This window comes from Nostoc sp. FACHB-190, assembly GCF_014696905.1.
GTDB lineage: Bacteria > Cyanobacteriota > Cyanobacteriia > Cyanobacteriales > Nostocaceae > Nostoc_B.
Window position 1 is genome coordinate 1 of record NZ_JACJQW010000049.1, and the last position, 41,571, is coordinate 41,571.

Here is a 41,571-nt window from a genome sequence, read left to right on the forward strand (position 1 = left end):
TGATAAGATATCGGGCATGGGCTTGTTGTGGCTTTTGAGTTGTCGTTTGGGAAGACAATAACTCTACTACATCAGCCCTCTCTCTTCATCCTCTTATTTTGGCGAAGGTATTGTTATAAGATAATGATTACTGCTGTATCCAGCAGTTTCTCAGGTAATCTTCTTGCTCAATCTCTAGTGGTTTGCCTTTACTCGTGACCTTTCTATCAACTGGTATTCTAGGTTTGAGTCATAGCCTTGGGCTGCTAGTTGTGCGTATTCAGTATCAGTTAATCCTAGATTGTAGATTTTGTTCATGATTGAAGATGGAGGCGATCGCATCTATTCACTACTCTTAGGTCACGGTTAGTTCTTGCAGCAAGGCATCATTTATCTGTTGTGCTTCTTCACCAGACTGTTCCGTTACATTAAAAGCTTGCTGCACTATGGTTTTAACTTCCTCTGGTAGCGATTCAAACTTATCAGTATTAAGTATAACAATGCGACAACCAGGGTAAGGGGCAAAATCACAGAAGGGTTTCATCCCCGATGTAATGAGCAATTTACTAAGTTTTGTAATAGAATGGCGAGGCTTCTGGTTGTCCTCACTGCTGTTAATTTCAGATGCAAAATAACCACACAGCCAACTCAAGGCATCAATATCTGTTTCTAAAGCCGCAACTGTACCATTTAATACCTGTTTATTGAGCTTTACAGGCAGATTGTCAAAAATTTGGTCTAATGATTCTGGGTGTCGCTTGTGGCAAGAGCGCACCGCCGATTCAACAAGTTTATCGATTTTGCTGGGTTGTCTTTGCCCAAATCCTTTGCCAGACATGGTAATTGATGTATTGAATAAAGGGATTTTAGCAGGGTTTGGGGGTGGGAGAGAGGCGATCGCTCCCATACCTTCCTCTAAGAATCAGGTAGGGCGATCGCTGTTATACCAAATTAGGTGGGGTTTGAGGAAGTTCAGAATTTTTATAGAAAAACTTTTATTAATTTTAGTCATCAAAATTCGTGCTTAATTTGCATAAAACATCTGCACAAGTTTAATCAAGTCACTTTTTGCAGGTTCACCTTTATTCAACCATTCTATTAAATTAGAAGGAGATAACCAAAAACTTTCAACAAAATCATTTTTATTGTAATCAGGATTATCATCTAATTTAATTTCATAAACTTTCATAAAAGCAGAAACATGATGCTGATGTGGCTTTAAATATCCTAATAATCTAAAGTCAACATTGTCTAATTCTAAATTCAATTCCTCCTTAAGTTCACGTTGCAGAGCATCTTCATAACTTTCTTTGCTTTCAACATGACCTCCCATACTAACATCAAGACAAAGGGGGAAAATTCGTTTTTTGGATGAACGACGAGGTATCCAAAGTTGTCTTAATGAATTAATGACAAAAGCATTGACAACTCTAAAATTGCACAGCCCTTGACTATATATTTCTGAGCGTGGCTTTTGTCCAATAATGCAATCATTTTCATCTACAATGTCAAGTATCTCCAAATCTTGCATCATATTCGATAGAATTAACACTTATTAAATAATATACAGAGTGTAGAGGACTGGGAGCGTTCCGTTAGGTTGCTGGAGGCATTACTTGTCCTCTAAGAATTATGCTGTAAGACTTTCTCCAAACGGCGAGTAAATTGGGAAGAGCGATCGCAACTCAAAATCAGTTGGTCAACTGCCCGTGTCATCGCTACATACAATAATCGTGCTTCTTCTTTTGGTGTGTTGTATTGATGGGGCATATAACCAACACCAGGAATTAACACCACTGGGAACTCTAGCCCTTTAGATGAGTGCATAGTCATCAGTTTGATGCTTGGCGCGGCTGGGTGATAGTTGCGGCTATCGCTATTGGCATTTAACCATTCTATTGGGATGTGGGCTTGTTGGAAGTGGTTATATATGCGATCGCCCATAAACTTAGAGCGATAAATAATTGCGATTTCGTTCCAGGGTGTACCACGCTCATGTAACTGTTGCACTCGCTCGGCTAAATAATCTACCTCATGTTTAAAACTGGGGAGTTTAATTAAATCTGGCATTACTCCCTGTCTTCCAGCACTGGCAGGTTTTACTAATACTACTTGGTCATCATCCCCGGTGGTAGGTTGCATAACTTCTTTAGCAAATTCATAAGCTACACCTAACACTTGAGCAGTGTTGCGGTAGTTGAACTTGAGTATGGTAGTACGTCCCTGTGCCTGGATGCCTACGTTCTTAAAGCTAAATTTCTTATCGCGCTTTTCACCGTAAAGGTTTTGGGCATCATCATACAAGATAAGCAGTGAGTTAGTTTCTGGATTGACCATTTGTGCAACTAGTTTTAACCACTCCGGTTGAAAGTCGTGGCCTTCATCTATCATCACTGCGCCATACGTGCCAGCAGGTATCAACTGGGCATCGACAGCTGCAATAACTCGATTAACCAGTTCGTTTGTGTAAGCTTCATCTTTGTACTCTCTGGGGTCGGGTCTAGAGATGTGGTATTTCTTCAATTGATCCATGCACCAACCATGAAAGTGACGCACCACTATACGCTCTGTTAAATTCTTGTCATAAATCATCTGCCGGAGTTTGGCAGCAAGGGAAACGTTGAAACACAGTACCAAAATTGGTTTATTTTCTACTTGTGCAAGATACTGACAACGGTAAGCTAAAATCATGGTTTTGCCAGAACCCGCTACACCATGAATTACCCGATGCCCATCACCTAAACTCCTTGCTAACTGTTCTTGTTGCAAATCCATAATTTTGAGAATGTCAGGGATTTGCAACTGTGGTGATTCTTCGGCGGTGTCTGATTCAAGCGAAGATAACTGCTTGTCACTGATGCGTAATTCTGGGAAGATATGCCAGCGTATTCTATCAATTTGGTGAGGAGTGATTGCCTTACCAAATTGATATGCAGATAAATCCCAAAGTCGTTGCTGAAATTCGCCTGCATCTGTGCTTGGGAGCATTTCATCTTTGCAGATAACTAAGTGTTCCTCAAACACTGCTGGTAGTTCACTTTCATTAAATGCTTTGCGGGTGATGTTGGTAAACACCACGCCGTAACCATAAGGAATGACTAGCTTACCCTGATATTTACCTTCTTGCTGCACCAGGGCGGGGTCTTTTTCTAGCATTTTGTTGACTGCTAGGGCATAATCTCTGGCCTGTTGTAGCGGGTGTTTGACTTCTTTGATTCCATCCTCAGTAATTATGGTGGCTGTGGAGGGGTTGATAGTTTGAATGGTATCTAACTTCCAGTCTTTCACTTCCAAAATAAATAAGCCCCGGCTGGGGTGCAGCACAATAAAATCTGGATGTAGCTGCTTTTTACCTACTGGCACATCGTACCAAAGTAAATAATCATTCTCTAATTTTTCCTCCAAACGCTCGGCTAACCTCCTCTCGCCAGGGGTCATTCGCATTGAGCAGCTATTAAATGAGGGAATTAGGGTGGCCATAGGTAGATGTAATTCGGGTTTCCTCTAAGAATGGGAGGGGGCGATCGCTTATTTCACAACTTTTATCCTCATCTCTTGGTGCATGAATATTTACTTAATAGTCAACGTCCGTAAACTTTATTGGTGTAGACGTTTTAGAGTGAGGCAACACCAAGTTTAAACTTATAAAGAATTTATATAGTCCTAAATATATACTTAAGGTTTTATGTTTTGCAGATTTTAAAGAATTATCTAAGCAGATACCCACTCAAATAACTCCCAAGTTTCGCCAAACTCTGCTAAGTGTGGAACTGAACAAACAACAGTAATGTAGCTGCCTGCAATTCGACGCTTCAGGCGGCTCAATGCCACATATATTGCTGCTAACTCTTCCTCTGTTTCTGCCCGTTCAATATTAATAACCATACAGCACGACTCCCAGCCTTTAAAACTGTGAATTGTTGCTGCTTTCACCCGTGCGTCACCCATAAAGAAGCCCAATTTACGTTGTTTCTGTTCTCTATGATCTCTGCCGAAAACGTGGGCTACTCTCACCCCCTTTTTTTCCAATATACTGACACACTCCAAACCAGACTGATGATTTTGTACCAATAAGACAATATCTGAGTAAGCCAGAATATCTGGTTGAGTCCAAATTGGCATATTTAAAACTGCTTGAGTTGAAATACTAGCGTTATCACCACTATCCACTTGAATCCAACGCATTTGTACTGGTGATAGATTGAGTTCCTCTTGATCAGGTTCAGGCAGATTAATGGTAGTATTTGGCAGATACTTAACTGCGTATTCCTTGAGGTAGCCTATTAGTTCACGAGGTGTTCTGTAACAAGTATCTAAATCAACCCAACTCCCTTTAAAGCCTGCCCCTTCCATCTTTTCATCAGTCCAATACTGAGTACGCTGGTAAAGATCCTGCGTCTCATCAGCTACTAATAGCATCTCACCGCCTTTACGCCGAACTTTTCTAAGAGTGTTCCACCAATCCAGATTATAGTCTTGACCCTCATCAACTAAAATTGCATCAAAAGTGGGAACCTCACTTTTTTTGTTATCTATTGCTAGATTGACTAAATTAATCATGTCAAACTCTAGAATACGTTCTAAATTTTCAGGATTTTGAACACCTTTCCAAAGTTCACGATACTCATTTTGATAACCTGCATCATAGCAAACCCGCTTGCACCATTCGTGAAAGTGACACCAAGTAATAGAATTAACTTTTTTATTAGGTACTTGATGACGTACTGCTAAATCTCTCAAATAGTGCCATAAAGTGATATTAAAACTTACCACTAAAACATCTTTTCCTTCAGAAGAAAGCTGTGCTGCCCTACCTGCTAGTACCAAAGACTTTCCAGAACCTGCTGACCCTTTAATCCGGCGGTATCCTATAGGTGTTCGTGTTGTAATGTAACTCTTTTGTTTTTTATTGAGTTCAAGTGGTTGCCGTTGGGTAGCTGCAAAATCTGGTTCAATTAACCAAGCTCTTAAATCTGCCGCAAATTGTGGTTGCATATATTTAGATGTACGCCACATTGCTGAAGGGAATATAGCTGCTAAATTCTTGCTGTCTAAAGCATCTTTTCCAGATATAGGATGATATTTTTCTTGATTTCCTAACTGATGTAGATGCTCTTGAAAAGGTTGAAATAAATTCTTAGCTTGCTGAGTTGTGGCTTCTGTCATAATCACACCTGCTGTTACTACAGCCAAGCATTGATAATTACCTTCTGCACTTTTAATCGCTAATCGAGGACAGTATAAATTAATAATGCTATCTTTGTACTGGTCAGCTTTTTCTACTGGATTATCTCTTACTCGAAAATCTACGCCAGTATGAGAAGTTGCCCAAAGTTCAGGGCTACCTTTAGCTGAAGTTTTTACTCTATAAGGTAGAGCATTTAAGTTCCAGTCCTTGACTTCAAAAACAGCTATTCCTACCTTGGGATTTAACAACACAAAATCAGGTCGTAACCCATTTAGGTGAGGTTGGATATAGATTTCCCATTCTTGGGGTAAATTCCGACAGAAAAAGTCTAAAACCTTTTGCTCACCAAGTGTCAGAGGTGTTCTTAAAGAGGATAACTGTTCAAGGGACGGAGAAATTAATCGGTGCATACTTCCAACCTAATGCTAGATGTTGTTTAATTTGAACTAAAGTCCATCCTTTCTTGTATGACTGATGTATTGTTATAGTTACGTTTTATTAAGAGGTAGATAGAATGTTTACAACAGTCTGCAAGTATCCAAATTTATCTTTAAAAGAAATGTAGGATGATTTTGTCTATTGCTGCGACTGATGTATAGCATCCCACTCTTTTTTTATCGCTCTCTTGGTAGATAAAGGAAAATCGCCTTTCGTCATCATCCAATCGTAATATCCTGGGTCTTGTGATAATACTTCTAGCAAAGTTTTGTCCTTATACTTACCAAAATTTAGAATAATTGCTTTTTTCTGCTCATCATAAATTACTTTTCCTGCTGGGTCTAAAAAATTGAATTTAGCCAGTTGGCTTAAAACACTCATGTCATTTTTAATTGGCACAGATACCGCAGAACCATCACTGGTATGTCCTGTATTCTCATAATGCTGGATTTGTGCTTTTAAAACTTCATAGGTAGCACGAATGTCAACGGCTGCATCATGAGCATTTACTAAATCTTTACCACAATAGAACTTGTAAGCTGCCCTTAAGTTTCGCGGCTCCATCTTGTGAAATATAACTTGTGCGTCAATCAGATTTCTACCTTGTAGTTGAAAATCTATTCCTGCGCGTAGAAATTCCTCTATCAGCAGAGGAATATCAAATTTATTAGAGTTGTATCCCCCTAAGTCACTGTCATTTATAAAAGTTGCATAATCAATAGCTACTTGGGCAAATGTGGGTAAAAATCTAACATCATGGTCATAAATACCATGAACTTTAGATGCACTTGGAGGAATGGGAATTGTTGGATTAACTTTCTGGGTTTTGATTTCTTCCCTGCCGTCAGGAGATACCTTGAGTACGGCAATTTGAACAATTCTATCCTTAGCTGTATCTACGCCTGTAGTTTCTAAATCAATAAATGCCAGTGGTCTTGTTAAATTTAATCTCATATTTTTTAGGTAGATGTAATGTTTTAGCCTGTTATATTTAAAGTTAGTGATGTTACTGCTTTCTAGGTTCTGACGATCGCCTGGGTTTCCTCTAAGAATTTGAGGAGCGATCGCTAACCTTTCAATTCATGTACACGTTGCCATTCCTGCTGTGTAATTTTGTAATTTGTACCGTTCGGCTGGCGAATCACAATCAAATTTTTCAACACAGGGTCAAGCTTGAGGTCTTCGCGTAGCAGTGGCTTGTCTATTAACTTACTGGTAAAGCGAATCCTGGTGCAAGGTTTAACACCAATGCGGCTGGTATCTATCCAGTAGCCAATGTCAGGGGGGTTAGTGATGATTTTGGGTGACTCGATAATCTCTGCTATGGCATATATCCCCGCCTTATCTCCTGCTTTCCAAATCAGCACCCCATCACCAGCCGCCATGTCTTTGGCATAGCGCGTTGCAAGCCAGGGCATCTGCTCAAAGTCGCGGATACCGTCTATGATGCGGTAATACTTCGGGTTGCCTTGAAATAGCCAGTAACTCATTGTTTGGTAGATTTCCTTGCTTGATTTGGTGGGAGGGGCGATCGCTTTTGGTTTCCTACTATATAAACATTGGTAATGTTCAGTTAGCATTACTCCTAGTTCTATTTTTTAACTGCCCTACATTTTTTAGCAATATGCGTCGCTAACCTGCTTTCTTTTACTCTTTGATTACAATGCGGACATTGTGTGATTCCTTTATTAGTTGGAACTTGAGAGTTAAGTTTCATTTTTAAAAAAGGCGTTTCAATATGGAAAAAAATATTCATCCCCTTTTCTAAAGCTTTAAATATAACAATAAACAATAAGAATCCTACTGAACCTATTGCCAGAATGTCCATTTTAATTATTCCCTATTCAATATTGTATTTTCTTATATATATACATACTCTTTTAATAAGACTTAGTAGAAGAATGTTTACGTTATTGAGAGAGAGCGCACCCTTAACTTTTCCTCTAAGAATCTGGTTTAAACCACTCATAACAAATCAATTTAATGTCCTTTTCATTAATAGTTTCGATAGGTCTTATGTCTTGTTCATCTGTAAGTTCCTCATATTGGTCACTGTCTACAAAATATTCATCTAAATCGGAAATGAGTAAGCTGACATTTTTATGTTGTTTGAACGTCTCCCAAATCGCCTTAATATCTCGCTCATAACTACGAGAATTAACGGTAGTGATTACTTTTAATACCCGTTCCTTGGCTTCTTCATCAATTGGTTCACTTTGAAATAAATCAGGTTGAGTGAGAGCATGATGAATACTTTGTAGAAGCTTTGACATTTGCGGTTTAATGCCTTTAGCTGTCTGTTGTTTTTGGAAGTATGTCATAATGTTGCGGATAGCTCCTTCTAGAACAGGAAAAATCCGCTTATCAAACTCGACTGGTGGTAGTTTCTCTGGTGGTGGAAAGTCTGACTGTTGACACTTGAGCCAATTGAAAATGGTGCGTTTGTCGTCAATTAATGAGGTTGGATCTAGAGAAATAGCGTTATTAATCTGTGGGTAAAAATGCCAAAAGTGCTTATCTTTAACTTTAAAAGCTAAGAATACTCCCCCATTAGGGACTTTGTGATGAGCTATGAGTTTATTGGACGTGCTATGAATACCAAAGGGAATCTCATCAATTAATTCCTTACTGGCTTGTTGTAAAAACTCTAGTAAAGGTAATCTCATTTCATCTAGAGATACCAAATCAGATGCCAGTTCTAATTCTGCTAATATGGCTTCTTTTTCTGCATCTGTGTCAGCCATCTTGAGCCTGTATAATTCCTCTAGGGATTTATCAGAGATAGTTTCACCCAGTACACTACCGTCTAGCCCTACTTCTCGGTCAATGGTAGCGATGCGTTCCTGTAATCTTCTTACTAACCCTAATAAATCCTCTAATCCCTGTTCTGGAAAGCAGTTATATATAAATAGTTGCTCATAATCTGTTCCCAGTCGGTCAATGCGTCCTGCCCTTTGAATCATACGGACTGGATTCCAATGCAGGTCATAGTTAACTAACACCCCAGCATCTTGCAGGTTTTGACCTTCTGATAGTACATCTGTACAAATTAGAATATCAATTGGGTGTTGTTGCAGTGCGCTTAATTCTTCATCACTTTGGGCATTAGCTTTGGGGGCAAACCGTTTTACTTTTTCTTCTCGTTGTTTACCCGAAGTTGCACCAGTCAATAACTCAATTACAGGTGTTTTACCGTTGACTTGCATTTGTGTTAGCCAAGTTGTATCGGTAATTAGTTGCTGGTATAAGTAATTAGCCGTGTCTTTGAAGTAACTAAAAACTAATAGTCTTTGACCTGGAAGTTGAGTTTTGAGTAAATGTTTAAAAGCTGCTAGCTTGCAGTCATAATCTGTATTGGCTGCTGCTGAAGATTCAATTTGCTCTAATTTGGTAATAATATTGTTTAAAATAGTCAGGTCAGATTCAATCTGCTGCTGGAGTTGATTTAGGTCATAGTCTTTAGAGTCAATTTCATCTAATGACTCAATAATGGTATTAACTGAGTTACTTTCTTCTTCATCTTCAGCCACTAATATCAGCTTCCGGTAGTTTTTACTATCTAGCAGTTTTCCTTGTTCAGTCAGCAATCTATAAAAATTAGTCTGAAAATTGCGCTGGTTAGTAATGCTGCTTTTAAAGGCAATTAGTGAACTTTCAAACCGTTTAAAGTACAGTGCTTTTTGCAGGGCAACTAAAGCATCATTGCGTTTTATTTCATCTACATCTTGCTTTTGTTTACGCTTTTTAAATGCCTTGATGTTATACGCTGGTAATTTCAATTGGTCAATTTGATTGGCTATCCCTTTATATAGTCCAGCAAAAGTATCTTCAAAGTTGTAGGTGAACTGTTCTAACTGACGTTTAGGAAAGTTAATTATTTTACCATTAATGCGAATTTCTTCACCTGCTTGTTGCCTTCTAATCACATCCTGGCGGCTACGTCTTACCATTGTCTGTAGTAAAAGTTCGGTGATTTCTACCCCACCTTTAGCTAAAGCCTTAAAGTATGTTTTCAGGTTAGAAATACCCCATTCTCTGTAATAAGTTTCACCACCACGGGTCAAAAGTAAAATTTGGTGGTAAAGGTCAAAGATGCTGTTATTAATGGGGGTAGCTGTGAGCAATACCACCCGTTTATTGCGTTTACCACTGCTCACTAACTTTAATAAGTTACGATAGCGATTGGTGGCACTGTTGCGGAAGTTGTGGGATTCATCCACCACCACAATGTCATAACGGGCGTAATCATGAATATTAAACGCTTGACGGCTGATTTCTTCATGGGACAGCACACGCGCCTTAATTTGAAAATCTTCTAGTTTTTTCTCCCAAACTAAATCTCTTAACTGTGCTGGACAAATCACCAGGGCGCGGGGAACTTTACTAGGTCGTCTGTCTTTAATAAGGTAATATTCCAGTAACCGCAAGCCAATAAATGTTTTACCCAAACCAACGGCATCTGCTACAATACAGCCCCGGTGTTTTTCTATTAGTTTGACGGCTCTTTCAAATCCTTCTTGTTGGAAGCTGGCTAGTTCTAAGGTAGTGCGATCGCTCTCACCAATGATGCTGTCATCTTTGAAAAATTCGTATAGTACCTTAAGAAATACCTGATATGGGGTGTAAGCTTTACTGCCAAACTTAGAAGCGTTAAGTGCATCAATTAACTTGGCTTTGTAATCAACATCAACACTAGGGTGATTCCAAAACTCATTAAACCAGTTGTGGCGTAAATCTTCGGCAATGCCTCGGTGCTTATTGAGTACGTTTAGTTCACGGTTAGTTTCAATCCCCGCCGGAGTGAAGTTACTTGAGCCTACTATGGAGTAATGGTCAAATATATAAGCTTTGGCGTGTAAAAATTCCCCATTCGTTGCCCCATACAATCTAACCTGGATATGGTCTTGCTCTAGGTATGCAATTATTCGGTCAATCTGGTGCTTGTAGTCTGCTTTAAGATCCTGCTGCTCTAGTTCTTTTTGAATATCGCGGCGGAAGTAGCGGATTAGGTCAATGCGATCGCTTTCGGCTGGTCTAATGGTGGGGTCACGTCCAATGAGTAACCGTAGGTTGGTTAGTTGGTTCATGGCAGCTTCCAGACGTACCCATGCCTCGATGCGGAAAAAGCCGGTGGCGATGTCGAGGACAATTTGATTTTCATCCTCAATTAAAGTTTTGAGGATATGTTGCAGTTTGTAGCGGGAGTTGTCTATGTAGTCTGGTAGAGGCATTTATTCCTGCTCATTTGTTTGTGAAGATTCACGGTTTGAAATTATAGGTAAATAACATAAATGCAGTGTAAGCCACCATAAATAAACGACTGATGGTGTATAAAAACCATTGACGCTAAGTAAACCATGAGCCATTAAATTTCTTAAATTAGAGCCAAATCCTTTGCGGTTTAATAAACCTATTACATCAAAAGCAATATCTTCTCCAAAAATTGCTTGTAAATCTGCTTCATGTTTATCAAATAGTACGCTCATTATGTATTCATCTTGTATGCCTTTGTCGAGCCAAGATGTAATATTTCCTCTGCGTTTGACAAGGCAACGGATAGAATGTTCTATTTGAGGAATTAAAAGATGTGCTGCAATTAAAAAATCACCAGTTAAACCTGCATAAAGACCTCTAGCATATATCTCTTCACGTCCTCTGGGAACAAAAGGATTATTAGCAACAATTTCATAAAAATCACTAACTTTAACATAATGTTCTAAATTAATTTGATATCTGGCTGGCTCAATGATAGCTTGAGCTTGAACTTGTTGATACCAAATAGCAGTTCTATACATTTCATCTTCAAAAGACGGATTTTTCCCTATTATTTTACCCATATCATTAATGTATACTGGAGGGAAAATCATGCTAAATATACTTTTAGTGATTAGTTCTTGAGTTTGTTGTTTAATCTCAGATATATTAGTAGGTTTAAACAGAAATGCTAAAATATAAAGAGCTTCGTGTAACTCTTTATTTTTAACTTGTTCTATAACTTGTCCAGCAATATCACTAATATCTATTTGCTGAGAAAAAGATTGTAGTTCTGTAGTGGATCTTTGCTGATAATCTAGTAAAGTTTTATGTATTTGTTCTATACGAGTTTGATTACCTCCAATATTTGTTAATGCTTCGATAGCCTTGATTAAGAAATGAGATGCGGCTAGATAGGTTGGAGGTGTTTGGTTAATTTTATCTTCTGCTTCTTTTACATAGGTTTCGGCATAAGATAAAGATGCAGAGCGTTCTTGGTTATCATCTTGGTTTTTTCGATGCCAACCAATAGCTATTTCCCAATAGTTTCTTGCTTTATGCCAGTTATGCTCTGTTTCGGCTCGACGTGCTGCCTTTTCTGAAATAGCGGCATATTTTGATGGATCTCCTTTTTTGAATTCCTGTAGGAGTTCCATCAATTTTGCAGATAGAAAAGAGAGGTCTTCTCCGTTATACTTGTCCAATACACTTTCGATGTAAATAATGACTTTATCTTTATGAGTCTTCTGGTTAGCTTGATAAGCTAAACGAATTGCCCGTTCAATTCTCTCTACTGATAATGTCCAACGCTCTGGTTTATCTAATAATTTAGCAGCTTCTAAATAAGAATCAATTGCAATTTGTGCCATACGATAGTCACGGTTACGTATCCAAATAATATCTGCTATTCTCCCTTTAAGTTCATAATCAGATATTTCTGACACCCACTCTTTCAAAACTGCTAAATATTCATTACTAATACCACTAATAAAATCCATGTAATAGAAAGGCTGTTCAGTAGACTCGGATTTTAAGGTGGAAGATGTAATTCCTGATAGTACCGCTAAAGTAACTTGGAGTTGGGTATTACCCTGTTGTTCAGCTTCTTGGGATTTAAGCCAAAATAAACGTGAATAGTGATTGCAATCTATTTCTTCTGAATTGTTAACAACTTCTTCCCAGTTACAGTTAATAAAATTATCTTTTGATAAAGGAATATTTGGAAATGATGAATCCATAATTTTTACTCTCCTTTAATAATCTTCATTTCTTCAGCAGTCAGCCCATACAGATGAGCTACCCTATCATCTATCTCTTCTTCCCACTCATCCACACCCTGACCTTTGGCATCAAGGCATTTTTGTACTAAGCTAGAGATAGTTTTTTGCTCAGAAGCAGAGGCATCAGGGATGGATATCTGCTCAACAAATATAGATTTGAATCGCATGAAATTACCCCGTACTTGTGAACAGACTTGGGAGAAGAAGAATTTAACAGGCTTAGAATTTAAAACTCCAAGTAAGTACAGGGAATCATATGGAATTGTAAAAACTGTACAATCAGGTATTAATCCAGAGGTGTCTAATGTAAATTTAGAGTTTTCGGCAATATCAGGGTAAATAATTTTAGGCTGATCAAACTCCTGCCAGTATCGACATGATCTTAGCTCCCAAAAATATTTACCTTGCTCACCACGCTGAATAAGTTGACTCCAAAAAATCTTGAACCAAGAATAAATTGCTGGATATGTACTAGCAAAAACTTCTTCTGCTTCCTCTAGAGACATACTTGACCAAGGGTGTTGTTTATTCTCTGAAGACTCAATTTTAATCAGATATTGCTCGGCAAATTCTGTTCTCCAGCGTTTTACATTTCGCCCTCTAACAAATGGCTTTATCACCTCATTTGAGGAAGAATGTTCCGCAATTAATCTCTTTTTTGTATCACCATCAATAATAAAAACATTATTTAATCCAGTTAGAATTCCATAGCATATTCGTTTGCCAGTATGCTCATTCAACAATTTTCCATTACTACGTAATTTATCCAGTATTTCTAGAGTTGAGCCAGGCTCTAATTTCCATCCAGTAGATAATAGTTGCTTTTGACAGATTGAAAAATGATTGGATTGAAATACAGCGCGGATATTCTCAACGGATTCTTCTATTTGCCAGTTAAGTACCTGCGTCGAATTTTTACTTGAACAGTTTTTTTGAAGCAAGATAATGCTTGGATATGCAGTTGCTTCAAAGACAGGTGTATCTCCAAAATCTATTAAAAAGTGAATGACTGATTTTTGTGCCAGAAGAGTGCGAAGCTTTTGCCCGTAGCCAGACCGCATATATTTATTTGAAGAAATATAAGATAGGCTACCGCCTGCTTTCAATAACTCAAAGCCACGTTCATAGAAATACACAAACAAGTCAGCAGCACCGTCATAGCATTGATACTCTTGTTGCAGCCTCGTTTTGAATTCAGAAAGTTGTTGATATCTCACATATGGCGGATTCCCAATTACAATATCAAACCCACCTTGCTGCTGAAACACCTCATTAAAGTGCAGATGCCACTGGAAGAAGTTAAGCGATCGCATCCCCTTTTCCACTTCAGCCGCAAACTTACCCAACTCAGCCAACTTATCAGCAATCTGTTGAAGTTCCTTTTCTTGAGCCTTGCTGACTTTGCCCTTCATCAGCTTAATTTTATTTTCTAATTCCCTCTGCTTCCCTAACCCAAAAGAACAACGATCTGCGATCGCAACTCGAAACACATTCTTTTCAGCTTCTAAAATTTTTCCTCTAAGAATCTGACGCTCCTGGGCATGAGCCTCAAAATACTGATGTTGTAAGTCTATCAGGGGTTGAATAGCTGCCTGTACAGGAGTGACGTTCAATACTGTCTGCTGGTCTTTGGTGGGGTCAGGAATCAGCTGCTCACCATGAATAGTAGAAATGAGCGAATCCCCACACATTAGCTTGTAATCAAGGTTGGGCAGTGGTTCAACATCATCAATCTCAGGAATATCCACCACCAGCGATAACCACATCCGCAGTTTGGCAATTTCCACAGCTTCCGGCTTGATGTCCACACCATAGAGATTATTAGCAATAATATCCCGCTTCCATTGACTGATAGTGAGACTACCCCGTTGTACGGGTCTACCATCTGTTCGATGAGCGATCGCTTGTTTGACTGACAAAATTACCTGCATCATCCCCATTGGGAATGCACCAGAACCCACAGCCGGGTCACAAATTCTTACAGAGTCTAGAGCTTTTGAAAGTTTTTTCGCCTGTTCCTTCGTCAACAGTTGGTTAATATCTTGCCCTGGTAACTCAGAGTCATATTCTGTGAGTTTTTTGACTGCTTCCAAGTCCATACCTGTTTGATCTGCTAGGTAGCGACTTAGGGATTCCACACACATGAACTGGACTATTCCGCGTGGAGTGTAGAAAGTACCACTTTGCCCCCGTTCTTCAGCAGCCAACATATTCTCAAACACTTTACCCAACATTTCTGGGTCAACAGCTACATCTTCATCACCTTGGACATTTTCGGAAACGGTGAAATTGTAGCTATTAAAGAATCTTAAAATACCTTTTTCACCACTGGGGTCAAAAACAGAATTAGGTAATTCGATTTGGGGGGGTGTCTCTACGCCAGCAGTATCAATCACGCCTGTTCCATAATCTCGCTCAAACAGTCCACCATTAAGATAAGGAATCTTACCCCAATCTGAATCATTATTCGGGCGTGGTTTGTTGAGCATTTCAAAAAACAACGGCTCTAGCACCTGAGAATAAAAATTTGTGTCCTCTAGGTCAGCACGTAGTTTTTTATATTGATTCTTCAGAAAATTGCGATCGCCTGCTAAAAACTCCTTTTTCTGCAAAAAGTAGAGGAACATAACTCGTCCCAGGAGTCGTTGAGAGAACTGGTGTAGCCTATTGGGGTCATTGAAGTAGGAATGCTGGTTGTTAGCTTTAATAACCCGTTGCAGCTCCTCAAAGATTTCTCGATAACCGCGATAGAAGTCTTTAGTTAGTTTCTCTACATCAAAGGCTTCACACTGAACCTTGTATAGTTCTTGAGGAGAAAGATTACGGGCAGCAATGGCCTCTAGGCGGTCACGGTCATAATTAGTGGGATTAGCCCTGTCAACTAAAAGCTTTCGGATGCTGACCTTAAGATTCATATCAGCATCAAAATTCTTGCGGGGATTGACCAACATCAACTGGTTATAGTCTTTTGTACCCAGCAGTAAATAATCAGAAGGTCGTCTACAAAGACTTTGAGCCAAAGAGCGCATCCGGTTACTAGCAACGCTGGGAGAATGCCACTCTGATTCTTGAAGCTGAAACAGTAATACTTGCAACGACTCATTACCATGCTGATGATCGGCAATCATGTATGCGTCCCAAATAGCTTCTGCACTGCGAGCCGGTAGCTCCAAATCATCAATAGCTAATTGTTGAGCAGAAGCGTTGTAGCCAATTTTTTGAAATAAAGATGCTACATTATCTGGATTATCTATGTGCCTGACATCATCTAGTTGGAGTAGTCGCCCCTTCATACCTGTGTTTCCCTAGACTCAAAAGTTGTTTCTCCAAAATCCTTGTTGTGTATCTATTGCCATTAATCTTGGGCAGGTTAAATCTGCAATCGCCACGTTACAGTTGCAATTGCACTCACACAAAACTGAAGCCAAAAACTAATTTGATAAATACTTAGCCAACAAATCCTGCCCCTCGTCGCCCATCTTCTCCAACATCTCCTCAATCTTGCCCATCGCCAATGGTGATGGGGTTGAGCGTCCATTTTCCCAACGGTTGATTGTGCTATATGTCACACCCAACTGGGCTGCAAGCTGTTCTTGCGTAAGCCCAAAGGCAAGCCGCAGATCACGAATTATCTGCCCCACCTCTGGCTGTTGTATAGCCAAGGGTTTTTTAATAGTCATTGAGCAAACTTGATCCACTAACTTCAGTAGCGGATGCTATATGATTTGTTACATATTACTCATGCTAAAGCGGACTTAACCTCAGTGATTTTTCTTAAAAAATAAACAAAATCTAAAGTATTTGATTGAAATTGGAATATTTTTTCAGTGATGTTGAATTGAAATTCAAGCGAGGAAATGTAGCAGACAGGCGATCGCCCCCATCAAATCAAGAGAGGAAAAGCCAAACCATAAGCGATCGCCTGTTTCCTTAAATTCAAATGCCTGCGGTGGTAGACTACGCCATTTTCTATAATTTCTTGTATAGTACATAATTACTATAAAAAGCCAACTCGATTACTTTTCAAACAGTGAGTATCGAGTATAATAGCTGCGCCGTTTGTTGAAAGTGATGTCCACCACACCCCTACCAAGTCAGCAACAAATTAACGCAACTCCCAAACAAGAATCAATCATGGGAGTGGTAGAACGCTTGACCTATTACTCTCAAGAGTCAGGGTACACGGTGGCACGTTTACAACGCCCTGGTGCAAAGGAACTAACTACAATTACTGGTAGCTTTGCAGATATCCAGCCAGGACAAACACTGCAATTAACTGGCTTTTGGCGTGAACATCCCCAGTATGGTTTGCAGTTTCAAGTTGCGAGTTACAAAGAAACCAAACCTGCAACACTTACAGGTATTGAGAAGTATTTAGGTAGTGGTCTCATTAAAGGTGTTGGCCCCGTAACTGCAAAACGCATTGTTGCCCACTTTGGCATAGAAACTCTAGATATTATTGAAAATCAAATTGAACGCCTAGCTGAAGTCAACGGCATCGCCAAAAAGCGGATTGCCATGATTCAAAAAGCCTGGGAAACCCAAAAAGCTATTAAAGAAGTGATGGTATTTCTGCAAAGTCATGGTGTCTCTACTACTTATGCAGTCAAGATTTATAAACAATATGGCGATAAATCCATAGATACAGTTACCCATAATCCTTACCAGTTAGCAGCAGATATCTATGGTATTGGTTTTTTAACTGCTGATAAGATTGCCCGAAATTTGGGTGTTCCCGCAGATTCCGAGTTTCGCTACCGTGCCGGGATGACCCATGTATTAAGTGAAGCCGCAGAAGATGGGCATTGCTACTTGCCACAGAGCGAACTGATTGAGAAAGTAATTAAACTGCTCACTACTGCTGACCATCAACCAACAGCAGATGCGATCGCTCAAACTATCAAAGATATGGCGTTAAAAGATGAGCTAATTAGAGAACGTGATGCCGATAAAATACTCAATTGCTACAAACCTACTTACTTTTATACTGAGCAAAACCTAGCCCAATTGGTACGAGAACGCCTCACCCACCCCATCAGTCCTGATATTCCTCGCGTCCGGGCTTGGTTGGAGCGTTTTAGCAGTAGCCGCCAAGTTGCACTATCACCCGAACAGCAACAAGCAGTAGAGACGGCTGCTTACTCTCGATTCACCGTCATTACAGGTGGCCCTGGTGTGGGCAAAACATTCTGCACTAGCACCATAGTCAGTTTATGGAAAGCAATGGGTAAATCAATTGCCTTGGCTGCACCAACTGGACGCGCTGCCCAAAGATTAGGCGAGATGACTGGGCTAGAAGCGAAAACCATTCACCGCCTACTAGAATTTGACCCCAAGACGCGCAGTTTTAAAAGAGATCGCACCAACCCCTTACCCCATAGTGCAATTATTGTCGATGAAGCCAGTATGCTTGACTTATTTCTGGCATATTCGTTGGTTGAAGCAGTTGCCGAAAATGCCCAACTATTGTTGGTGGGAGATATCGACCAATTACCATCGGTAGGTGCGGGTAACGTGCTGGCTGATTTGATTAATTCGAGAAAAGTGCCTGTAGTCAGACTTACCCAAGTATTTCGCCAAGCTGCTACTAGCAAAATTATTACCGCCGCCCACCAAATTAACCGGGGGCAGTATCCCCATATTGAATCAATTTCTAATACACCTCAATCTGATTGTCTGTGGCATGGTGGAGGGTTTGAGCCAGAACATGGTGTACAGGCAATTAGTGAGTTGATAGCTGATTTCATTCCAGGGCTTGGTTTTCATCCTGCGACTGATGTACAAGTGCTTTCCCCCATGTCACGGGGATTAGTCGGTACACGCAATCTCAACAATGTACTGCAACAATTAATTAATCCCCCTAGCCCTGAAAAAATTGAAGTAACCAGGGGGGGGACTATTTTTAGAACAGGCGATCGCATTATCCAACTTACTAACGACTACCAACGGGAAGTGTTTAACGGTGATGTAGGATTTATTACCAAAATAGATACTGAGGAACAGGAAGTCATCGTCCAGTATCAAGAGCGCGATGTTACTTATGATTATGCTGACATGAATGAACTGGCTTTAGCCTGGAGCGTGAGTATCCATAAGTCGCAAGGTTCAGAATACCCAGTAGTGATTTTGCCTTTGTATACGCAACATTACATGATGCTGACTCGGAATTTACTGTATACGGGGTTAACCCGTGCTAAGAAACTGGCGATTATTATTGGGAGCCAAAAGGCAATCAGTATGTGCGTTCGTTCTACAAAGTCCCAAGAAAGATATACCCGATTGCAAGAGAGGTTGATTTATGAATTGCAATAGCGATCGCTCTTTGGGGCGCAGTACACTGGTGCTATGCCAAAAATCCCAGAGTGCGATCGCTGTCTCCTATATGCCCATGACCCCCACATAGTCTGTGCCGTTCACCCAACGGGGCCAAATAATGACAGCTGCTTAGATTTTCGAGAAGACCCTAACGCCCAAGTAGAAGAACTGTGGCAACCAGAAGGGGCAACCTACTACAACGGCGAGTTGATTGTGCAGCCCAGCCAACGTTGGACACCAGAGGAACAATTAGAGTTACTTGATTGGCATCCGATGTTTACTGGCAAGTGTCCTCAATGTGGTGCTGAGTATGACCGAGACTACACCTCAAGGGTGCATTGGGATTGCTCGGAATGCGGGTGGATGGATGATACTGTGTAGGGCGATGCCAATTCCTGACTATTGAGGAGCCTTTGGAGTTTGGGTTGGCGGATGTTTAATCTCTCCCTCGCTGTAACCCAGGTCATACATACTCGCCGCTTGAGCATCTTGTTCTGGTGGCACTTTGGGTTTTCCAGCCCAGGCATCAGATTTACCTAAGTTAAACCAATCTTCATCAGTCATTTCAGAGCCATGTGTGTTCTTTGTTGTTTTGTTCATCAATGCACTTAAACTTGACTAACTTGTTTTTTGTAAAGTTCATCCGATACTTCTTGAAGTTCTGGTTCAACTTCTGTCAAATGTTTCTCTAAAATTGCTAAATTGCGAATGTTAGACTTGTAGAAAGCGTCAAACAAATCTCCCACTAAAGGCACAGTACCAACGACTGTTTCTAAACCCACATTAAAAATCATTTTGGCTAAATCTTGGCGTGATATACCAAAGCGGGTAGCTAAAAATATAATGTAAGCTGAAAACGCTGTACTGATTAAATCACCACCACCTGGAATTAAACCAATAATTGGGTCTATTCCAATACGAAAACTGGTTAAAGGAATGCGTATTGATGTATCCATCAAACGACTGATTCGGCGGATGCGATTTAGAGTAGCAAGGCGTTTAGCAGCGTCCATAATTTACGATATTTACACTACTTTAAAATTGCACCATTTTTTATTATTTGTCTTGTACCGTTAGAAATAATTAAGTCTAAATAAAAATTCTGGTGTCTGACCAAAATGCAGATAAAGAAGCAATACACTTTATACTTGATTGAATCACTCTATTATGGTTTATGACTAAAACCAAAACCAACTCAGAAATTTTAGAACAGCTAAAACGAGCATCAGACGGCTTGCTGTTTATGAGCGAGTCTGATTACTCATTCTCAGTATTCTTGTGGGAAATTACTCCTACTGCCACACCAGAGAAAATCTCACAACAAACTAACCATCCAATAGACACACCCGTTAAAATCGTGGGGGTTGATGATTTTTTTGGTGTAGCAACAACAGAAGAAGATTGGCACGATGAAGAAGAGAAGAAAACTGTCAAACGATTTCAATCTCTTGTGCAGACACTCAAAGACAACCTGAGCAATTTGCAAGTGTATCGTCTCGGTGAGATAGAGATTGATGTTTATGTTGTTGGTGAAACTCCAACGGGTAATTTAGCTGGAATTTCTACCAAAGTTGTAGAAACTTGAGTTGTTTATAAATTATCTATCTTGCTTTCAATAACTTCTTGAATATTTGGCGAAACGTTAGAGATAAAGTCATAGCCTGTAAGCTTTTCTAATTCATCAACACTCACTTTATACGCTCTCCAATCATTATTTATTTGCTCATCATTAGGAATATTTACTGCAATTACACGAGTATTAGCAGTAATACCATTAAGCCCAGCGCCGGGAGTGTCTAAGACCACAACAATCTTCCAAGTAGATTTAGGAATTGTCACTTTACCCTTGAGGGGTTGACCTTGACTACCACTAGGGCCAGCGACAATATAAAGTTCTTTACCTTGGCTTACCAATTCTCGACAATAGTCTTCTAAATTGCCCCAAGTGTTACGGTTATTGTCAGGTGTTTGGGGCATCATGTTTGTCATTAAAAAAGTGGCCGCATTATCTTCTGTTGTCTTGGTACGGTCTGCTGAAGGTGCAATATGCCCCCGGTCGTAACCTGAGCCAGAGTACATACTTGGGGTAACTCTCTCCCAACCAGCAGGCAATGTGTTATCTGGACGGAAATTATTTTGCCTGTCTGCATCTCCCAACCATGACTTATTTAACTGCCAAGCTACCCAGTTGGCAGTACCTTTGCTTCGGTTGTAGGAAAGTGCATATTGATTTTTTGCTATTAAATAATTATTTGGAGTAACGACAGTTGCACTAGCACCACTGGGATTGCCCAACAAAAGGTGGGGGCTGATTGAGGGTTGAGTAGGTGCAGTGACTTTGGGTGTCGCCTGTAATGGTTTTTCTATTGTCGGTGTTGGTGACTGAGTTGGAGTTGGTAATAAGGTTTGACTTGGTGCTGGCGAACATCCCAACAGAGCAATTAACCCAGTGGCAATAGTTAAAGCCTGAAAATGACTGATTAAGCGCATAAATTTTAGATAGTATTGCATATTCAATTAATCATCATTTTTGACGGTATTTTCAGATTTTGACTACAGCGATCGCATCCCTACCCGCATCTGTAAACTAACTCACAGGATGATATAGTCCTGTACTTTCGTTAAATTCCCAGCCTAACCCTCCTCTATCCTTGCCCTTGCACCATGCCACAAAAAGCGGTGGTGGTAGATTAACTCGCTGCTCACGTATAGTTTGTGCATTTACATTAAGTCTGGTAGCTAAATTTTCTTCCGTTAGCGGTTGAAGACGGGGAGTAAGCCCAGGATAGTATGAATTATTCTTGTATGAGTTATTGCGCCGTTTTGGTTGATTATTGAGATGATTTTGAATCTTCAGAATCGCCTCAGTTAGCTGTGTCATTCGGGCTGTTATCTCTTCAATTTTTTGTTCTAAAGAGTCCAGACGTTTATCTTCATCTTCATTACCAGCAATTGCATCAAGGTCATCAATGGAACCATCTAGGTATAGCTCAATAAATCGGGTGAGCGTGGCTGTTGCTGTTGTGCCTTTTTCCTGGCAACGAGCGATAAACTTCTCCCACATCTTTTGGTCACAGTTAAAAGATGCCAGCTTCTTTGTTTTCCCTGTATTGCTCATATCTAGGTAATGTCTAGGTAAAACTGGATTGTCCGCGGCCGAGTGAGCGCGTCATCTATCTTGATAATTACCTTGACAGTATCATGATGAGCGTACAAAGTAGGCGATGGCGTACTCGCCCGCCGCAGGCATCGCCATTAATGAACTACATACATATTCAAAATCCAAATGTTACACCTATTCATAAAAAACGGGACGTTGCTTGACCCCAAATCCCTCAAGAGCAGTCCCCGCACATCCACTTAAGCCTTAGAATAAAATAAAAGCTTCCTGAAACTGCACTTAAAACTGTACAAGGTGATAGCGCAGCCGCTTCGGATAATCCAGAGTTTGAAGAAACTCAACCTGAATAAACTAATTAGTTCCGCAAACATCGCCTTAAACCAAAAACCCAGTCGTGATAACTGGGCTTAAGTGGGGTAATTTTCCCCCGGCTATTTATAGAAGTTATTTATAAGTTGCTTTACTAATAAGGACTACACCGCCTAGCTTAACTATTTCGGAAAATTCGTTGCCGAACTATATCCTCTAACACTGGTAGTGGACAGATATATATTACAGTTGTAGTATATAGATATTCCTTAAAATTACAGATACTACAAAAAATTGATGAGCCGCAGATTCCCTTCTTTCTCAAAAGTGCATTGCAAACCTGCCAGGGGTTCAGGCAGAGCAATTGTGCTGTTTGCCTTTGAGAGAGCATATCGGTTGATTAGTGGTAAATCTGCAAGTGTTGGCCAAGAGCGAGCTTTAGCCTGTTGGCTGAATCCGGATCAACTTATCCCTAGCGGGAGGTGCAAGTGTTTTCTAGCACCGATATAGGTCAAAAAGTATCAACTATCTGACCCCCGCACTGATGGACAGAGGCGGGGGTTATTTTTTTAGGAGTGAATCAACTTATGGAAGCTCAACCACCTTTTGGGCAGCCACATATACTACAAAATTCAGTTGTAGTGTTTTCCAAAAACTACTTACCACTAGCACGTATCAACATCAAACGAGCGATCGCACTATTAATAACAGGTCAAGCAGAATCGTTGAATTTTGGTACTACAAAGCAGTTCACCCAGCAGTTGCATTTGCCGAACAATTCTGGAACGCACAACGCCTGACTGAAACTGAGTAATTTACTCAAACCCAATCACAGAGGGCAATACAGCCATTAAGCAACCCTTACCCTCTCAGTTCTCAAAAAAGTTTGTAGTACGCCCTTGACACTCTGTAATACGTTATGTAGTATAAATGTAGTAAAGCACTACAGCCCCTCAAAAAGGCATAGAGCAAACACCTCAGAACCTTGAAAACTTCATAGATTGCCACCCAACGTGGGGGTGTAGCTTAGTCCGGTTTAAAGCAGTCGCCTGTCGAGCGAAAGAACGTGGGTTCAAATCCCATCATCCCCGCCTTGTAGCCTTGTGGACGAATAGACAAGTCGCTGTGCCTCTCAAGCACGGAGAAGCGGGTGCAACTCCCGTCGAGGCTTCCAAATGTGTCCGAGTAGCCAAGTGGGAAGGCGTTGGTCTGCAAAACCAACCATCGTGGGTTCAATCCCCACCTCGGACTCCAAACGTTGCAGCGTCACCTAACGGCAAGGTACTCGGCTCATAACCGAGGATATGCGGGTTCAACTCCCGTCGCTGCTACCAAATGCACAGATGGTGTAACGGCAGCACCAGGGTCTCCAAAACCTTTGGTCAGGGTTCAAATCCTTGTCTGTGCGTTGCTGTGTCCTAACCGAAAAAGCTTACATACTCGCCTAATGGTAAGGCAACTGTCTCTTAAACAGTCTATGCAGGTTCGATTCCTGTTTATGAATCAACAGCTTTTTCAACTTACATGGCATACATGGTGCTGTAGGCAAATTGGTAAAGCCACCTGTCTTTCAAGCAGGAGAATGCGGGTTCAAGTCCCGTCAGCACTGCCTTATGGGTCGGCTCACCTATTGGCGTGGGTAACTGTCTGTAAAACAGCCGCGTTCGCGTTACTGGTTCAATTCCAGCCCGGCCTACCAAAAATGGAGAGTAAATCGATCAGGCGATCGGCGCTGTTTGCTAAACAGATGGGATTGCATCTGTGGTTCGAGTCCACTGCTCTCCGCCTTATGAGAACGTGGTGTAACTGGATAACACATCAGTCTACGAAACTGAAAAGTGAAGGTTCAAGTCCTTCCGTTCTCGCCTTATCTCCTAGTAGCTCAGTTGGTAGTAGCGTCTGTCTGAAGAACAGAAGGTCGTCAGTTCGATTCTGACCTGGGGGACTGGCACATTGCCTCATAGCTCAATGGCAGAGCGACGCGCTGTTAACGCGGGGGTTGTAGGTTCAAATCCTACTGGGGCAGCCATTTATTGGGAAGTAGGCAAATAGGCAAAGCCGTCGCACTTTGAATGCGAAGTTTGAAGGTTCGATTCCTTCCTTCCCAGCTTATACTCCTGTAGCCCAATTGGAAGAGGCGGCTGTCTCAAAAACAGTTTGTGTGTGGGTTCAAATCCCACCGGGAGTACTAACGGGATGTGGCGCAACTTGGTAGCGCGGCAGCTTTGGGAGCTGAAGGTTGTAGGTTCAAATCCTACCATTCCGACCATTTGCCCTTGTGACGAAACTGGCAAACGTGCTGGTCTTAGAAACCAGATTTTGTGTGTACCCTTCGGGAACGCTAACGCGAACGACTCCCACCAAGGGTACTAACTTGGGTCGTTGGCAGAGCAGATATGCAGCCGCCTTTTAAGCGGACTTATCCAGGTTCAACCCCTGGGCGACCCACCAAGCAAAAATGGGCTGTTAGCTCAGTTGGCAGAGCAGCTGCCTCTTAAGCAGAAGTGCGTAGGTTCAAGCCCTACACAGCCCACCTTGCCCCTGTGATGCAACTGGAAGACATGACCTGCTTAAAACGGGTTTGTTGCAGGTTCAAGTCCTGTCAGGGGTATTTGGTGACATCGCGGGGATGGAGTAACAGTTGGCTCGTCAGCCTCATAAGCTGAAAATTAGTAGGTGCAATTCCTACCCCCGTCACCAAAATTAGTGCTGGTGTAGCTCAATCTGGCAGAGCAACTGACTTGTAATCAGTAGGTTGCAGGTTCAATTCCTGTCACCAGCTTGACTAATGCGATCGTGGTGTAAAGGCAGCATCAGAGTCTTCCAAACTCACGGTACGAGTACTCTTCGAGAACGCTGCGCGAACGAGTCTCGTCGATCGCTCTGAACCTTATAGGTTCTTCAATGCGGGTGTGATGTAGTGGCTAGCATCTGAGTGCGCCACACGAGAGCTTATGGGTTCGAGTCCCATCACTCGCTTTCATAGCCCTGTAACTCAGTGGGGAGAGTGCCTCTCTTACAAAGAGGAAGTCGCGGGTTCAATCCCTGCCGGGGCTACCAAATATTGGGAGTGTAGCTCAATGGAATAGAGCATCGAGCTTCTACCTCGAAGGTTGTGGGTTCAAGTCCTACCACTCTCGCCTATGGGTCTGTAGCTTAATCGGTAAAGCTTCTAACTGGCCGTTAGAAAGTTGTCGGTTCGATTCCGACCAGTATCCACCAAATATGGGGTCATAGCTCAAGTGGCGCTTTGCGCCTGTCTTGCACATAGGAGGTTAGGGGTTCAAATCCCCTTGATTCCATGATGGTGTCTGAAGTCAAAGTGGTCGAGACGCTGGTTTGTGGAACCAGTTATAACGGGTTCAAGCCCCGTCAGACACCCCTTAAAGGAAGATGCCGCTAAATGGTCGGCAACTGGTCTTGAAAACCAGGGTACAGGTAACTGTAGGGGTTCGATTCCTCCATCTTCCGCCTTCCACCTGAAGCCGAAAAGTGAGGCACTGTGCTGATAACACAGTGGAAGGAGGGGCAGTACCCTGACAGGTGTAGGTATTTTACAAACGTGGCTGAAATGGGGTTTTTCCGTTAGTTGAAAACTCAAATTTTAGTCTTTGATTTTTTACCTAAGAACGAAATTTCGTTATTTGAACCACGTTGAGAACTCTGTTTGAGAGTGTCCACTCATGCCCACATCAAAAACCTACACCTGTCAGGGGGCAGTACCTCCCTGGTGGACTTAGAGCAGTAGACACGCAACGTTAATTACCCTGTCCAATCCACTCACGCCCTGCTTTCTCCGCAGCTTCGGGCGTATAGTAAAGTTTGCGCTCACCAAAAACTGCACCACCAGAACTAATCAACCGAAATTGCCAGCAATCGGCCTCTGTATAGAATACCAACAGAGTAACGTTATGAATGCCAACAACTAGATGAATTTTGGTGGTAGTCATTAGTGGTAGCTCAAACTCTACCCTTGTTTTATCAAACTCTCCTCAAAGGAGAAGTAATCGGTGAACAGGCGATCGCACCGGGTAAGCTATATATAAGTTATGCTGCAAATTAAGAATAAAATCATCATCCCCGATAGCGAACTCGAAATTAGCGCGATTCGTTCTCAAGGGGCAGGGGGTCAAAACGTCAATAAAGTTGCTACAGCCATTCACTTGCGCTTCGACATTAAAGCTTCATCACTACCCGCTTTCTATAAACAGCAACTTCTCAAGCTAAACGACCGACGCATTACCCAAGAAGGAGTTATTGTCATCAAGGCTCAAGAACACCGTAGCCAAGAACAAAATCGGGAAGAAGCTTTGCAACGACTCAAACAACTCATACTCAGCGCAGTCGTATTGCCCGAAATACGCAAACCAACCAAACCAACTCGCAGTTCTCAAAAAAAACGTCTTGACAGTAAAACTAAGCGTAGTCAAATTAAGTCAATGAGAAGGCAGATAATTGATTAAAATCTGATGCTGCTAGAAAAAAGTGCTGAGGGCGATCGCCTTTCTTTTTCCTCTAAGAAATTGCAGATGTCCGGTGATCGCCGGACATCTTGATTAACTCATCCTACTTCTGTTGATTTGGGGGAAGTTGATAAGCCCCTTTTTCAAACTGGTACTCAATACTCAGCCCTTTTAAGTAGAAGCTCACCCGGTTGCAGCCAGATAGTAGGGCAGCACCGATATGAGCGATCGCTTGGGTTCGGTGGCTGATCGCCAGTTAAGCAAGGCAGGTTATGAGCCGTGCAACATTTTGGCTAATGCCAGCAACAGGGAAATCGTTGCAGCAATAGCCCCCAATATTGGTTGCCAAAACCTACATAGTTGTCGAAGCCTCCAAAGAAAACCTTTTTGGCGCTTTGGTTTATTATTAAGTTGTGATTTTTTCCTTTTTATGTACATCTCAGTATCCTTATATACTGTAGTTGTTTGAATTGGCTGGCTTGGTGGCCTCGGAAACTGCCAAGTCAGCTTTAAATAGTGATGTAGCAATGTTGAGCCTTGATTTAGTAGGCAAAAATGAATACCTCCTTCTGACTTCTGACCTAAGTTGCCCATCTAAGCTAGTGTGTTGTGGGTTTTTGTAGTATCACCACCTCCTGCAATAACTTTGTCAACTACAACAACTGAGTTCTTTCCACTCGTATAGGAATATCACCAGCACTCACCGCACTTAGTAACTCTGTCAACCTATAGCTATAGCTGTTATTCCCAGAGTTCAAAGATAGAGTTCCCTTGCACTAAACTCTCAAAGACATTGCCTAGCATTTCTGGATCTATGTCTAATTACCCCAAACAAAAGCGATCGCAGCTGTAAAACATCTTAAACACCTATTTAACAGGTTGAGTAACTTATCTTTACTGATAACTCCGTGCAAATTTCTCACTGTTTTGTGTAACAGGTTTAGTCAGCACTCTATCAGCCCCGCCCTAGTCCGACGGCTATAAGTCCAGAAAAATACAGGATTTGCGGCTAGTGCGGTTTCAGGAAATGTACCACCTTGGCGTTTTCTTTCAAGCTCTCGAACCATAATCAAGTCTTGTTGCTTTTAAACAGATTACGACTATACGCCAAGTAGGTTGAGGATAAAAGATTGCAAAATTTTCCACTTTGCGCTAAGTCTGTAGCTGTACGAATTGCAACGAAACTTAGAGCGATCGCACCCATCACCCATAAAGCTATCTGGCGGATTCTGCCAGATGGAATAAAACTTATTAGCTTAAAGGAGCGTTCGCATTCATCATTGGTTATTTATCCGGCAGTGTACAAACCTTCTTTTTTAGCTGAAGGTCAAAACTAATCTTCCCAAATTCTCATAAATTCTTTCTATCATTCCCACTCCTTTTAGAGTAATTGGATTGCACATTGCAGCTATGCGTGGGATGGAAAGATGGGGAGTGTAGAGCAAGCATTCGCTGAGTATCAAGTACTGTATGTATTAGCTGTGTTTATAGACAATGAACTAAAGGCTACAAGTCATTAATTAAATAGCTCTAAAAACTCTTTAACAACTGCTGAGGCGTTTTCATAGCATTGTTCTGCTGAAAATCTAACAGTAGAAATACCTTGTCTTAAAAATACCCTATCTCTTTTACAGTCCCATTGTCTATGAAATGTATTATTGTGATGTACTCCGTCAACTTCAAGAATCATGCACTTTTGATTGTGAAATACTAAAAAATCTACCTCGGCTTTTTCTCTCTGTTTATTATCATGATTACTAATAGGTAAGCCGTTTAAACCCATAAAACCATTTACATTAGCAAAAAACATAATATTTAAACTAGATAGAGCTTTGGCTATCCTTATTTCTGCTTCAGACCGAAATATTAATCCATTCCATAAAAGTTTTTCTTTGACTACGTTATTTTCAATTTTAGTTTTCACTAAATGCTCTTGGATTTTAATATTGCTGATTATTCTTTTCTTTTCAACATCATCATAATAAATAAACCACCAATATCTTGTACTTTTTCCGTCTCGCTGATCTGCAAAAGCTAGATGTAAATGTTGGGTAATTTCAAAGTAAAATCCTGTTTGTTGTCTTGCATCTAACCACTTTTGAACTAGCTTTCTATCTGTAAAATTATAAATATGTAAAAGAAAAGTAATTAAAGAATCAGTCCTAACTTCTACATAATAAGGCAACTGCGGAGCTACTGAAACTATAGAATTCTCAGAATTGTTGTGTTCTTTACCCTGTGGATTAAAAACAGTTTTAACGGGAGCTTGCACCATACAATCAAATAATAATTTATTTGGTTGTAGCTATATTTATCTGATTAATGCAATAGAGAAAATACATAAAAACAATCTAGAATACTACTTCGATAACTCAGCAGGCAGTACAGAGCTTAAGTAGCATACTAAGTTTTAACTTGATGTCAAAATCTAATCATACAAGAAATCAATTTTTTATGGTTGTGGGAATTCAGTTCTAGTCGATATGAAGCAGCATTTATAGCTAAACTTAATGATTATGAAGCTGAAGCCCTTGGAACTTAGACCTGGATTAAATTTGCTGTTAAATTTATTGGCTCTTCCAAAGCTTAATCACCAATCAAATCTGCCAATAAATTTGTCATCTCTTCCTGACCTTGTTTGCGATTGTCGTCGTACACGATTAATACATCCAGCTTGACATGACGACTGGCTTTTTGCGTCTTCCTCACATCTCCTTGAGTTACTTCCAAAAGTGTTGTAACGCTGCTATGGCGGATGCGGTGTGGTGACATGAGTTTTTTCACATCAGCTTCATCAAAATAATTGACAACAATTTTGCGGATGCCGTCTCCAGTAAGGCGATGCCCCCGGCTACGATTGTCAAGGGAGATAAATAGAGGTGAAGAAACGGTGATATTACCCCGGACTTGCAACCAATCACAGATAGCATTGATTGTTGCTGCGGACAGTTTCACCCATTCATCGTTCGTGCCTTGTCCTTTCCCCAAAATCCGCAATCTGCCAGAGTGTGGCTCGAAGTCTTTAATATTTAATTGACTCACTTCATTACGCCGGAGTAAATTTTCCCACAACAGCCGCAACAGTGCGTAATCTCTTTTTCCTTGAACTGTTGAGCGGTCAATCAGCTGGATAACAGCACTCATGGTTTGGGCATCTACCCCAGTGGTATCGCGGTAGGCTTTTACCTTCTCCAACTCCACATCTTCGAGCGAATAGCTGCACACACCTAACTTGCGGGCAAACTTCACCAAAGATTTAATGCTGCTCAAGCGACGGTTAACTGTTGCTTCCTTTAAACCAGCAGCAAATAGCTTTGCTCTATATTTCAATACCACCGCCACCGCCCGCTTCTCGTTCAGGTGCAAAAACTCCAAAACGCTATCGACATTTGGCTCAATACCTGTCATCGCCACGAAAAATTTCCGCAAATCTTTTTGGTATTCACGCCGCGTGCTGGCGGCGCGGATATTGGCAAGCATCAAAGCAATGACATCCTGTTCGTCAGGAGTTGGCGCAAAATAACGCTCAATTGGGGCTTCAAAAGATTTTTTTAATACCTCCACCGCGTCATTAAATCCAGCGTCATCGCTTGCTGTATTGAATGCACGGTTATGGGGATAGGAAGTATCAGACATAGCATTGAGCGCGAAAAAGGTAATTTTCGATATCAACACTATTCTCCCCCTTTTTGTCCTCCTAGACCCACTTTGGGACTATAAAATTTCTGTTATGCCTTCAACTTAATTATGTAACTAAATATACTATAAAATGTTTTGCTTCTTTTATGAAGTGACCAGGAGTTGGGCAACCGGAGGGGGCCAGTTATTACCCGAATTTCTCACGTATGGGTAGTGGGTGTGGGGAGTGTGGGGGGAAAGATTTCTTCACCATCCTCCTACCCTTCCCACACCCCTGGATTTCTCTCTTGTGAGAAATCCAGGATTACATAAATCACAGTCAGCGTAGCTGTTGCCGTTGTGGCTTTTTCTCAACAACGAGCGATAAACTGCTCCCACATCTTTTGGTTAGAGTAATGCGATCTCATGAATGTGAATAGGTGAATACGCAATTAAGTCAATATACCTAAGTACCGCGATTGCTTCTAACGTCCGCAACGCCTGCGAACGCACCTGTCCCAGATTCCATTTGGTTTCATAAGTGGCTTTGGTTACAGCTTTTTAGTACAAAAACAAGATGTTAAAAGAATTTGAGCAGAGATTATTATCAAACATACAGATGGTGATTACATAGGTTATAGGTTAATTATTTGTATGTTTTTTGAAAACTTATTTACATCCTCACCACAAGAGAAATTTATTCCGCCTATCATACGCCAACCGCGTAAAGGAGTAATTGTTGGTGCAGGTCAGGTAGGGATGGCTTGTGCTTATTCGCTGCTGATCCAAAATCTCTTAGATGAAATAGTAATTGTTGATATCAATCAGCACAAATTAGAAGGGGAAGTTATGGATTTACAACATGGACTCTCCTTTGTTGAACCAACATTAATCAGGGCAGGAACTTTAGCGGATGGTGAGAATGCAGATATTGTCATTATTACTGCTGGAGCCAAGCAGAAGCTAGGAGAAACTCGTTTAGATTTAGTAAACAGAAATGTAGAAATTTTTCAAAGCCTAATTCCAGAAGTTGTGAGATTTTGTTCAACAGCAATTTTGCTGATTGTTACCAATCCAGTGGACATCATGACTTATGTCTGTCTCAAAATTTCTGGGTTGCCTAGTTCTAGTGTAATTGGCTCAGGAACAGTCTTAGATACTGCGCGTTTTCGCTATTTGTTATCCCAAAAGTTTCAACTTGATCCGCGTAGTTTACACGCTTATATTATTGGGGAACACGGTGATAGTGAAGTTCCGGTTTGGAGCAAGGTAAATATATCTGGAATGCACCTTCTAGATGAACCCTGGGAAGAAGGCAGACAGATAGATCCGCAATTACAAAGTATTTTTGCACAAGTGAAGAATGCTGCTTACGAGATTATCCAGCGTAAAGGAGCAACTTCCTATGCAATTGGTTTGGCAGTAGCCCAAATTACACAGTCAATTTTACGTAATCAAAACCGAGTTTTAACGGTCAGCAGCCTCATTAATGATATTCATGGTATTCAAGATGTGTGTTTGAGTTTACCTGCGGTAGTTAACCGTCAGGGAGTTACGAGGGTTTTGAACCTCTCACTGAATCAAAGCGAATTACAGCAGTTACAACACTCCAGTCAAATTCTCCGCCAGACTATTGAACAGTTGAATATTTAAAAGAGTGATAGCTAGCTGCTTTTTTCACCAAAAGCCATGAGGAAATAAGGCTCCGAATTTTCTTAATCTACTTTCATCACCTGGACAAAGACCTCGATTCCAAGCAAATTTGGCTCCCTTTACATTTGCATTACCAGATATTAGGCTTTGTCGAGCCAAAGTCAAATCAGATCCTCTAAGGTCAGCTCTTCTAAGGTCAGATCCTCTAAGGTTAGCCTCAGTCAAGTCAGCCCGATGGAGATTGGCTTGACTGAGGTTAGCCAATCTAAAGTAACATTTTCTAAGGTTAGCATTACTCAGATCAGCCCTACTTAAGTTAGTACCACTCAGGTCTGCGCTACTTAAGTCAGCATCACTCAGGATAGCTCCACTCAAGTTAGCTCCTCTAATTTGAGCATTACTCAAATCTGCACTACTGAGTTCAGCATAGCTGAGATTGGCTTTAGAAAGTTTAACTCCTATTAGATTAGTTCTAGTCAGGTTAGCTTCTCTAAGGTCTGTATTACTTAAGTCAGCATAGTTCAAGTTAGCTCGCTCCAGGTTAGCTCCTCTAAGTTTAGCCCTACTCAGGTTAGCTTCTCTAAGGTTAGCCTCAGTCAGGTTAACTAAATTTATGTTAGCCTGACTCAGATTAGCCATAAACAAATCAGCCCCACTCAAATTAACTAAACTAAGGTCGGCTAAGTTAAAATTAGTGCTTATCAGGTTAGCTTCGCTTAGGTTTGCTTGTGTCAGTTTAACCCGACTCAAGTTGGTACGGCATAGATTAGCCCGACTTAGGTTAGCTCTACTGAAATCAGCTACTGTTGTGTATACCTTTCTCTGGTATAAAATTCCTCGATTAGTTCCTTTAATAGCTCCACAGCAAGCATCTATTAGTCCCAGAAATAAATTTGTCAGATTCAGAAGTAACTGTCCCAATGTCAAGTTGGTCTTAGTGAGGTAAGCACCTCTGAGATCAGCTCCATACAAATTAGTTTCAGTTAAGTCGGCACCACTCAAGTCGGCACCACTCAAGTCGACACCACTCAAGTCGGCACCACTCAAGTCGGCACCACTCAAGTCGACACCACTCAAGTCGGCACCACTCAAGTCGGCACCACTCAAGTCGGCACCACTCAAGTCGGCACCACTCAAGTCGGCACCACTCAAGTCGGCACCACTCAAGTCGGCACCACTCAAGTCGGCATCACTCAGGTCGGCACTACTCAACTTTCGACCTTTAACTGCTTGACTAACAATCTCCTGTACTAAACGCCATTTCTCATCAGACTCGGTACTTTCGTCATTATCTGAACTTTCGCTTGAAACTTTGATTTTGATATCTTTAACAGGGAAACCACTAATTGTTGTTAGTTCTCCTGAGTCGATGAGATGTTTAAGCTGTTCGATGTCCTTTTGAGAACCTTGTATAAATAATTTGATGCTGCCTTTTTTGATATCAGTAATTTTTATAGTATGTCCTGAATATTCCCGTAAACACAATTTAAGAGCTACTAATAAATCATTATTAATTGAATTTATATCGCCTTCTAATACGATAACTGCTTTAATTGTTTTATTATCTTTATCTATTACACTCAATTGACGGCGAATTATTTGCACTGGCTCCTCCCCCTCATTAATATCAGGGCTACTGCAAATATTTTTTACTAGTCCATTAGATTGTTCTTTTTCCGGTAATTCTGCAATCTCTGTCCAATCCAATAACTTCAGTTCATCACATATTTTTTTAAAAGAATCAAACTGAATCGGCTGGCGCTGAAAAAATTTTGTAATCGTGCTACGAGATAAAAATATAGACTCTGCAAACTTTTCTTTTGAGCCAATTCCTAGCCTTTTCAAAGCTTTATTAGCTCTCTCTAAACCTTTTATAGAGGCTATATGAGTTATTTTATCCTTTGTTTTGGTTAGGCTAGATTCCGTCATAGTTTAGTTTATTTTCATTTATCAAAAAATATTTATACAGTCACAACTAGAGCATAGAGTAATCATAGAACAGTCACAAATTAGTTACAACAAAATCATTGTGTAGTCAGTATTGCAAGGGTTTGGCTCCACATTAGAAGTGTGAAGTTCACATGCTCTGCAAAATCCATGAATAACAAGCCAACTCCTAACTCTCACTCAATAATAGAATTAAGCATTGCTCAAGAACGCTTGAGACAAGCCCGTTACAGTTTCAATCTTGCATTAACAGCAACTGCATTGTCTGCCTCTATTAGTCTTGTAGGTGCTGGACTTCTGCTTTTAGGAAAAGTTAGAGAAGGAACAGTTATGGCTGCTGGTGGAATGGCTGCAAGTGTCCGATGTGTTCAGCTTGCCAAGGACACTAATGACAGGCTCGACAAGATTTTAGCTGAGTTAGATGATGAAACTTAAATAGGGTAGCCACACTTTTATCAACTCTAACCTTTACATAATCGTTAACAGCAGTGTACGTGCTACACGGGTCTTTTCTGGTTTCAGTTCTAAGCCAATACCTTTGAGCCAACTTCTGATGATTTCCTCACACCGATTAATGACCGCTCGTGATTCGTGTAAAACTATGAAATCGTCCGCATACCTAATGAAGGTGGGTTGGCAGATTTTATAGCCGAATTTGGTTTTTGACCCTCTTACTTTCCCACTTTTATTGGCAGGAAATTCTTGATTAATAAGGTCTTCTAAACCATGTAAAGCAATGTTAGCTAATAATGGCGAAAGCGCCCGTGAGCCATTGTTGAGCAAGTTTGTTGCCCAGCATTGGCTCTCACAATCCTTATCATAAAATCCCTCGCCATCAAGGGGGTCAAGATACTTACGCCAATCTTCAATTAGTACATTATTATTGCCATCAACAAATTCATTCTTCTCAAAAGAAAAGTATTCTCAAAGAAGAATACCGCTTTGGTAGCTTTATGGCTTGCTTGAGCCGTGTGCATTTATAAGACGCAAGCACGGTTCTTAGGGGGGAAAGGGATAGTAATATCCCTGCCCTACCCGACACTTTCAAGATATATCATCAATAACTGCCTAATAAAATTTTATGTATCATTGAGTTAAATCTATATTTTAGCTTGATCTCTTCAAACCATAAAAGATTCAGATGCTACCAAAACGCCATTATCAAACCTAAGCAGAATAATCGTTTTCAGTCTTAATTTCTGAATGTGCAGACATCTCAGCTTAACGCCTGATACTCATTAATTTGAATTAAGAAGTCTTGATGAACCCAGTGAATGAGAGTAATAGAGCGACAGCGAGCATCAAGAAACACATTAATGGAATCCAAATTCCAATTAATGAATTTACAGAAAATAAACCTTTTATTCCTCTTTTATTCGTTCTAATAGCAATCTCCTTTAGAAAATGTCCTTCGTGGTCGTAGCACATCTTTAAGACGACATCTAACTTCACATAAATACGATAAACCGTTGCCCACATTAACAAGCAAAGAGCTAGACCGAAAGATAAAAGCAATATAAGTTTTGATTGCGAGTTAGCAGAGGCAGAACTACCGAGGATTAAAACAAAGATTACTAGAAAAAAGTTGAACCGTTGATTGAGAAGGTTCTCTAAATATACGCGCTCCTGGTTGATGTCCCAAACTACTGGACGTTGCCAAGAAGTCAAATCCTGCGGCTTCACCATATTGTGTAACTCTAGCTGTAGTTTGAATAAATACTATCTTTTGCACACAGTTTTCTAACATCATTGCAGATAAAAAATTTAGCTATGAGTATTTGAGTATTTACTCAAATGAGCTTTTACTCAAATTATCAAAGCATCTATTCTGCGTAATAGCAAGCCCCGAAAAAATAGAAATCACCAGGGGAGGGACTATTTTTAGAACTGGCGATCGCATTATCCAACTCACCAACGATTATCAACGGGAAGTGTTTAACGGTGATGTAGGATTTATTACCACAATAGATACTGAGGAACAGGAAGTCATCGTACAGTATCAAGAGCGCGATGTTACTTATGATTATGCTGACATGAATGAGCTTGCTTTAGCCTGGAGCGTGAGTATACACAAAAGCCAGGGTTCAGAATATCCAGTAGTGATTTTGCCCTTGTACACGCAACATTACATGATGTTGACTCGGAATTTACTTTATACGGGTCTGAGTCGTGCTGAGAAGCTGGCGATTATTATTGGCAGCAACAAGGCAATCAGTATGTGCGTTCGTTCTACAAAGTCCCAGGAGCGATATACCAGATTGCAGCAGAGGTTAATTCAAGCAGCCTTACAATAATTGCGCTCCAACTCTTGATAATCTAACTACACCTGAAGAGAAACAGCAGATCGCCCTTTGCTTCTGGGAATCATAAAAATGACAGTTACAGACCTAATGGATAGGTAAACACTGTCTGGTAATTATCTAAACATTACTAAAATTTTTATGAAAGTTATGCAACAATCACCTGCACTAAGGGCAGCATTCCAACAACAAATAAATGCCAAAAAATCTACCAAACACCAAGAAATTCATGGAAAATTAGGTAATGGTTTTTTGAGTGGTTTGGGGTCATTTATGTATGAGTTTAACCAAGCCACAAACAAAGTCAAAGGTAATATAGGGGAATGGGGAGTTTCCTTAATTTTGCAATCATTTCCAGATACATGGGTGATATTTAATAATGCGTTAATTCCCACTAATTCAGGCTCTTTAACAGAGATAGACCACCTAATCATCGGTAATGGTGGCATTTTTTTAGTAGAAGTCAAAACCTGGAAAGGGTCATTTAGTGCGTATAAAGACAAATGGAAACGACGGGAAGGTAATAACTGGGTAGCAGTTTCTAATAGTCCGACTTCTCAAAGTATGTACCATCAGAAAATGTTTAATCAATGGATTACCTCTTTAATGCCTAACCTTCCTGATGAGTTGGTTGCTGCCCCAGTAGTCTTTCCTGTTGCTCAATGGATAGGAGCTAAAGAATGCTCAGTTCCAGTTTTACAAGGTGTTTCCGCACTGCTACAAATGATTGCCAGTTCTCCTACTTGTTTAACCACAACACAAGTACAAGCAATCGCCGAAGCCGTTGTCCTCCTTGAACTTCCTGTAAAAATTACACCTGTTCCTAAACCAATGCCCAAGCCTAAACCTGTTAAGCGTCAAAATCCTACAAGTTGAATTTTATAGAAATCACCTAAAGGTTTTTCAGCAATGGTTTTGGAGAGATTGCAACCAAGATTAAGGAGGAAGTAATGCCATTTTTTGACAACAGTAAATTCAAACTGATACAGATGTAATACTTCCAGAACATCTGCTGGGGAAGAGAGCAATGGTAGGCGGCTTGTCCCAAAGCTTGACGCATTGAATTTACCAATGCCAGCCAAGAGAAATTCAAACTGATACAGATGTAATACTTTCAGAACATCTGCTGGGGAAGAGAGCAATGACAGGCGGCTTGTCCCAAAGCTTGACACATTGAATTTACCAATGCCAGCCAAGAGGAATTCAATCTGTTGGAGTTGACGGTAAACGTTTACCGTCAACCCCAAATCACGTTTTTTAGCATAGGATTGGCTAATTGTTGATGCAATACGGTTCGGATAAGAAACTTACTTGTGTAGGCAAGCAAGGGTGCAGGGGTGAAAGGGGGAACGAAGGTACGCTCTCCCCTGCACCTGAAGCTCCTCCGCCCCCCTGCTCACCTCAACAGATACATTTGTTAACCGAACCGTATTGATTGTTGATGTACATTTCTTTGGTCTATCCACCGCCAAGTAGCATTAAGGAATCAAGACTACCAATAATTAGTTATTCGACATCTCGGATTCGTCGAGCAGCTTTTCTAAGTCATTCAACAGCCGCTCGAACTTCTTGCGTTTTTTATCGTCCTTCCACAACTTTGTTTGTTGTAAACGCTTGCCTATTTCTGTATAACGTTTGCTCAATACCTTTTCTGGTGTCGCGGCTGCTGGTGTAGTCTGGGCTGATTCCAGTTGCTTGATTAATTCCTTAATTTGAGTTAACGACAGATTTTGAGTAATTGCTGAAGATAGGAGATCAGCACGCTGTTGCTGGTCTTTGACTCGTGCTATGGTTCTTGCCTTAGTAAATTCAAGCTGACCCTGACGCAACACTTCCATGACATCTGCGGGCAAAGAGAGCAATGGCAGGCGGCTTGTCCGAAAGCTTTCTGCATTAAACTTACCAATGCCAACCAAGATAAATTCAATCTGTTCGAGTTGACGGGAAACGTTTCCCGTCAACTCCAAATTACGTTTTTTTGCATTGGCAGCAACGTTTAGAATTGATTTGACATCTTCAATGCTGACATCTAAATCTATTGCCAAAAGTTCCAGTATGGCTTCAACTTCTTCTACTGGGTTTAAGTCTTCGCGCTGTAAGTTTTCAAGTAAAGCGACTTGCAGAGCTTGTTTATCAGTCAGTTCCTTACTCACAATTGGGACTTCAGCCAATCCAATCTCTTTTGCTGCCCTCAGTCGCCTTTCCCCTGCAATTAATTCATATTCTCCATTGTCGAGCGGACGGACTAACAAGGGTTCTAAAATCCCGTGTTCTCGTACCGACTGAACAAGTTGTGACATTTTTTCGGGGTCAAACCAACGGCGTGGTTGTTTGGCAACTCGAATTTTGTCGATAGAAACAGTAGTAATTGGAGATGCGTCCACATCCATAGTTAATAAATCTTCAACGCCGCGCATCTTGGGGACTTCCAGGCGTTTTTTTGACATTACAACTTCTCCATTCCTTGAGCAATCTTCTTTAAAACTGTAATTGCTGGATGTTTTGGGGCATAAACTGCTAGAGGTTGACGGCTCATTGCCGCATCAGCAAATGCAGTGGCGCGAGGAATTGCCGGATATACTTTAGCTAGAGGTGATAATTGTTGTTCTAAAGCTTCCAGGATAACTTTATCTTGATTAGCGTTGCTATAAAGTGTAGGAACTATCCCTGCGATCGCTAACCGAGGATTAACGTGTTTTCGCACCTGTTTAATTGTATCAAGCAGCAATTCCGTGCCTTTGAAAGCTTTGAAGTGTGTCTGGATAGGAATTAAAACATGAGTCCCTGCTGTCAGACCTAAAATGCTCAAGACTCCCAAGGATGGCGGACAGTCGATGAGGATGAAATCATATTGATTGCATATAGGTTCTAAAGCTTGCTTGAGCCGAATCTCCCGCGCCATTACACTAGCTAGTTGTAGTTCCACCGCACTCAGAGAAATATTGGCAGGCAATAAATCCATACCATGCAAATCACGATGAATTGGTAATGGCGTTTCTTCATTGAGAATCGCATCACCAACAATTTGTTCAAGTTCGTGTGGTTCTAAACCCATAAAAGTTGTCAGACTTCCTTGTGGGTCTAGGTCGATGAGCAGCGTTTTATGTTTTTTCAAGTGCAGGTGGTAGCCGAGGTTCATAGTGAGGCTGGTTTTCATGACTCCGCCGGCTTGGTTGAAGACGGTGATGACTTTAGTCACTGGTGTAATCTGAGCTTTTTATTTTGCCTTTACAGCATAGTTTATGTTGAGATCATCAATTTGGGAAACTTCTGGATCAGATTTTGTCCAAAATAATATTGACACCAAAACTCAGCCACTTCCAGCAGCATAGGAACGGAGTCGGGAATCAAACCTGTCCCGTATTCAGGTTGATAGCCTTCGATGAATTCCCTAGCTAATTTATAAGCATAGTAGGGAAAATCTTGTTCAACAAAACAGCGTATAGCATAATCTAGTTTGAGCAGTTCACCACTGTTAACAAAACGTACAGTAGCCCAGGGGACATGACGATAATCGTCTCCTTGCAACTCATCGATTTGTCTTAACATCTGACGAAGGAATTGCTTTCCCTCAAGAGTGGGAGTTTCCAAGTAACATTCCATCTGACCAATAGCATCAGTAATCAGATTTTTGTACTTCTCCCATTCTTCAGGACTCTTGTGGCTAGTACAGTCAGCATCGTTTATTTGCTGCTGAACCTGTTTTGAAAGGTAGAGAGCAAATTGCTCTGCGGCAATTTCATCATGACAAAGGCTTTTAATGCTAGTCAATCGTGTGATAGGTAGTGCTAATCTAAAATTTTCGGTGCGAAGTTCTTTAGCTGTTTCAACCCACTTTTTAATTTTGGTGGCGTATGCTGCCTGATAACTTTTCTCTTGCATAGGGGTAAAGCAGTTTACTTCTACAACGTTGTGGCAAATGAAAGTTCTTGATTCCTGTAGCTCATTGCTGCTGGTGTTGGCGTAATTGCTCTATAATGTAGGCCTCTAGTTCTTGCCTTTCTCGGCTGCTAGCTTTTCGTTGGTAATTTCTACCTGTTTCTTGAATAAACTTACGTTTTTCACTTTGAGAAGAATTCAGTTTAGTTCCCCCTGCTTTTAAGCTTTTCTGTAGTTCCTCCCACGTTTTTTCACCCACAGTTTCACCCAGTTTTATCAGTGCTTGAGGTAGTAATTTCTTAGCCTCTGTTTGAAAATCATCTTCTGTCTCTAGAGAGGTGAAATCTACATTGCTGAGGTCGATATTGATTTCAAATTTACTCATGGAATTATATTTGCTCTATTTACGACTGATGCAAGAGATACACCCTACAGTCTAAGAAGACTGACTGTTACATCTGAAAGATAAATTCCCAAGAAGTAGTAGGAGATTATCTGACTAGAGTCAACACCCTGTCAGCCAAGATTGTTACCTTCAGTGACATCATGTTTGATTCTGCACGAATCACTAAAGTTTTCGCTCATCAGCGAACTTCATCTTAATATTTTGAGAGCATGATTAACCATAGTGGGTGGTACATCGCCGTGAAAATCGACCGTCACAGCAAGATAAAGGTGTTTACCAATCTAATGGGAGCAACCAACCCGTTGTTGTCCTGCTACCACCAAAAAGTCATCGAGCAGGAGCATTCACTTGAATTATACAATGATTACCTGAAATAAATTTTTATGACTCAATCTCACCCTGCATTGCCCCAACCCCAGCTAGAAAAAGCTGGTATTACCTTTGAACAGTATGTAGAATTTACCCCAGAAAAGCTGGAACTGAGAAACGGATATCTCGGCTATGGCTCCCAAGACCAACTGGGGTTTCACTTGGCTGTTCTCACCAACATGGGGTTATTATCAGCAGTTCGGCATACAGGCTTGTCATTGTGGCTACAAGCCCTTGACTGTTGCATACTGGAAAAACTAGCAACTGTCAACGCTGACCCAGAAGTAGCCCAAGCAATATTAAATCGATTTAATCAGGCTACGGTTCTACTAGCATTGAACCCTCGTAGTTTTAGTACTTTAAATATTAGATCCAAGAGGAAATTTACAGTTGAATCCAGTAGTGGTACAAAAAGAATTATTCGTTGCAAAGCCATTAGCAAGGATTAGATAATGGCGGATGACTACATCGAAGTTGCTGGAATTATCTTACGTCTTGTTTGTTTCTTTCGCCTTTTTAGAAACTTACTCAGAGGTGTTCGATGGATTTAGT

At 40.9% G+C, this 41,571-nt stretch carries 40 protein-coding genes, 26 tRNA genes and 2 pseudogenes; 40 read left to right on the forward strand and 28 right to left on the reverse strand.

Annotation, left to right across the window (positions count from 1 at the left end):
• Positions 1-334: 334 nt before the first annotated feature.
• Positions 335-817, reverse strand: coding sequence for a hypothetical protein (locus tag H6G28_RS31330; protein ID WP_190676787.1), 483 nt, complete (start codon positions 815-817; stop codon positions 335-337).
• On the opposite strand from H6G28_RS31330, the gene H6G28_RS31335 reads away from it, so the two are divergent.
• Complete coding sequence (locus H6G28_RS31335; protein ID WP_190676789.1) at positions 816-1,007, forward strand: hypothetical protein; 192 nt, start codon at positions 816-818, stop codon at positions 1,005-1,007. The two genes, H6G28_RS31330 and H6G28_RS31335, sit on opposite strands and share 2 nt — an antisense overlap.
• Here the strand turns inward: H6G28_RS31335 and H6G28_RS31340 are convergent.
• From H6G28_RS31340 to H6G28_RS31390, 11 genes are all read right to left on the reverse strand, one after another.
• Positions 1,004-1,513: an NUDIX hydrolase gene (locus tag H6G28_RS31340; RefSeq protein WP_190594799.1), complete on the reverse strand. Its 510-nt coding sequence runs from the start codon at positions 1,511-1,513 to the stop codon at positions 1,004-1,006. The two genes, H6G28_RS31335 and H6G28_RS31340, sit on opposite strands and share 4 nt — an antisense overlap.
• 89 nt (positions 1,514-1,602) lie before the next feature.
• Positions 1,603-3,423: a 3'-5' exonuclease gene (locus H6G28_RS31345; RefSeq protein WP_242054696.1), complete on the reverse strand. Its 1,821-nt coding sequence runs from the start codon at positions 3,421-3,423 to the stop codon at positions 1,603-1,605.
• A 267-nt stretch (positions 3,424-3,690) separates the two neighbouring features.
• Positions 3,691-5,577, reverse strand: coding sequence for a nuclease-related domain-containing DEAD/DEAH box helicase (locus tag H6G28_RS31350; RefSeq protein WP_190676793.1), 1,887 nt, complete (start codon positions 5,575-5,577; stop codon positions 3,691-3,693).
• 166 nt (positions 5,578-5,743) lie between these two features.
• A complete protein-coding gene (locus H6G28_RS31355; RefSeq protein WP_190676795.1) occupies positions 5,744-6,559 on the reverse strand; it encodes a 3'-5' exonuclease in 816 nt (271 codons plus the stop codon).
• A 113-nt stretch (positions 6,560-6,672) separates the two neighbouring features.
• Positions 6,673-7,185: an EVE domain-containing protein gene (locus tag H6G28_RS31360; RefSeq protein WP_199332981.1), complete on the reverse strand. Its 513-nt coding sequence runs from the start codon at positions 7,183-7,185 to the stop codon at positions 6,673-6,675.
• Positions 7,186-7,196: 11 nt separating this feature from the next.
• On the reverse strand, positions 7,197-7,433 hold the full coding sequence (locus H6G28_RS31365; RefSeq protein ID WP_190676797.1) for a hypothetical protein: 237 nt from the start codon (positions 7,431-7,433) through the stop codon (positions 7,197-7,199).
• Positions 7,434-7,548: 115 nt separating this feature from the next.
• Positions 7,549-10,836 carry an SNF2-related protein gene (locus H6G28_RS31370; RefSeq protein WP_190676799.1) on the reverse strand — a complete coding sequence of 1,096 codons (3,288 nt, stop codon included), beginning with the start codon at positions 10,834-10,836 and terminating at the stop codon, positions 7,549-7,551.
• The gene (locus tag H6G28_RS31375; protein ID WP_190676801.1) at positions 10,837-12,597 is read right to left on the reverse strand and encodes a DUF7380 domain-containing protein; all 1,761 of its coding nucleotides are present in this window, start codon (positions 12,595-12,597) and stop codon (positions 10,837-10,839) included. It abuts the gene before it with no gap.
• A 5-nt stretch (positions 12,598-12,602) separates the two neighbouring features.
• Positions 12,603-15,932, reverse strand: a complete 3,330-nt coding sequence (locus H6G28_RS31380) for an Eco57I restriction-modification methylase domain-containing protein (RefSeq protein WP_190676803.1) — start codon at positions 15,930-15,932, stop codon at positions 12,603-12,605.
• A 138-nt stretch (positions 15,933-16,070) separates the two neighbouring features.
• Positions 16,071-16,319: a type II toxin-antitoxin system RelB family anti-toxin gene (relB, locus tag H6G28_RS31385; RefSeq protein ID WP_190676805.1), complete on the reverse strand. Its 249-nt coding sequence runs from the start codon at positions 16,317-16,319 to the stop codon at positions 16,071-16,073.
• Positions 16,320-16,484: 165 nt separating this feature from the next.
• Positions 16,485-16,631: a hypothetical protein gene (locus H6G28_RS31390; protein ID WP_190676807.1), complete on the reverse strand. Its 147-nt coding sequence runs from the start codon at positions 16,629-16,631 to the stop codon at positions 16,485-16,487.
• 79 nt (positions 16,632-16,710) lie between these two features.
• Between H6G28_RS31390 and recD2 the strand changes: the two genes are divergently transcribed.
• On the forward strand, positions 16,711-18,951 hold the full coding sequence (gene recD2 / locus H6G28_RS31395) for an SF1B family DNA helicase RecD2 (RefSeq protein ID WP_190676809.1): 2,241 nt from the start codon (positions 16,711-16,713) through the stop codon (positions 18,949-18,951).
• Between the two features lie 33 nt (positions 18,952-18,984).
• Positions 18,985-19,335 carry a hypothetical protein gene (locus H6G28_RS31400; RefSeq protein ID WP_190676811.1) on the forward strand — a complete coding sequence of 117 codons (351 nt, stop codon included), beginning with the start codon at positions 18,985-18,987 and terminating at the stop codon, positions 19,333-19,335.
• An 18-nt stretch (positions 19,336-19,353) separates the two neighbouring features.
• On the opposite strand, the gene H6G28_RS31405 is transcribed toward H6G28_RS31400, so the two are convergent.
• A complete protein-coding gene (locus H6G28_RS31405; RefSeq protein WP_190676813.1) occupies positions 19,354-19,554 on the reverse strand; it encodes a hypothetical protein in 201 nt (66 codons plus the stop codon).
• 8 nt (positions 19,555-19,562) lie between these two features.
• Positions 19,563-19,967 (reverse strand): DUF4112 domain-containing protein, encoded by a 405-nt coding sequence (locus H6G28_RS31410; protein WP_190676815.1) that lies wholly within the window; start codon positions 19,965-19,967, stop codon positions 19,563-19,565.
• A gap of 161 nt (positions 19,968-20,128) precedes the next feature.
• Here H6G28_RS31410 and H6G28_RS31415 point away from each other — a divergent pair, with 161 nt between their 5' ends.
• Complete coding sequence (locus H6G28_RS31415) at positions 20,129-20,539, forward strand: nuclease A inhibitor family protein (RefSeq protein WP_190676817.1); 411 nt, start codon at positions 20,129-20,131, stop codon at positions 20,537-20,539.
• 5 nt (positions 20,540-20,544) lie between these two features.
• Here the strand turns inward: H6G28_RS31415 and H6G28_RS31420 are convergent, their stop codons facing one another.
• The gene (locus H6G28_RS31420; protein ID WP_190676855.1) at positions 20,545-21,444 is read right to left on the reverse strand and encodes a DNA/RNA non-specific endonuclease; all 900 of its coding nucleotides are present in this window, start codon (positions 21,442-21,444) and stop codon (positions 20,545-20,547) included.
• Between the two features lie 97 nt (positions 21,445-21,541).
• Positions 21,542-22,018: a hypothetical protein gene (locus H6G28_RS31425; protein ID WP_242054697.1), complete on the reverse strand. Its 477-nt coding sequence runs from the start codon at positions 22,016-22,018 to the stop codon at positions 21,542-21,544.
• Between the two features lie 953 nt (positions 22,019-22,971).
• Between H6G28_RS31425 and H6G28_RS31430 the strand changes: the two are divergent.
• The 27 genes and pseudogenes from H6G28_RS31430 to H6G28_RS31560 all read left to right on the forward strand — a co-directional run.
• Positions 22,972-23,136 (forward strand): annotated as a pseudogene (locus H6G28_RS31430) (HNH endonuclease); the annotation flags it as partial.
• A gap of 263 nt (positions 23,137-23,399) precedes the next feature.
• Positions 23,400-23,475: transfer RNA gene (locus H6G28_RS31435), tRNA-Asp, on the forward strand.
• A 6-nt stretch (positions 23,476-23,481) separates the two neighbouring features.
• Positions 23,482-23,558 (forward strand) — tRNA-Glu (locus H6G28_RS31440).
• Between the two features lie 5 nt (positions 23,559-23,563).
• Positions 23,564-23,638, forward strand: a tRNA-Cys gene (locus H6G28_RS31445).
• Positions 23,639-23,643: 5 nt separating this feature from the next.
• A tRNA-Ile gene (locus H6G28_RS31450) sits at positions 23,644-23,718 on the forward strand.
• Between the two features lie 3 nt (positions 23,719-23,721).
• Positions 23,722-23,792 (forward strand) — tRNA-Trp (locus H6G28_RS31455).
• Positions 23,793-23,817: 25 nt separating this feature from the next.
• Positions 23,818-23,885: transfer RNA gene (locus H6G28_RS31460), tRNA-Lys, on the forward strand.
• Between the two features lie 34 nt (positions 23,886-23,919).
• Positions 23,920-23,993: transfer RNA gene (locus tag H6G28_RS31465), tRNA-Glu, on the forward strand.
• 182 nt (positions 23,994-24,175) lie between these two features.
• Positions 24,176-24,249 (forward strand) — tRNA-Arg (locus tag H6G28_RS31470).
• Positions 24,250-24,255: 6 nt separating this feature from the next.
• Positions 24,256-24,329: transfer RNA gene (locus H6G28_RS31475), tRNA-Phe, on the forward strand.
• A gap of 9 nt (positions 24,330-24,338) precedes the next feature.
• Positions 24,339-24,413 (forward strand) — tRNA-Asn (locus H6G28_RS31480).
• 5 nt (positions 24,414-24,418) lie between these two features.
• Positions 24,419-24,492, forward strand: a tRNA-Gln gene (locus tag H6G28_RS31485).
• 5 nt (positions 24,493-24,497) lie between these two features.
• Positions 24,498-24,572, forward strand: a tRNA-Leu gene (locus tag H6G28_RS31490).
• Between the two features lie 4 nt (positions 24,573-24,576).
• Positions 24,577-24,653, forward strand: a tRNA-Pro gene (locus H6G28_RS31495).
• Between the two features lie 3 nt (positions 24,654-24,656).
• Positions 24,657-24,753, forward strand: a tRNA-Leu gene (locus H6G28_RS31500).
• A 7-nt stretch (positions 24,754-24,760) separates the two neighbouring features.
• Positions 24,761-24,835: transfer RNA gene (locus H6G28_RS31505), tRNA-Lys, on the forward strand.
• A gap of 9 nt (positions 24,836-24,844) precedes the next feature.
• Positions 24,845-24,917, forward strand: a tRNA-Lys gene (locus H6G28_RS31510).
• Between the two features lie 4 nt (positions 24,918-24,921).
• Positions 24,922-24,995: transfer RNA gene (locus H6G28_RS31515), tRNA-Leu, on the forward strand.
• A 12-nt stretch (positions 24,996-25,007) separates the two neighbouring features.
• A tRNA-Met gene (locus H6G28_RS31520) sits at positions 25,008-25,084 on the forward strand.
• 8 nt (positions 25,085-25,092) lie between these two features.
• Positions 25,093-25,166, forward strand: a tRNA-Thr gene (locus tag H6G28_RS31525).
• A 124-nt stretch (positions 25,167-25,290) separates the two neighbouring features.
• Positions 25,291-25,363, forward strand: a tRNA-OTHER gene (locus tag H6G28_RS31530).
• Between the two features lie 5 nt (positions 25,364-25,368).
• Positions 25,369-25,444, forward strand: a tRNA-Val gene (locus H6G28_RS31535).
• A 6-nt stretch (positions 25,445-25,450) separates the two neighbouring features.
• Positions 25,451-25,524: transfer RNA gene (locus tag H6G28_RS31540), tRNA-Arg, on the forward strand.
• Positions 25,525-25,529: 5 nt separating this feature from the next.
• Positions 25,530-25,606, forward strand: a tRNA-Ala gene (locus H6G28_RS31545).
• 5 nt (positions 25,607-25,611) lie between these two features.
• Positions 25,612-25,686 (forward strand) — tRNA-Ala (locus tag H6G28_RS31550).
• Positions 25,687-25,691: 5 nt separating this feature from the next.
• A tRNA-His gene (locus H6G28_RS31555) sits at positions 25,692-25,765 on the forward strand.
• A gap of 7 nt (positions 25,766-25,772) precedes the next feature.
• A tRNA-Ser gene (locus H6G28_RS31560) sits at positions 25,773-25,855 on the forward strand.
• 287 nt (positions 25,856-26,142) lie between these two features.
• Here H6G28_RS31560 and H6G28_RS31565 read toward each other — a convergent pair.
• Positions 26,143-26,334, reverse strand: a complete 192-nt coding sequence (locus H6G28_RS31565) for a hypothetical protein (protein ID WP_190676820.1) — start codon at positions 26,332-26,334, stop codon at positions 26,143-26,145.
• A gap of 99 nt (positions 26,335-26,433) precedes the next feature.
• Between H6G28_RS31565 and arfB the strand changes: the two genes are divergently transcribed.
• Together arfB and H6G28_RS31575 are read left to right on the forward strand one after the other, a co-directional pair.
• Positions 26,434-26,847 carry an alternative ribosome rescue aminoacyl-tRNA hydrolase ArfB gene (gene arfB, locus H6G28_RS31570; protein ID WP_190676823.1) on the forward strand — a complete coding sequence of 138 codons (414 nt, stop codon included), beginning with the start codon at positions 26,434-26,436 and terminating at the stop codon, positions 26,845-26,847.
• A gap of 220 nt (positions 26,848-27,067) precedes the next feature.
• On the forward strand, positions 27,068-27,316 hold the full coding sequence (locus H6G28_RS31575; protein ID WP_190676825.1) for a hypothetical protein: 249 nt from the start codon (positions 27,068-27,070) through the stop codon (positions 27,314-27,316).
• Positions 27,317-27,791: 475 nt separating this feature from the next.
• On the opposite strand, the gene H6G28_RS37530 is transcribed toward H6G28_RS31575, so the two are convergent.
• Positions 27,792-27,914: a hypothetical protein gene (locus H6G28_RS37530; protein ID WP_277883270.1), complete on the reverse strand. Its 123-nt coding sequence runs from the start codon at positions 27,912-27,914 to the stop codon at positions 27,792-27,794.
• Positions 27,915-27,977: 63 nt separating this feature from the next.
• On the opposite strand from H6G28_RS37530, the gene H6G28_RS31580 reads away from it, so the two are divergent.
• Positions 27,978-28,184, forward strand: a complete 207-nt coding sequence (locus H6G28_RS31580; protein WP_190676826.1) for a hypothetical protein — start codon at positions 27,978-27,980, stop codon at positions 28,182-28,184.
• 179 nt (positions 28,185-28,363) lie between these two features.
• Here the strand turns inward: H6G28_RS31580 and H6G28_RS31585 are convergent, their stop codons facing one another.
• A complete protein-coding gene (locus H6G28_RS31585) occupies positions 28,364-29,122 on the reverse strand; it encodes a DUF559 domain-containing protein (RefSeq protein WP_190676828.1) in 759 nt (252 codons plus the stop codon).
• A gap of 311 nt (positions 29,123-29,433) precedes the next feature.
• Positions 29,434-30,483: a tyrosine-type recombinase/integrase gene (locus H6G28_RS31590; protein ID WP_190676830.1), complete on the reverse strand. Its 1,050-nt coding sequence runs from the start codon at positions 30,481-30,483 to the stop codon at positions 29,434-29,436.
• A 636-nt stretch (positions 30,484-31,119) separates the two neighbouring features.
• On the opposite strand from H6G28_RS31590, the gene H6G28_RS31595 reads away from it, so the two are divergent.
• A complete protein-coding gene (locus H6G28_RS31595; protein WP_190676832.1) occupies positions 31,120-32,118 on the forward strand; it encodes an L-lactate dehydrogenase in 999 nt (332 codons plus the stop codon).
• Between the two features lie 24 nt (positions 32,119-32,142).
• On the opposite strand, the gene H6G28_RS37980 is transcribed toward H6G28_RS31595, so the two are convergent.
• On the reverse strand, positions 32,143-34,047 hold the full coding sequence (locus H6G28_RS37980; RefSeq protein WP_190676834.1) for a pentapeptide repeat-containing protein: 1,905 nt from the start codon (positions 34,045-34,047) through the stop codon (positions 32,143-32,145).
• 168 nt (positions 34,048-34,215) lie between these two features.
• On the opposite strand from H6G28_RS37980, the gene H6G28_RS31605 reads away from it, so the two are divergent.
• Complete coding sequence (locus H6G28_RS31605; protein WP_190676836.1) at positions 34,216-34,500, forward strand: TRADD-N-associated membrane domain-containing protein; 285 nt, start codon at positions 34,216-34,218, stop codon at positions 34,498-34,500.
• 33 nt (positions 34,501-34,533) lie between these two features.
• Here H6G28_RS31605 and H6G28_RS31610 read toward each other — a convergent pair whose 3' ends face one another.
• Positions 34,534-34,848, reverse strand: coding sequence for a reverse transcriptase domain-containing protein (locus H6G28_RS31610; RefSeq protein WP_199332982.1), 315 nt, complete (start codon positions 34,846-34,848; stop codon positions 34,534-34,536).
• Positions 34,849-34,853: 5 nt separating this feature from the next.
• Between H6G28_RS31610 and H6G28_RS31615 the strand changes: the two genes are divergently transcribed.
• On the forward strand, positions 34,854-35,048 hold the full coding sequence (locus H6G28_RS31615; RefSeq protein ID WP_242054698.1) for an HNH endonuclease: 195 nt from the start codon (positions 34,854-34,856) through the stop codon (positions 35,046-35,048).
• A gap of 566 nt (positions 35,049-35,614) precedes the next feature.
• On the opposite strand, the gene H6G28_RS31620 is transcribed toward H6G28_RS31615, so the two are convergent.
• A complete protein-coding gene (locus H6G28_RS31620) occupies positions 35,615-35,815 on the reverse strand; it encodes a hypothetical protein (protein ID WP_190676840.1) in 201 nt (66 codons plus the stop codon).
• A 91-nt stretch (positions 35,816-35,906) separates the two neighbouring features.
• Between H6G28_RS31620 and H6G28_RS31625 the strand changes: the two are divergent.
• Both H6G28_RS31625 and H6G28_RS31630 read left to right on the forward strand, forming a co-directional pair.
• A pseudogene (locus tag H6G28_RS31625) lies at positions 35,907-36,359 on the forward strand (ATP-binding domain-containing protein); the annotation flags it as partial.
• A gap of 156 nt (positions 36,360-36,515) precedes the next feature.
• Positions 36,516-37,241, forward strand: a complete 726-nt coding sequence (locus H6G28_RS31630) for a nuclease-related domain-containing protein (protein WP_242054699.1) — start codon at positions 36,516-36,518, stop codon at positions 37,239-37,241.
• On the opposite strand, the gene H6G28_RS36490 is transcribed toward H6G28_RS31630, so the two are convergent.
• From H6G28_RS36490 to H6G28_RS31655, 5 genes are all read right to left on the reverse strand, one after another.
• Positions 37,223-37,606 carry a hypothetical protein gene (locus H6G28_RS36490; RefSeq protein ID WP_199332984.1) on the reverse strand — a complete coding sequence of 128 codons (384 nt, stop codon included), beginning with the start codon at positions 37,604-37,606 and terminating at the stop codon, positions 37,223-37,225. The two genes, H6G28_RS31630 and H6G28_RS36490, sit on opposite strands and share 19 nt — an antisense overlap.
• 261 nt (positions 37,607-37,867) lie before the next feature.
• Positions 37,868-38,812, reverse strand: coding sequence for a ParB/RepB/Spo0J family partition protein (locus H6G28_RS31640; protein WP_190676844.1), 945 nt, complete (start codon positions 38,810-38,812; stop codon positions 37,868-37,870).
• Positions 38,812-39,564 carry a ParA family protein gene (locus H6G28_RS31645; protein ID WP_190676847.1) on the reverse strand — a complete coding sequence of 251 codons (753 nt, stop codon included), beginning with the start codon at positions 39,562-39,564 and terminating at the stop codon, positions 38,812-38,814. The genes H6G28_RS31640 and H6G28_RS31645 overlap by 1 nt, the downstream gene beginning before the upstream one ends.
• A 41-nt stretch (positions 39,565-39,605) precedes the next feature.
• Positions 39,606-40,247 (reverse strand): hypothetical protein, encoded by a 642-nt coding sequence (locus H6G28_RS31650; RefSeq protein WP_190676850.1) that lies wholly within the window; start codon positions 40,245-40,247, stop codon positions 39,606-39,608.
• 61 nt (positions 40,248-40,308) lie between these two features.
• Positions 40,309-40,629: a hypothetical protein gene (locus tag H6G28_RS31655; RefSeq protein ID WP_190676851.1), complete on the reverse strand. Its 321-nt coding sequence runs from the start codon at positions 40,627-40,629 to the stop codon at positions 40,309-40,311.
• A gap of 404 nt (positions 40,630-41,033) precedes the next feature.
• Here H6G28_RS31655 and H6G28_RS31660 point away from each other — a divergent pair, with 404 nt between their 5' ends.
• Complete coding sequence (locus H6G28_RS31660; protein ID WP_397330345.1) at positions 41,034-41,468, forward strand: hypothetical protein; 435 nt, start codon at positions 41,034-41,036, stop codon at positions 41,466-41,468.
• Positions 41,469-41,571 lie beyond the last annotated feature (103 nt).

Excerpts from the sequence above, each read along its gene's own strand:
- H6G28_RS31335 (WP_190676789.1), top strand. The coding sequence starts at position 816 with ATGGTAATTGATGTATTGAATAAAGGGATTTTAGCAGGGTTTGGGGGT.
- H6G28_RS31330 (WP_190676787.1), bottom strand. The coding sequence starts at position 817 with ATGTCTGGCAAAGGATTTGGGCAAAGACAACCCAGCAAAATCGATAAA.
- H6G28_RS31340 (WP_190594799.1), bottom strand. The coding sequence starts at position 1,513 with ATGATGCAAGATTTGGAGATACTTGACATTGTAGATGAAAATGATTGC.
- H6G28_RS31345 (WP_242054696.1), bottom strand. The coding sequence starts at position 3,423 with ATGCGAATGACCCCTGGCGAGAGGAGGTTAGCCGAGCGTTTGGAGGAA.
- H6G28_RS31350 (WP_190676793.1), bottom strand. The coding sequence starts at position 5,577 with ATGCACCGATTAATTTCTCCGTCCCTTGAACAGTTATCCTCTTTAAGA.
- H6G28_RS31355 (WP_190676795.1), bottom strand. The coding sequence starts at position 6,559 with ATGAGATTAAATTTAACAAGACCACTGGCATTTATTGATTTAGAAACT.
- H6G28_RS31360 (WP_199332981.1), bottom strand. The coding sequence starts at position 7,185 with ATGCTAACTGAACATTACCAATGTTTATATAGTAGGAAACCAAAAGCG.
- H6G28_RS31365 (WP_190676797.1), bottom strand. The coding sequence starts at position 7,433 with ATGGACATTCTGGCAATAGGTTCAGTAGGATTCTTATTGTTTATTGTT.
- H6G28_RS31370 (WP_190676799.1), bottom strand. The coding sequence starts at position 10,836 with ATGCCTCTACCAGACTACATAGACAACTCCCGCTACAAACTGCAACAT.
- H6G28_RS31375 (WP_190676801.1), bottom strand. The coding sequence starts at position 12,597 with ATGGATTCATCATTTCCAAATATTCCTTTATCAAAAGATAATTTTATT.
- H6G28_RS31380 (WP_190676803.1), bottom strand. The coding sequence starts at position 15,932 with ATGAAGGGGCGACTACTCCAACTAGATGATGTCAGGCACATAGATAAT.
- relB (WP_190676805.1), bottom strand. The coding sequence starts at position 16,319 with ATGACTATTAAAAAACCCTTGGCTATACAACAGCCAGAGGTGGGGCAG.
- H6G28_RS31390 (WP_190676807.1), bottom strand. The coding sequence starts at position 16,631 with ATGTACTATACAAGAAATTATAGAAAATGGCGTAGTCTACCACCGCAG.
- recD2 (WP_190676809.1), top strand. The coding sequence starts at position 16,711 with ATGTCCACCACACCCCTACCAAGTCAGCAACAAATTAACGCAACTCCC.
- H6G28_RS31400 (WP_190676811.1), top strand. The coding sequence starts at position 18,985 with ATGCCAAAAATCCCAGAGTGCGATCGCTGTCTCCTATATGCCCATGAC.
- H6G28_RS31405 (WP_190676813.1), bottom strand. The coding sequence starts at position 19,554 with ATGAACAAAACAACAAAGAACACACATGGCTCTGAAATGACTGATGAA.
- H6G28_RS31410 (WP_190676815.1), bottom strand. The coding sequence starts at position 19,967 with ATGGACGCTGCTAAACGCCTTGCTACTCTAAATCGCATCCGCCGAATC.
- H6G28_RS31415 (WP_190676817.1), top strand. The coding sequence starts at position 20,129 with ATGACTAAAACCAAAACCAACTCAGAAATTTTAGAACAGCTAAAACGA.
- H6G28_RS31420 (WP_190676855.1), bottom strand. The coding sequence starts at position 21,444 with ATGCGCTTAATCAGTCATTTTCAGGCTTTAACTATTGCCACTGGGTTA.
- H6G28_RS31425 (WP_242054697.1), bottom strand. The coding sequence starts at position 22,018 with ATGTGGGAGAAGTTTATCGCTCGTTGCCAGGAAAAAGGCACAACAGCA.
- H6G28_RS31565 (WP_190676820.1), bottom strand. The coding sequence starts at position 26,334 with ATGACTACCACCAAAATTCATCTAGTTGTTGGCATTCATAACGTTACT.
- arfB (WP_190676823.1), top strand. The coding sequence starts at position 26,434 with ATGCTGCAAATTAAGAATAAAATCATCATCCCCGATAGCGAACTCGAA.
- H6G28_RS31575 (WP_190676825.1), top strand. The coding sequence starts at position 27,068 with ATGAGCGATCGCTTGGGTTCGGTGGCTGATCGCCAGTTAAGCAAGGCA.
- H6G28_RS37530 (WP_277883270.1), bottom strand. The coding sequence starts at position 27,914 with ATGGTTCGAGAGCTTGAAAGAAAACGCCAAGGTGGTACATTTCCTGAA.
- H6G28_RS31585 (WP_190676828.1), bottom strand. The coding sequence starts at position 29,122 with ATGGTGCAAGCTCCCGTTAAAACTGTTTTTAATCCACAGGGTAAAGAA.
- H6G28_RS31590 (WP_190676830.1), bottom strand. The coding sequence starts at position 30,483 with ATGTCTGATACTTCCTATCCCCATAACCGTGCATTCAATACAGCAAGC.
- H6G28_RS31595 (WP_190676832.1), top strand. The coding sequence starts at position 31,120 with ATGTTTTTTGAAAACTTATTTACATCCTCACCACAAGAGAAATTTATT.
- H6G28_RS37980 (WP_190676834.1), bottom strand. The coding sequence starts at position 34,047 with ATGACGGAATCTAGCCTAACCAAAACAAAGGATAAAATAACTCATATA.
- H6G28_RS31605 (WP_190676836.1), top strand. The coding sequence starts at position 34,216 with ATGAATAACAAGCCAACTCCTAACTCTCACTCAATAATAGAATTAAGC.
- H6G28_RS31620 (WP_190676840.1), bottom strand. The coding sequence starts at position 35,815 with ATGATGTTAGAAAACTGTGTGCAAAAGATAGTATTTATTCAAACTACA.
- H6G28_RS31630 (WP_242054699.1), top strand. The coding sequence starts at position 36,516 with ATGCAACAATCACCTGCACTAAGGGCAGCATTCCAACAACAAATAAAT.
- H6G28_RS31640 (WP_190676844.1), bottom strand. The coding sequence starts at position 38,812 with ATGTCAAAAAAACGCCTGGAAGTCCCCAAGATGCGCGGCGTTGAAGAT.
- H6G28_RS31650 (WP_190676850.1), bottom strand. The coding sequence starts at position 40,247 with ATGCAAGAGAAAAGTTATCAGGCAGCATACGCCACCAAAATTAAAAAG.
- H6G28_RS31655 (WP_190676851.1), bottom strand. The coding sequence starts at position 40,629 with ATGAGTAAATTTGAAATCAATATCGACCTCAGCAATGTAGATTTCACC.
- H6G28_RS31660 (WP_397330345.1), top strand. The coding sequence starts at position 41,034 with ATGACTCAATCTCACCCTGCATTGCCCCAACCCCAGCTAGAAAAAGCT.